The following is a 57671-nucleotide window of genomic DNA, read 5'->3' on the forward strand; positions in this document are numbered from 1 at the left end:
CCGCTGTCCAGTTCCCATCACTGTCCACTGTCGCAATAACTGTTGGGAGCGACGAGCTATCTTTTGAATTACTGAACGCAACCGTGATCTCTTTACCTGCGTCAAAACGTGTTGTTGTGCCGCTAATGATAAGATTAGCTGCGTCACTCTCGTTAATCACTCCGCCAGTAATTGGAGTAATCGTGATTGATGGGGTTAAGTACACGGCACCACTTGTCGATTCATCGCCAAGATTGCCGTGAGTATCACTGAACCCTTTCACCGAATAAATAAACTCTGTATCTGCTGCTGATGAACTCGGAATTTCCACTTCACCAATCCATGTTGCTGAGCCTTGACCCGAATTCCACCTCACATCACTTGCGCCTAACTTCGCGGTCGCATTATTTACAGCAACAGAGAAGGTCGCCGTAACTCCAATTTTATCGCCAGATTTACCCGATGTTGGGTTTGATACCACAGACGTTAACGTTGGTTTCACCGTCGAAAGTTGAGCTGTTTCTGATGCTTCTTCCGCAGCGATGTTGTGTTGGTTTGAGCCCGTTGCTTTTACGGTGATCGTGCCATCACTCCAACTGCTTAAATTAACGCCCGTCGCTGTCCAAGTGCCGTCACTGCCCACTGTCGCAATCACCGAATCACTCTTTGCATCTACCGAATTGCTGAATGCAACCGTGATATCTTTACCTGCGTCAAAACGCGTGGTTGTGCCGCTAATAATAAGATTGGCCGCGTCACTCTCGTTAATCACTCCGCCAGTAATTGGAGTAATCGTGATTGATGGGGTTAAGTACACGGTACCACTTGTCGATTCATCGCCAAGATTGCCGTGAGTATCACTGAACCCTTTCACCGTATAAGTAAACTCTGTATCTGCTGCTGATGAATTCGGAATAGTTACTTCACCAATCCATGTTGCTGAGCCTTGACCCGAATCCCACCTCACAGCACTTGTGCCTAATGTCGCCGTCGCATTATCTACGGCAACAGAGAAAGTCGCTGTAACCCCAATTTTATCGCCTGTTTTACCCGATGTCGGGTTTGATACCACAGACGTTAACGTTGGCTTCGCTGTCGAAAGTGTCGCTGTTTCTGACGCCTCTTCCGCAGCAATGTTATGTTGGTTTGAGCCCGTTGCTTTTACTGTGATCGTACCATCACTCCAACTGCTTAAATTAGCACCTCCCGCTGTCCAGTTCCCATCACTGTCCACTGTCGCAATAACTGTTGGGAGCGACGAGCTATCTTTTGAATTACTGAACACAACCGTGATCTCTTTACCTGCGTCAAAACGTGTAGTTGTGCCGCTAATGATAAGATTCGCTGCGTCACTCTCGTTAATCACTCCGCCAGTAATTGGAGTAATCGTGATTGATGGGGTTAAATATAAAACATTACTATTATCCGCATCACCGGTATTTCCATTTCCATCGACAAAACCAGTGACACTGTAACTTAACTGAGTATTTACGCCCCCATCAGGAACTAGAACCTCACCAACCCATTCAGCCGTATCTGTACCAGCAGTCCAAGTCACGGTATTTCCGCTAAGCATTACCGTCGCATTTGTAACTGGCGTCGAGAACGTCGCTGTCACTTTGACTCTGTCTCCCGTATCACCAAAATTTGGATCTGACACTATGGATGTAACAGTCGGCTTCGCGGTTGCTAATTTTGTTGTTTGTGGGGCTTGTTCTGCTGCAATACTTTGTTGATTTGAACCATTTGCCATTACTGTGATAGTCCCATCAGCCCAACCAGATAAATCTTGAGCTGGCGCAGTCCAACGGCCGTTACTATCAATATCGGCCTTTATGTCCTTTAGCGTATTACTATCACCCGAATTGGCAAACGTTAAAATAATTTCTTCAGCTTCATCAAATCGATTGGTGGTACCGCTAACGACTACGCTCATCACTTCATCTTCATTAATCATGCCATCAGAGATAGGATCAACGATGATCTTTGGCGTTAGATACAACACACCGCTATTGTCTGCTTCTCCAATATTTCCATAAGTATCACTGTACTCAGAAACAACCAATACTAATTGGTCATCCGAACTAACTGGAACTAAGACCGTTCCAATCCATTGATCTGATTCTTGACCAGCAGTCCAGTGAATTTCTGTCGCCGATAATGTCGCTTTAACATTCGACACATTCGTTGAGAAATTAACCGTCACTCCAACGGTCTTTAAACTGTCTGAATGTATTGGATTGAAGGCTGTACTTGAAACCGTAGGTATCACACCTTTAATTTCAACATCTGTTGTCGCTGCATTACCAGGAACCGTAATCGTACTGGTGTAACTCCCTTCTGCGACTGAAATGGTTATTGTTTTATTCTCCCCTTTTGGAGCCGTATAAACAGCAGTCCAACTTTGGGCAGGGCCAGCAGTCCAAGTTGACGTATCTAATGACCCCGTAGCACCAGAATCACTGGCACTTAATACAACATCGTCTTTCGTAAACTCAATGACATCTTCATTAAACGTAAACGTGATTATTGACGTCGTTTCAGAACCCAAATCACTATTACTACTCGTAATCGTTAACTCTGGAACCGTCGCTTCAGCAACCGTGATAGCGCCAGTATTTCCTCCCTCTTGAGTAATGAAGTCTGTCGCTTTTACAGATGCAACATAGTTACCTGAAGGCACTAAATAATGGAAGACATAAGGCTCTGTTGGTGAGCTTGGTTTAGACGTTGTTTTAGGAGAATATGTCTGAGAGCCCACAGTGAGCGTTGATACAATACTGTTCTCATTAAGATTTGCGTCTTGTATGATCGACGTCACTTCATATTCATACAGATCATTGGTTGGTAGCGGAGTGATTTGTTCTCCGTTAACAGTCCCGATAGTTGGCTCAACAAAATCAACGTAACTCGTCGCCCCAAAAGCATTAAAGTCCATTTCATCATAGGTAAAACTTGCAATCTCACGGCCAATACTGTCGGTGGCTACTAAGGTTAATTTGTATTCACCCTGTTGACTGTCATTAAATGAGAATTGAGTCGTACCCGAGTCGCCAACAAAATCACCAAGTTCAGAAATGGTTTCAACGTCATTTGTTAACGTTAAAGTAAACCCTTTCATCTTAATCGATTCTGTTGGTACCGATTTAATAGAAAAGTCCTGTAAGCGCTCTTTTAATGCCACTTTATTACCAAGCAACTCTGAGCTTCCTGCAATTTCTAACGTTAGTTCAGGTTTACTAAAATCAATAGCGATTCTCTTAACCGTCTTCAAGCCAACATTATCACTCGCTGTAATGGTGACAGAAATTGTCTCTTTATCTTTAATTTGATCTTTATCTACATCAATATAATTGAAGTCAGACGTTTTTGTTTCTTCAAAGCCAATGTCCAATATAGAATAAGTCACATTATTTAAACCACTTCCTGAAATATTATCAGCAATATCAAACGTTAAACGAACTTTATCAGCACTGTCCCCTGGTGATAATTCGTAAGTATCGCTTATTGTTGGTGCCTCATTATCTAACAATACTAATCTCGAACTAAGTGCCCTATTAGCCCAAACATCCGTCGCCACTAAATTAATATTTACATTATCTAAAGCGTAGTCATCCGGTAATTGCCCCTTAAATGTCGAACAAGCTGCATCAATATCATCCGCACAATCTCTAAATTTGTCAAAATTCAGATTTGTAGGATCCTCCTTAAACGAGTATGTCTCACCCGCAAAAGAGACTGTAACATTGTCTAATTTAGACTCTTCAAATAGTTTAACTCTAAAATCAAATGTTATCGCTTTTCCGTTAATATACTGATTATTAACTAAACTAGTGATGTCTGATGTGAAATCCCCTTTCGGTATGATTAATTCAAACTCTCGCTTATCATTTAGAGGTGTATTGCCCGCTTTATCCATAACATTAAACGCTTGGATATAATATTTCCTATCTAATCCATTAATAAAGTCATTATAATTTTCGTTATACACACAGCGAACAAGAGAGTTATCATTTGTTGATTGCTCACAACTTACCGCTTCAAATTGCGGAGTATTTCGACCTAATTTCGGATTTTCTGTCAAATCTAAATTAGAATGTAAATCAATATAATCTATATTTAATTGTAGCGTTTTCACACCTGATACCTTATCAACACCAACATCTGAAGCTTTCAAAGTGTAGCCGGCTTGATCTTTAATGTATGGCGCTTCTACATCTACCATTTTGAAACTGAATTTTTGTATTTTTTCAGCCGCATTTGTTCCTACGGTTTTCGTAATTAATACTGGGTTGTCTAAGAAATTCTTATCTAAAGTAATGCTACATTCTGGGTTTTTAGGCTCATTGTAAATCTTATAATACGTTTTATCATCAGGCACACCTTCATCGGTATAGTTTTCTCTAACCCAGCATTCAAGCGTTTTAATTCCGGCTTCATTTACTTTTTCAAATTCAACATTCAGATCTTTATTTGAGATATGTGAGACAAAGTTTATAGGCTGAGTAATACTTAATTCTACGCCTTCTGTCTGAACCATTAATGTTGGGTTAATCTCTGATTTCAGTATTTCACTCTCTTTGTTTGCTTTTGTATTGTTTGTTATCGTTGCTGAAATAAGATAAGTCCCATCAACATTAGGGCTTAACGTCGCTTCCCAGACTTTAGGATCTACTGTTTGAGAAAAGTTAATTGTATTACTTCCTGCGACACCTTCTAATTTATAACTACTTACTATGGATGCAATGCCACTCTTATCTTCTATCTTTAGAATCAACTTAATGTCTTTTTTCTCTGTTGCGATATTATTTTCAATAGCAGCTCCATCACTATAAGTCATAGAAAACTCAGTTAACGGTATCGCTTCATTAATTTTTACAACAAAGGGAATTTGATTACTTTCGTTACCTCGAACGTCTTTAGCCAATATTTTTAAATTGACTTCAGTTAATCCGTTCGGCACATCTAATGGAATGGAGTTTGGTTCACTTACAGAAGGTGAATTACCAGAATCCCCCTCAGCAGGTTCACTGCCACTATAAACCCAATAGTTAACGCTATCTTGACTTACTCCAGAAGCTGAAGTGTTTCCCGTTAAACTAAGATCTAACGCGTTAAGATTAAAAATATAATTAGAGCGGTAATATTCAGAAGACGAGTAATTAGTTAACGCAATTGAAGGCCCTTCAATATCGTAAATCATACCTATTTTATTGGTATTACTTATAAAGCCAAACTCATCTGATGCTTCAACAATAAGGTCAACAAGATTACTTTCAGCAGCAAGCTCTATTCGATCTGTGTTTTCACTTTTTAATGTAATTTCAAATGGGTTTTCAGGGCTTTCTACTGAAATATTCTCTTTAAGTGGTACTCTTGTTCCATCATTTTTTTCTTGAAAAACAGAGAGAGTGGCCACTGCAGAATCATCAGTCACGTTAGTTATATTAATATCAAAATTACGGCCCATGACATTATTACCACTCGATAAGGTATCTTTTAATGGCGTTGATGAAAGAAGAATATTGGGTCCATTTTTATCGACTTTAAATGTATGTGTGCCTTCACCGCTATTGCTTGGAAAAGCCGCATTAATCGCGGTAATTTTAAACTGATTATCAACCCCATGATCAAAGTGCTCCGCCACAAGTTGCACTTCATAATTAGGCGCGGTTCCTGTTAAATAAGCTGGGTAATCATTGCAAGACTCTCCCTTATCAATAGAACATTCAACAAGATCGACCCAACTTGAACCAGGTCTATTTAACTTAATTTTAATGTCTTTTGCTGCGCTTAATGATCCCCAAAGGATCACTCCATTAGGGTTCCATTTTTGGTTTCCACCTAAAAACTTAGCACTGGTCCCCGTTGTTACTTCTGGCGCAGAAGAGTCGATGTTTAAAATATGTTTCGGCGTGGTCATGTCTTGCGCACGAACTTGATTGCCTAATAAGTCTTCTCCTTCTAACGCAAAACTCCAATTACCATCATCGAGATCAACAATAACGTCAGAATCACCATCACAAATACTGTCTTTACATAACGAAACCACTAATTGCTCATTGTTATTAACGTAGAAGTTTTCTTTGGTTAGCGTTATTGGCGTTGTTCCATCTTTTGTTAAAATTATCTGGCGAACATCTTTTACATCACCAACCACATCACTAACAATAAAGGTGAGACTAAGTTTTGTGTTTAGATTCAAATAAGTATATTCGTCGTAATCATCTCCCTTATCATCAACTAACCCATAAAAAGGGGCGTGATATTCAAATTCTGGCCCCTTGTTATCCACAATAAACATCTTGCTATTAGGCAGTGATGTGAAACCATAATCATTACCATGAATATCTGCCACACTGACATCTAAATCAAAAGAATGAATGCCCGTGTAGTCAATAGATTCCGAATTGAAATCAAATGTATAACGATGATTAAACTGACTATTACTGCTGTCCGGTAAAAAAGTCATCCCAGAAATAACTTGATTGACACCAGTCGTATTGGTCCAAGAAGGCTCAAATTCTGGCGGATGGCTAGAATCGTCGATCCCAGAAGGATCTTTGAGAAGCAATTCAGCTTTGATGGGGCCCGCAATATACCATTGCTTTTCTTTTTTAATAAAATTACCAACGATGGCAATAGGGGTTAAATTCACTGTAGGGGGAGAAACATCAATCGATGAACCAGAATCACTGAAAAGAGCCTCACCATCAAGCATTGGATTTGCGGTTGCATATTTATCAGCGTAAGCCATTGCAACACTGCCTTCGATACCAAGTCCATTAGGGTCCGTTAAATAATCATAATAAATACTTGCCAGATCTGAGCGGTATGTATCTTCAGAAAAACTATAGTTCCCAAGCTTAATGGTTGAGCCCCCTTTTCCTTTGCCATCAGGGTGTCCATCGGAATAAAAGTCTTCGTAAAATGCCTTTGAAAAACTGACACTGCCATCAATCGCACTTTCATCCGATAATAGAAGCAATGACTCAAGTAAGTAACGATGTTGGTAGCTTATATCTGGATTTTCTGGTGTATACGCTTCCATTTCTTCATTGGTTGCATACGGAGTAACGACAGGATTAAAACCAAAAAAGGAATTGCCTTCAGTCAGCATATTATTCACTAGGACTAAAATTTCTTTGGCTTTCTCTTTTGATTTATTCGGTTCTTTATCCCAGAGATAATCAAAGAAACCACTCTGATACACGGCAAGTTCAGTAATGTATAAATTTTGATTTCCTGTTAATAACACATAAGCAGAAAATCCAGACGTGGCATTTAACTCTACAATTTCTTTGGTTTTTCGGCTCCACTGATTATAGAAGGTCGAATTCGATTTACTCGATAGCGACACTTTAACAACTTCACCAATGTATTCAGAATTGATGGAACAACTTGAAACGTCAAGCGCAGATTGATTAGGACTAGAAACGAGCGCGCTCTGCTCTGTGCCACACGTTGCAATAAGTTGGGTTGCCCCATTATCTGAATAGATTTCAAAACTGGCGGTTGCATTAATAAACGGAGTAATGACTTTTACTTCAGGTAAATTAAACGTCGTTCTTAGATCAATAATTTGTGGATCTGAATCATTACCTGAAGCATCTTCCGTCGTGATCGTCAGCGTCTGTATGTGCTTTTCAGTGATCGACGTGAATCCATTTCCAAAAATTTCTTTAGTAAACGGAATGTAATAAATCACTTCCTTAGCATACCCATCGGCATCAAAAGAAATTGTTTCATGTGGGATAGTATTAGGCATTGTGCTGTCAACAGGTTGACCAGACGATGTGTTTTCGCCATCTTCCGTTGCGGTATAATCAATTTTCAATACTAACAAATCAGCAGAAGTACCGCGGTTACTGCCAGGAGAAGATGGATCCGTGACTTTCACTTTTATATAAGGAATTTGATTCGTATCTAAGACTGCCTTGTTAAAGTTATTGAAATCAACGGTAGGGTGCATCGCAAGTAAACCATCTTTTGCGTATCCATAAGGAATATTTAAAAACTTATCTGCCTCCTCTATCGCCGAAAATGAACTTGAATCGTAACGCTCAATCACCTCTTGCCTTGCATTATTTATGATCTTAATAAAGCTCATGGATGCTTCAGGATAAGAGACAGATTGAGTAGGTCTCGTGGTATCAGACAAGACTTCATGTACCTTCGAACTGCTATTTCCAATCGCATCAACCGCTGAAATAGCAAATTGAGTGGTTGAATTAACAAACACTGACTTATCATAACTTTTCTGAAACGCACACTCATAACCATCGTCAACAAGGTACGGAGTACAGGTAAGCCCTTCAGGTGTTGCACCATTAAAGCTAACAGTAAGATCTTGTATATTAGAAGAATCTTCTTTGACATAACCTTCTAACAAATAAAAGGCGTCGTTATTTGGATTGAATGTTGAAGCGGAGGTCACCTCGATAACAGGCGCATTGTTATCCCATAAAAAAGGAATCGATGTGGACAGTTTATTTTTGTTGCCCACAATATCATCGGCATAGACAGACAATTTAGCTTCAGTGATCGACTCACTTATCTGATCTAACTGTAACGTATTAATACTTACGTACACAGGAGCTTCCCTTAAACCTTCTTTAAACTCTGATACATCAATCTGACAATAACCGTCACCAAAATCGTTTTCTGGACATGCAATCTCTGATGACCATCCACTGTCATCCTTATATTGTAAATAAACTTCAGCGCTCTTTAGCCCCACATTGTCTTTGAAAAGCAAATCAATGACATCAGTCTTCACTAATACGTCAGAATCAGATCGCTCCGCTGTTGGATTTTCATCATCAATCGAAACAGAAGATCTAGATGGTACGATTCCATTAGGATCAGACGCAGTACCAAACGCATTAATCAGATTGGCAAAAGGCTTATAATCATCAGGTTGAGTACCAGATACGTTTAATGTTGAGCTATTTGCAGTGATTAATACATGTTGAGCGAGCACATTAGAATAGGTTTCACTCGTGATGGGTTCTTTACCAAAAGAGATATTTTTCGGTAATAAACTAATACTATCAATTTCAAAACCATCTAATTGTCCATCGGCTTTAATGTCATTATATGAGAGAGCGGCCAGCGTAAAAGAAGTATAAATAGCGCTATCTGCATCTGCCGAGTATTTCTTAACCAAATCAGAAGAATAAGATGAATATGCCGTTAAGTATGCACCGTATTTGTGACCATCAGTCACATAGGCACTTTGTCCACCTTTTACAATATCAGTCGGTTCAACGGTATGAACATTAAACCCATACATATTACTGATCGTTGAGTTAGCGGTGTTAATGGCACTTGTCGCATCGCGCCCTTGTTTTTCAATATAATAATCCGCCAGTCCCTTTGCCATGTAGGTTAAGGGGGTCAACATCACTTTGTTGTCTTTATCTTCATTAAAGTATGCTGTTGCCTCAAATTTTAGTGTTTGCCCATCGCCCTCATAAACTACATTTCCACTCGCAGGGTCAGTATAAGCTCCTCCCAAAGCCTGAATTAAGATGGGCATGGAGCCACTATTAATCTCAATTGAATATTCACCTCGAGATGAACTTGTAGACTCACCAAGTTGCTTACCTATACGCCCACCATCGTACTCCCATACGATAATTCTCGCCCCGGCAATAGGCGCATCAAATAATATCCCTGAAACTGATGTTGTTTCTCTTTTTGGTGGAGAGGTATCTCCACCTTCTCCACCACAAGATGCAATGAGGAATAAGAATAGGATACTAATAAGTGATTTAAATAATGAACTAAGGCGCATAAGGTTAATTTTTAGTAGTAAATATGAGAGTTGTCGCATTATATTTACTGTACTTAAAATAACAACGTGGGGATAAAACTAGCAATACAGTTAAAATGACTATAGATTCAGTCATTATAACTATTGCATGAATGCTTTATTAATGAGATAGCTTTTGATTAACCGATATATTAACTAAATAAAGGCCTATTTATCTTTAAAATAAATGGTGTAGAATCGTAAAATCGACATATTAAAAGCCAATACTATGAAGTCTAAATACTTTACGTTCTTTTTTATCAACTTATTTATTCTAACCTTCAGCTTTTCAGCCCTCTATAACTCGTCAACTGAAAATAAAAAAATACCCTCTATACCAGAAATGCACCCAGAACCAACAATAAAGAAAGTAACTCGTATATTCTCTGGTGAAATATCCACTTCATTCTTTAGTTCTGCCTTAAACAGTGGTTTATCAGTAGAGCAAATTTTTTCATTAACCGAATCACTTAAACATAGCATTAATTTTGTACGAGGGATTCGTAATGGTGATAAATTTAAGATTATTCTAAATAATGAAGCAACCAAAGTAGACACTCTGATACTTCGTTCACCGAACTATACACTCACTGCTAATAGACTAAAAAATGGAGACTTTTACAGCCAAGATGGCATAAACTTAAGTTCTCCTGATGTTGTTTATCCTCTTTCAAAGCACTATCCTATTAGTTCTTCTTTCTCTCTATATAGAAAACACCCTATTCTCAATAAAATTCAGCCTCATTTAGGTACTGACTTTAGAACGCCTATCGGCACGCCTGTTTTTGCTGTTAATAAAGGTGTGGTTATTATTTCTAAATACCACCCTATCGCAGGTAATTACATCGTAATTCAACACCCTAATTCAATTAAAACAAGATACCTCCACCTTAATAACAGAATAGTCAATAAAGGTGGCGTTATCTATAAAGGCCAAAAAATTGGATTCACAGGTAACACAGGTCGTACCACTGGGCCTCACTTACATTTTGAATATTTAAAAAATAATATTTCTATCAATTTCGAACATATTATTAAAAATTGAATTTGACACTCTCCTAACAAAAGTGAATATATTTTAATAAAAACAAAAAATATGTTCAAAAATCATCCACCATAATCAAACATAAGAAATACATTAAAATAACAAATTAAACGCAATCAAATGAGTGATTACTTATATACAAATAACGCATTTTACCTCAAATAAGAAACATAAATATAACTAATACATATATTAACAAGCATTCCAATCCATTTCTCTATAGAGCTATAGCGATCAAGATCACATTTAGACAATATGCATACGAAAACATGCTTTTTTTATATTCATTTTATATTTTAGTAGTACAATCCGTCGCATTATATAAGAAGCTCATAAAAACATAATAATACATGAACACATGTAGATGATCATATTCGCTAGGTTGGAAAACTCATGAATCTTCCCGATTTTGCACGGCGCCCTATTAGCCAAAATTTGCCTTGTGGGGTTAATCCTAATGTACTTGACGGTTTTTCTGAAATTAAACGTCAAGTAAATAAATTAAGTACAGTTACGTCTAAAATTTCATGGAAAAAAGTCCATTCGTTATCGAAAAACATTTTATTGAATGAAAGCAAAGACATTCGCTGTGCTTGTTACTATACGGTTTCTGCAACTCATATTGATGGGTTAAAGGGCCTTGTTGGTGGTTTGAACGCGTTACTCGACGTCTGCGTCATTTACTGGCATTCCGCTTATCCAGAAGAAAGTAAGTCAACCGCAAGAATAGGGTCTATTGAATGGTTAACTGAGCATGCGGTACGTAAACAAAAAACACTCAAGATTACCCCTAGCGATTTACCTCTGATTGAAGCAGGACATGAACTAACCTTAAAGATTGAAGAAGAATTACGTTCTCATTACGGCATTAAAACGCCTTCTTTAGGTGGGATCCGCCGTATTTTCTCTCAATGGATAGAAGAAATTCAAATTCAAGAAGAAAAAGCACATCAAGTCAAAAATAAACAAAAACCAAAACCCGTTGAACCACAAGGGATCAGCGTCAATGTATCAATGCCACCACGAAATAAGCCACCAATAAAAATCGATACGGCTGTCGCGCCTGAAGGCAATTCAAAAGCCTTGATTACTATTCTCATTATACTTGGGTTTTTTCTTTGCTTATTATTTGCTCATTTTTTCTATAGCGACAATCAAAAACGTACGTTACGTGAACAAATTGAGACCGCAGACATTCACGATATTGTCCAAATTTTGCCCGCGTTAGAACATAAAGACGAATCAATAAAGCAATCCATTAAATCAGAAGTCATTCAGCGAACTCGATGGTTAATCTCCGACTGGGAATTAGACCCTATTAAAGTAAACCAATTAAACACATTGAATTTAGCCGTACAGCAGTTGCAAGAAATTTACCCTGATTCTGCCGCTGCGACCAATATGAAAGAGAAACTCACCTTACAAACAGAAGAATTTGATCGCGAATACAAACGCATTAATCGTCAATTTTTAAAATCAAGAACGGTGTTTGCCAATGCTAAATCCCAAGAGAAAGACAGTGCAATTATAAAAGCGTACGACTACAGCAACTCACTCTTCCCCTTACTGGGTCGAATTGAGTATGCAGAAAAACAAACAACATCGGCAGAGATCGATAGAACACAGCGTTTACTCAATATTTATCAACATAAGATAAATACACTAAAAGAAAAATTTTAGGTTTGTAACTCACTGTATTACATAACGTCAGGCATAACAAAAAGTAAAAACTATGAAAAACACTTTGGTTAGAAATCCACTATTACTCTCTACACTCATCACCATTTTTATACTCGCGGTATTGTGTGGTGCTTATTTACTTTGGTTCCCAGAAGCCGATATTGTACTGCTGTGGGGAACCGTTGCCCTCATTGGTGTTTCGTATCTTCTCTTTAACCTCACGTTATATATCAAAAAACGAAAAGGAAAGAAAAGCCAAGATATTGAAACGGAAGAAGAAACCCTGTCAATGGTACTAAAACCGTTGCTTCATAAAGCCAAACAAAAACCAATCTACTTAATCATTGGTAACAAAGGATCAGGAAAAAACCAATTTCTTCAAGTTTCTAATGCCATAAAGCCAATGGATAAAATGAAGAGTGTAAAAAATGACTTTTTTGAATGGTCTGAATCAGACTCCGCCGTTTATATAAAGCCTAACCATCGACTCGTTTTTCAAGAAATTTCAAGTGCAGATAGCCTATTGTGGCAAGCATTAATTAATGAAGTCATCAATCATAAGCCAAGAAAGCCCTTCGCTGGTTGCTTATTACTCATCGATTTTGAGTTTTTAGTCGTTCATGATGACGAGCAAACTGATTATACGTTAAACATTCTTTTGCAAGGCTTAGAATCAATCAAAGAAAGCACAGGAGCTACCCTACCTCTGTATTTCGTTATGACTAAATTAGACAAATTAGAAGGGTTTAAAGAATACATTCATTTCAGTCCGTTAAAGTCGAGTATTGAGTTTCTTTCTATTCCTTTAAAAGACGCAAAAGGGGCAATCTTAGATTATTTCCGTGACAGTTATAAAAATATCGTAAAAGTCATGGAAGCAAGTGCCCTTGATTCATCATCATACACAAACAATGTTGATGAAAAACAGACCATACTGGCTTTTCCTAAACAATTTGAGTTATGTCAGGTCGAAATAAGCCGTATTGTTGAACGACTTAATGATTTAAACCAAGGCACCTATGCGATTGATATTAGAGAAGTCTTCTTTAGCTCTAGCCTTCAAGGTGGCCGAAAATATAATTTATTGGCTAAGAGTTGCAGCAATTATTTTAACTTACCGATCATTGCTTCTGAACACGGACAATTAACTGAAACCCCTTACTTCACCCGCTTTTTGGTTGATTCAAAAGTGTTACCTGAAGCCGATTTCTCCAACGAGAACCAAAACTACTTACGTCGTATTCAACAACGCAGTCGTTTGGCATTTTTAGTGTCTGTCGTTGTGCTCACAAGCGGAAGCTACTTTTTATTCCAAGCCTTAGAAAGTAATCTACAAGTCATTAATCAGCTCATTGATGTGAAAGGAAAAGATCATGAGCAATATGCATCAGAGGTTTTCCACTCAAAACTGACCAATGCTCAGGAAGAGATTGAACCTACTTATAGCGCTTGGCTTAATGGTAATAAAGCCTTGGATGACGAGCTATTAACGATGAAAGTCAGCCGCTTAGAGCCAACCACAAAAATTGCATACCATGCATTAATCGAGCAAATCACCAAACAACTTATGCCAGTAATTGCTGAGGCTTATCAAATACAACTGACAAAAAATCAAAATGATATTTCAATGTCTTTGCCTTTATTGAAAAGTTATTTGATGCTGAAAGATCCAAGTAAGAGAGACATCCCTTATTTAAAACAACACACATTTGATGTGTTAACTCGACTCGATTCTAATTCCGAGACCGTGAAAAAAACCATGTCTTATTTGGATGCGTATTTCCGTACAAAGTTCGCCCCTATCGACATTAATATGGATTTAGTTCGTGCAACTCGCCGCAACCTATTAGCGAAATCAAACGTTGATTTGGTCTACCTTCAAATCGTAGAGCAAGCGAACAGTGCCGAGATCGATACGCTCAATCTACAAAGAGCCGTTGGGTTTGATTTTAATAATATCTTTAAAAATCCGATTAATAATAAAAGCTTAAATATCAACAAACTCTATACCTCAACAGGCTTTAGCTCGTTTTATCGCCCACACGTTGATTTGTTGTCTAAACGAGTGATCTCAGATAACTGGGTACTTGGGCTATCAAATAACATTATTCCAAGTGATGCAGAGCAAGAAGAATTCAAAGATGATGTTCGTAAAAAATACACCGATGATTACATCAACTACTGGCGTAATGCATTAAGTGAACTCAAAATAAAATCGTATGACAACATTTATGATTTAACCAATGCGATTGATCTGATCTCTGGTCCATCATCGCCAATGACAACCATCTTGAAACAACTGTACGCCAATACCCATTATTCACCCACAGGTGACATAAGTGCATTATTGGATTCAAAAAATAATTTAAAAGATGCTTTAGAAACGGCCACAGATGCCGTAACAGAGATAGTAGAACCTGATTACATTTTAATGGCTCGTGTAGAACAAGCGTTTTCTCTTTTGAATCAGCTACAAATTAATGAAACGAAAAACTCTCCTGCGCCTTGGGAAGATATCGTAACAGCACTCAATTCATTGAGAACCTATATTAAGGATATTTCAGATTCACCAAACGTACATCAAGCCGCACTGGATGCCGCGCGAGCAAGAATGGTAAGAGCAGAGGCCGATCCATTAATTCGACTTAAGCAAATCGCTCAGAAGTCACCAGAACCTGTACGCAGCTGGTTGTTAGACATAGTAAATCAAACTTGGTCAGTGATGATCACTGAAGCCACTAAAGGCATTCAAACGAAATGGTACAGTGAGGTTTACAGTGTGTTCCGTCAAACTGGGCTAAACAAATACCCATTTGATACCAATGCAAAAGAAGACATTTCATTGGAAGATTTTGAGCAACTATTTGCAACCGGTGGCATATTGAATGTCTTTATAAAAGACAACCTAGCGCCGTTTTATGACACGAATTTATGGACATCAAAGCGCGTCGATGGACAAGTCATGTACTTATCTCCTGAATTATTAGTTCAATTACGAAATTACAATGTAATACGTAACACCATGATCAACAAAAGCACCAATAAAGTACAAATACCATTTAGCACTAAAGTTGTGGATCTCGACTCAAGTGCAATTAGAGCAAACATCAATGTGGGCAGCCATATGATGAGCTATTATCATGGTCCGAGTAAAGTTCAAGAGTTGCAATGGCCACCACTGGGCGGAGACTTTGAGGTCAAAATAACATTACAAGACGTAACCGATGAGGGTAAACAACATACTCTTAGCGAAAATGGTCAATGGGCAATCTACCGATTATTAGGAGACTCTACACTCTCCGATGTCACCAATAGTAGCTTCGTTAGCCATATAAAAGTCAGTGGTCGTGATATTAGTATGGAGTTCACACCATTGACTCAGAACAACCCATTTACTTTCTCTGAGCTATCGAACTTTAAGCTTCCAGAAGTAATTAACTAAGAAAATAACAATAAAATAGAAATTAAGGCAGGGATAACATGTCAAACATGAATCTACAGGGCTTAGATAAATTAGATCGCAGAATAATCTCCAATCTTTTATCCAATGGTAGAGAATCTATAGCGAATTTATCGCGTAATGTAGGGCTGTCTCGTACTGCTGTTGCAGAGCGAATAAATCGCTTGGAAAAAACGGGGATCATCAAAGGGTATACCGCACAAATCCGCATGAATAACGGGAACAATACCGCTTCTTGTTATTTGTTGATTTCGTGCGCTATGGGGCAAAAAGACGCTGTATCAGAAGCGTTAAAAGAGATACCTGAAGTCAAAATGACCAGCATTGTTGGTGGGACTTATGACATCATTTCTCTTATTGAAGCGCCCGATTTACATCGTATTCATTTCCTCTCAAGTGAAATTGAATCGATATCGGGCATCAAAGAAGTGAAGAGTACTATCGTTTTGCATCAACCAGTTTGCCGATAAGTATTTCTGATTCACTTTTAACAATGATAGAAGACGAATAATAAGCGCCAACTTGTTGTTCGTTTTCTATGCATTTTAGACTAGTTACTGCCTACAATTTTAATCACTGTATCCTCCTTATCAATATTTCCTAGCCAACATGTTTGACCTAATTCGTTGCCAATTCCGTCACCTAGTTCATTCTTAGGGATGGTGTCATTTTTTACGGTTAACTTAAGATCCCATGCCATAGGATCAGACAGAATAAACTTCATTAATCCGATTAACGTCTTATGTAATCGACCTCCAGGTAAAAAGTTGGTATACGTATCAAAATCAATATCATCAATACATAGATTAAACTTACCTGTCAGGTCTGCCATGCTCTTACCTAGGTGTAAATCGTTCCCTAATTGACAGTTCTTTTGATTCAATTTATTACGTTGAGAATCGGCAATCGTCACTCGACGATATACCCACTCTTCGATGTATACATTAGGCAGCGAAAAGTAATGGGAAACGATGCCAGAAACAAGCTTTGGTGAACGCGTACGCGTCGATAACTGGTTAACATAAGAAAGTAATTTCGCCCTATCAAGATCCGCGTTATTGTTCTCTTGAATAACACTTGATAACCCGACTAAATGCAATAATCGTCCTGAGAAAGGATCCGTCGCATCACTTTGATATTGAATATGGTAGCGATACTTTTTCCACACTCGATAAAGCATACTGATGTAACGATGATGAAAAAAATCGAAGAAATCTTTTACCGGATTATCATCACTGTCTCGTCCTGCTAACTTCTCTGTATAGGATGCAGGTAAGGGAGAACTCGAGCCATGCAAACCAAGAAAAGTTACTTCAATTTTCGTATACACCTGATCATTACGATCAATCTGTGCGATGTACTCAATGTCACTTTTAGGAAAGCTTAGCTTTGGTGAGACCCCGAATTGTATGTACTCATTCTTTACGTATTGATTTTCACCAATCGCTTTAAATTCAATACCAGGTAAGTTCTGATAATGTTTTTCAAGTAAAGATACCGCTTGGAAAAAGCTGTATTCACAAGGTTTATTAACAATATACTCAATCATAGTATCGTCTGTTGCCCTGTTAAACTCGGCCACTCATAGTTTTCACCCGTATCTTCATCAAACACTTCAAGTTCAGTAAACGAATTAATACTCGAATACAATCGGATAAATTCATTCAAAATACTGGCAAGTAGGTACATATCCCCTTCATTGACGAAGTAAGTAGAATCCATGTCGACCTTAAACTTTACGCCACGAATAGCAACGCCACGGAAGACTCTGTCAGTAGGAGTCATACTCGCTGATTTAATGCCATCAAGACGATGTATAGACGCTCTGTGCGCTTGTCTATCAACACGAGAATGGAAGTCATAAGTCGACAGTAATACTTTTAACACATCAATGTTGGCTAACGATAAGTAGTTAAGTGACATATTCGCAATCAACTGCCATTGCAGCTCGCCATTCACTTGTGGGCTAACCGATTGAGTTGGTTTAGTGATATTCGTAAATGTCGCGTACGTTGGCGATTTGTGCGTGGTATAGATGATGTCACCCACGGACAATCGCTCGGCCAAATCCGCATTACTGCATATCAGCTTCATTAATACCGTTTCAGAACTTAAATCAGACACTTGATTATTGTGCGAATGAAACGAGATATAACGCTCTAAACCACGACCGTTGATTCTTTCACTGACTTTAGTTTTATAAAAATCTCTTTTATCTCTTTGATTAATTTGATGTTCAAAGGATTCAAATTCAATTAATTTCTTTCTACGACGTTCTGCTTTACTCCAGCTATCAACCTCTTCAACCGAATACACTTCATAATGCTCTTGGTTTGAACTTTGAGGGCGAACTTTATAATCATTACGCTGGTGATCAAGACGGATAGGATCACCATCTTGATCGAACAAATTCACAACTGGCGTGCAATGAAGTTTTAAATGCTTATCTTTTAACATCACTTCCGAAGGCAAAGCTCGTGAGAAAACGAACGACATTTTAACGGTGCTGCGTTGTGGTATGCCGTTTAACCATTCCAATCCTTTCACATCAAAGAACATGAATTTTTCAGGTAACGAAAAGTATTCTTGCAATAAACGATAGCCAGAAAATGAATTCTTGCTGTATGGCAAAATAGCCTCATCATCATCAAACCCCACAGGAACGACTTGGTCAGCACGAATACGGTGCTTATACCCTCCTCCAACGTCCAGTTCGACATAATCTAAATAGCGGAATAACCAAAGATACAGACTGCGTGTAATGTGCTGCTCGCCATTCAAATGAAAGCGTAATGTATCTAATTTTATACGAGACAACTCTAGGCCATTATTCGCAGCCAAAGTGACGTGTACCGAAGAGTTAGTGCGACTGTTATTTTGTTCAATCTGCTGAATGATCAGCGGATACAAGGCAACGTCATAACAGGTTCTAAATAAACATTGAGTGCCTTCTACTTGCTCACTCGCCATTTCTGCACCACGCTCAACCACGGTTTTCTCTGTCACACTCCCCGAGTGAGGCGTTAACTCACTGATGCACATTGAAGGCACTGAGCGCATGTAATGAGGCCATAATAATGAAATTAATGACTGTGTTAATTCCGGCAGTTCATCGTCTATTTTTTCACGAACACGACCCGTTAAAAAGGCAAAGCCTTCAAGCAAACGCTCAACATCAGGATCAAATGTTCCTTCAGACAAGAAGTTAGTCAGCTTAGGGTGATATTTTGCAAATTCACTGCCTGCTTCTTTTAAATAGGCTAGCTCATCTTGAAAATATTTACTGTTACTCACTCTTTTCTCCTACTAAACGTTAAACTGTCCATCGACACCCATGAATATATTAATAGACATTGGAACCTTACCGCCGTTATGCATCACTTCACCACCAATACCAAAACCTAACTGCAATGGGTTGTGATTATCTTGACGATAATGAACCTCAACGTTCTTTAGTCTTGGTTCAAACTTCTCAATTGATGTACGAATGTTCTGTTGAATGTTACGAACTAAATTGGTGTTATTGGATAACACATCATTAAAATCAGGCAGTCCGTATTCATTATCTATCATGGCGTTCCCTGCATGTGTATTCAGTAAATCTGCAAGGTGAAGGTGAATTGATTCAATAAGATGTTTGTGCGATACCACTTTTTCGTAGCAGTTTTTAGGCTCACCTAATTCAATTCGTTCTAAAAGCCGGTAACCTTTTTCCATAATGACTTCTTAAAAAATAAGCGACCAATTCAACCTAGTCGCTTATATGGGGAGACAAATTAGTTTTGGTCTAATTTACCAACCAGTGACAAGTCAAAACTTGCACCCATGTACTTAAAGTGTGGACGTACCGACATTGATACTTTGTACCAACCTGGATCGCCTTCTACTTCAGATACTTCCAATTTTGCAGCACGTAATGGACGACGGCCACGTACTTCTGCTGGTGGGTTCTCTTGATCAGAAACGTATTGACGGATCCATTTGTTTAGTTCGATCTCTAAATCAGAACGCTCTTTCCATGAACCTATTTGTTCACGTTGCAGCACTTTGATGTAGTGAGCCAAACGGTTGATAATGAACATGTATGGTAATTGAATACCTAACTTGTAGTTCATTTCCGCTTGCTTGCCTTCAGGCGTATTCGGGAATACTTTTGCTTTTTGTACTGAGTTTGCAGAGAAGAACGCTGCATTGTCAGATCCTTTACGCATAGTAAGAGCAATAAAGCCTTCTTCTGCTAGCTCATATTCACGACGGTCTGAAATCAAGATCTCTGTTGGGATCTTAGTTTCGATTTGACCCATAGATTCATAATTATAAACCGGAAGATCAGAAACCGTACCACCACTTTGTGGACCGATAATGTTCGGACACCAGCGATATTTTGCAAATGATTCACTGATTTTAGACGCCATCGCGTACGCAGAGTTACCCCAAAGGTAGTTATCATGACCATCTTTAACATGTTCATTATAATCAAACGCTTTGATTGGGTTATCTTCTACAGAATACGGAGTACGTAACATCATACGTGAAGTACAAAGACCCACATAACGAGCATCTTCATGCTCACGGAAACCGCGCCATTTAGTATACTGAGGACCTTCAAATACAGACTTCAGATCTTTCAGGTTTGGCAGATCTTCATAGCTATCTAAACCAAAGAACTGAGCCGATGCTGATGTAATGAATGGTGCGTGAGACATTGCCCCTACATTTGCCATGTATTCCATCAGTTTCACATCAGGTGATGATGCAGACATTTGGAAATCACAAATAACAGCGCCGACTGGTTTACCACCAAATTGACCGTATTCACGCGTATAGATTTGCTTGTAAAGACCAGACTTAACGACTTCTGGTGCATCTTCAAAGTCGTCCAATACTTCGTCTTTTTTCGCTGAAATCAATTCAATTTGAATGTTTTCACGGAAATCAGTGTGATCAACCAAGTATTTCAAACCGCGCCATGTTGATTCAATCGCTTGAACCTCTTCGTTATGAAGAATAGCATCAACTTGCTTAGACAATTTTTGGTCGATTTCAGAAATCATTAAATCAACTAATGACTGCTCAACTTTACTGCCCGTATTGTTGCTGCTTAGCAATTCACCAATAAATGCTTCTACGCCACGTTTTGCAACGTCAAAGCCTTCATCACTTGGTTTTAAACGCGTTTCATTTAGAATGCTGTCTAGTAATGAGCCAGACTCAACCAGTGTTGCTTCTTGTTCCGGAGCTTGTGCTTCTGTTGTCATAATACCCTCTACTCAGCCTTTGCTTCTTTATCAGCGCTCAGATTTAACTCTTCAAGTAATTTTTGACGAGCGTCTTCATCTTGAAGCACTGCCGCAATTTTCTTACGAAATGCTGGTACGTTTCCTAATGGGCCTTTCAGCGCAACAAGTGCTTCACGCAATTCAAGTAAGCCACTTAGTTCAGGAACACTTTTAGCGATAGCTTCTGGTGAAAAATCTTTCATGCTATTGAACGTTAGATCAACACCAAGTTGAGCGCCTTCTTCGCCGCTCAATTTATTGTCTACATTCACTTTTACGTTTGGAGAGTAGCCTTCCAATACATCATTGAAGTTATCTTTATCAATGTTGATTGGAGTACGATCTTCAATTGGAGTCTCATCAGCACGCGCTGTAAAGTCACCAACAACCATCATACTTAGTGGTAATTCAACGTCTTCTTGTACATCACCTGTCGCAGGTACATAACGTATATTAATTCGCTCTTTAGGAGCAACCGAGCCATCGCGGGACATAATTCTTCCTTATTTTCGTTTTGTTTACTTATTATTAATAGATAACCATTGTTGGTACTTTTCAGGAATTAAATCCTTGGATGGATACATTTCCGTCATTGTTTTTTCAACCAACATATCAAGCTGATTACATAAATGAGGCTCCCAACTCATTAAATTTATTTCTTCTCTTACGACCCATATTTTTTCAATATAAGGTAAGCACAAAGGAAGCAAGCCTACGAGGTGGTACGCTTTTATTAATTTCAATTGCAACATCAGTTGCCCACGCCCAGAAGTATCGGCCGCTAAACCTTGGGAAATGGTGGAGACATAATCACCTAGAGTTGCTAATGTGATTTCACCTTCAGACAAGGTTGTATCATTTGAAAATTCGAGTGGCATAGGCATCAACGCCGCGGGGGTAATCGCTGTGCGTGATGCTAGCCATTTTAGGGTTGCTTCGTCAGCAAAAGGCACTGAGTTCGCAAACGTTAACGCTTCAACACCGTTCAATTCTTGAATAAACAACGCTGTCTCTTGTTTTACGGCTTCCGCCGCGGATTCGTGATTCAGGTTCATCAACATCTGATACATAAGATGGTGACCGCTCAACCAAAAAGGCGCGTCCGTCAGGGTTTTTTCAAGACGTTTTATCACTTCAGGATCCGTCTCGTGCTTTGCTTTTTCTTTGTATTCAGAAAGCTGATCTTGTGATACCGCCAAACTTATCGGTGTTTTTTTATCGTTATCATACGGAGGCAATTCATCAACATCACACCAGGTAGAATAACGATGCAGGCGATAAGCCAAAGAAGCGCCTATATTAGAATGCAGCATAAATTCGGCGATTTTTTTCAACGTTTTCTTCGAGGCACTTGGGCTTGAGAAATCCGTATCAATATCCACTTCTTTTCTAACAGGTTCCGCTTTTCTTTGTACTGGTGCTATGGTTTGTGCTGTCACTACCGAAGGCGTAGCTTCTATCGATTCTTGAGCTAGATCGGCTTGCTCGTTTTCTTGATGAGTAACGCTGGCCGTTTCATTCATACCCACTTGTGGCAAACGATCCATAATGGCATTAACCGCCGAACGAACCGCAAAAAACGCTACGTCAGAATCAGAAAATGACTCTTGATATTTCTCATCGATCTCTGCAATTAAAGTCAAACATGAGGACGCTTGATCCCACGATAATTGCTGTGAATCCAACTTTGGCAATACGCTCTCTAGCTGAGAAATAAACCACTCAACGGCGCCATCTCTTGCTCGCTTGCGACGTGGGTACAATGAATCACTAAACAAGGTTAAGCTTTGAGAAAATAACGAGAGTCCCGTTTCAAAACCATTAAAGCCTTCTCGTTCAATCCATGCTCGAGTTAAGTAACAAATCGCTTTTAAATCTTTACTGTGAGACGTTAATACCTCAGTACCATTCGTCTCTACCGCTTTCCAATCTACCGTTTCACCAAACAGCGATCCGAATTTTTTAATCTCAAATTCCATGAGCTCATAACAGAACTCATATTTAGCATCTTCACCCGCAGGCGACATTTCATTAATCGGTTTAAGTAATACGTCAATATCAACCGTCTTCATCATGAGATCGTTACCTGTTTTTGATAGGTATTTAATGCTTTCTCTATTGCCAATGCGCCATCTGCAGGAACATCTTGTTGAAAACTTTGTTCAAGAGATTCTCTCGCCAGTTTCTTTAGTAGAACAGACACTTCTTTAAAGCGAGAAGGTGCATTTTGATGCAAATCTGATAATGCGGTATTGAGCTTGTCACTCTCAAAAATCAACTCTCCGGTTACGGTTCCAAATAAAACATACTCACTGCGTTGAATGATCAATTCTGTTTTTTTCGATGTCAGTTCAACCGTGTCACCAAAAAGGGTAATGGCGTGTTCTATTTCATCAATTGCTTTTGAATAAAAATGGTTTTGAGCGTGTGTATTGACCGAATCGATCACTTTACCTAAGACTTCTTTAGGCAATACATACGCATAGAAATAAGATTCAGCCTGAGTTTTCATCCACTCAGTACGCAGATACTTCTCAGCGTCTTTAGAATCGCCAGACATAATAATATTCGCTAACGCTTGATCTTCTGGACCAATCGGATATGAGAATTTCTGACGTTCTAACATTAAATTATTAAGGCCTTTCATCAGTTTAGTAATACGTCGGTTAACGGAAGACGACATGACGGAATTTCGATTTAGGTGCTCATTAAGTGCAACCATGTCTTTACGTATCGTTGTTAGTTCTCTTCTTTGACGTTCTTCACTGTCACGTCGTTTCATCAAGTTGTCTTTTTCTTCGTTATACCAACGTTCAATTTGATTATTTTTAACGTTAACCGCTTCTCGATAAGGCGCTAATGCCAATAAATCCACCGCACTGTTGTCGAGTGCTGTCGTTATTTCCCATGGCGGCTTGGTTAAGAAGGCCGCTGTTTGTGCCGGTTTAATTTTAGACACTCCAATCACAGGAACAGGAGATGGAACAAAGTAACTGGAGAGTATGGCACCGGTAATTACGATCACGCTCGCGATCAGCGCGACTTCTAAATACTTAAACATACCCAGACGTAAGGGATCAAAACTGTTCTCTTTTCGTAAGACCAGATCGGCATTACGCAATCGTGTAAATATTGGCGCATGGTTATTGGTGCGCATTGCGTCAATATCAATTTTTGCCAACGCTTGAGCAAACGCGATCGGTGTTAATTTATGACCACGCGGCTTTTTGATAATTAAGCGCAATAATACCCAAACCGATTTAGGGATTTGATTTGGTCTTTTACGTTGCTGTAAGGTTGCCTTCCAATCCGAATGATCTGAATAGCCTAAGAATAAACAACACGTTAACAACGCCATTGAATACACATCGTCTTGCGGATCGGACTTTCCGGTTTCTAGAAATAATGGCGAGGCATAAGACAAGCTGGCTTCAGAATACTCTTTACCCTCACCTGAATATTGAGCAGCACCGAAATCAATAAGCTTAATACCATCGTCTTCACACACGATAATATTGGACGGTTTAATGTCTAAATGGCACACACCTTTTGTGTGCATATATTCTAATGCACCTGCTAATTGATATATTAACCAAGCAACGTGATCATGACGAAACCCTTTATTGCTGTGTCTGGTTAGTTTTTCTGATAATGATTCGCCTTTAATCCATTTATACATAAAATAAGGACGATCAAACTCATTTCCAAGTTTAATAAATTCAGCAATACTAGGGTGTTGTGATATTTCGAGGTGTGTGGCTTCTGCTATAAACATCGAACGTGCGTAATCAGGCGCATTGTCATTCAATACTTTACAACAAATTTGCTTGTCGGCATCTCCCTTTTTCGCTAGGTGATACAACGTCGTTTTGGTATTTTTAGATTCTATTGTCTCTACTACATCGAATTGCGAAAATAATACGTGCTCTAGCCTTGGCTTGTTTTTTTCAGCCAATGCTTGCTCATATTTTTTCTTTTTTTCGATTGCTTTTACAACCAACTGATTAATAAATTCGTTAGCTGATCCCTGCTGTTTAGACACTTATATACTCTTTATACCAAACCGAATTAATGAGGCCTGATTTTAATGAGTTACTGTGTGGTTTTTCAATGCTGTAAAACAAAACGAACACTATCTCTAGCCATTTAGTTAAAGTGACTGGAAATATAGAAAAAACGCAACCAAGGTAATTACCTTACTTTGTCGCCTTGAATATTAATAATGAACGAGTGTTGGATTTATCAAATAAAAATACACTGGCAAGCGCCTCAGTATCGTGCAGGTAATTCATTGTCGCTATTGTCGAAATACCTGATGCACCTCCCATTGTTCCCCAATACTCATTCGTTAACGTGACATTTTGCGCATTCGGTAACGCTTCACTTCTGGCACCAATAGCAAAACCATAATCTTCAACATGAGATCGTTGATTTGTCATGTCGCTGTACACAATGCCTAGATCAGAATGCGATTTACACGCTTGCCTTATCAACCGAGAGCACCCTCGGCGATCGCTCGATGCCCAATCAAACCCCATAAAAATCAGTTGCGATTGTGGGGTTATTTTTAATGTTTCTAATACATTTCGTTTCGTTAATATCATGCCTGCCGCCCCTTCACTCGGGATCACTCCCCACGGATTTTTGGCATACATCACTTGTTGATGTTCAATCAAGTTGTCAATGTCATCCAGTAAGCTATCCACGGCAATGCACAATACCGCGTCTGGCTCATCTAAGCTTTGTAAGCATTCCGCCATAAACGCATTGCCTTGGTGTTTACTGACCGTAATATTAGACAAATATGCGCTGTATTCACTCTCACTTAACCAATCACGAATCTCGTGGCGAGAAAGCGACGAAGGAATAGAAAGGAGTAATGGCAAGGGTTTTAAGGAAATGTGCAACCTGTCTAATAAAGGAGCCAGTACTTCAATAAGTAATTGCTTTGTTTTTTCCAGTGGATCCGCTGCATTTATGTATTCAAGTTCAGCAATCGTGTATTTTTTACCATTACTTTCATAAGATGAAAAGCGGTCAATGTCGGCTTTCGCCACCGCCACCGCAAGCTCCACGTTCATTCCTGTCGGAGTGGCAATTTCACTGTCTAACACAAAATGTCCATAAAACTGACTCATGATGACATAACCTCTATGCGTGACGACGTCAGTAAATGTTCACGATCTTGACAGTGAAAAGAGGCGGTATAAAGCATTTCGATGCGCTTTTTATTGGCATCAATCCAGATGGTATATAACGGCATTACCGCCCTTTCTTCTTTTTCTTGAAACGTGGTTATCGCTTGATATTTTTCTGTCGGAATGCGAAATGACAATGCATCGTTATGACAAAAACCACTGACCATTAAGCGCTCTCCGCCAGTAAGATAGCCTTTACACTGCTGATCTTTCGGGGCGGATTGATAAAAACGATCATCAAAATCAATGGGCCATAAAGGACGACGTTCTTCCTGCCACTTATCATCAAAGGTTCCTGCCCATCGGCTTCGTTCAGAAAAAAAAGGGGGCAGAGGCCCAAAACCCGCCACTTGCACTTTATTGCTATTGGCTTGCCAATTTTGTCCTGCATAAAACACGGAAGGTACTTTTGTTTTCAACAATTCATCATTTGATTCTGCAATGCCTGACCCTAATCGATTTCGCTCATCCCCGCCAATCGCATTGGTGTAATCTATCTCGCGTTCAATAAAGGGCTGCGCTGCTGATACCGCAATACTGCCACTGTGATCAATCCACTGACGCTCACCAATGACAATTAACGATTTATCGATATGTTCGTCAACCAATAGACGGCAAGAGTGACTAGAGACGGGTTTCTTAGCGTATGTTTTGGCTTTACCATAAATTAATATATCGGTGTTTTTTTTGTGTATTGGAAAATCATGATCTGAAATCATCGCTGAAAACCCAGCGTCGCCTGCGTAAATGGGATCATCATTGATCACCGCGGGGGTCTCTTCTTGTACCCAGCGACCTTCACTCCAAAGCCATGCTTTTTTCATGCTCAATACCCAGACTTCATGGCCTTGACGATCTCGCTGAAAACGTCCTTTTAGCGTATATGAATCTGATTCCTCAATATCCCAAAGCTGCATGTTTTCCTCTCAAATTAAAACGTTCACGAACGAGATCAATATGGCTGATGTTATGCAATAAACGTGATTGCTGTTGAACGCTCAATTGGGGATGCCAATGAAAATGAACCCGACTTAATACACACAGTTCTCGCCATAACCAAAGACGAAAGGTTGCGTTAATTTCTGCACTTTGTAATGCCTTGATTGAAGAATCAAAAGACAACGATTCACCAAAGCGGAGCACTGACGATCGTTGATGTTCTTTATCATTAACCCATTGGCTTAATACCGACAAAGCGTAATCCCAATCTATGTCGATTCCAATCTGTGAGGGTATTAAAGGCAAGTCCTTTCCATAAACCCCCCATAGTGCTTCACACCAAACGGTTCTTTCTGCGTCATCAAGATCGCTCATATAAGACACGACATCAGGGGTTAAGCTGCTGTCTCCACTCAACATGAAATGAATCGGTGCATGGCTGTGCTCCACATCAAACCCATTGAATTCTTTTAGGTTCAGTAGCTTTGCATACGTAGCAACGTCATCAGATGGCAGTGAATCAGGTGAATACTGCTGACGAAACCACGTTGCCCGATCTTCTTTTAGCACTAGTTGTTCAAATAAAATCGCATCATACGAGTGGGATTCATCTAACCATTCAATACTGCTGCCGACATTCAATAAGGCTAGCTGAGAGTGTAAATACGACTCAGATAAAAATGACATCGCGATCCAATGCTTCACTAACGACACACTGACGCGCTGTCGTAATATTAAACAACGAACATACAATTCACTGTTTTTTGATTTTCCTTCCACCAATCTGGCCATGATTTTATCAAGACCATCCGCATTCGAACGAAGCAGTAAGCCCATCGTCAATGTGTGATCAATATCATCAACAATTGAAAGCCCTATCATGGTAATTTTTTTATCTTCTAGTGCAAAGACTTCGTTGAGGCATAACCACGCTAATACGTCTGGAAATTCATCATGAATACTATATAGAAACGCAGGATGGACGCGATATAAGGCGACAAATACATCTAAAAAGGCCGCTAATTGTCTTTCCAATAGCACGAGATAATTGATCTCAAGTGATGGGTAGCCTTGTTGATGAAAACGGTATTGCTGCTTGATGTAAAACGACATCGTTTCGGCTGCTAAAGTCGCTTTATTCTGTAGAAATTGACGCTTAGCCGCTGAGAAATCATTCAATGCCTCTTGAGACTGTTGAATAATGGCGTGCGCCTCCGCTTTGTCTGCATCGGATAGAAACGTTTTTACATCTTCAACTAAATAACGGTATTGATTCATAAATCACTCTAATTAATCGCGATCGTTGATCCCTGAATTTTCTGTGCTTTTTCGGCTTGAGAGGTAATGTATTTCGCATTTGTGGTCACTCGACCATCTCTGCCACTGTATTTTGTTTGTGTCTCACCGCTTTTTAATATCAGCTCGTCTTCAGTTTCAATAACTAGCGACTTCGCTCTTAATACTAACGGCTTATCATCATCCAACAGGGAGAAAAAGATATCAGTTAACATGGGAAGCGTGATGTCTCCGTTCAGAAACTCAATCCGGCAAGTTAATTCACTTTCAATCGCCAATTCCAATTCAGACTTTCTAAATTGTCGACCAATTTTTGCAAGAACAGACGAGCCTTGCGCTAAACCATCAAACTCAACATAAAGACGATCACCCAAACTTGGGTGCAAAGAAACCACTTTACCAAAACGAGGAACGCAAGCTGAAATATCAGCTTGCGGAGTGTCTTGAAGCAATGTGGTTACAGCAACTGAATTAGTTAATTGCAACCTTACCCCCTTTCACTGTTACGGCACTTGAGCCTTCAATGGTTATCGCAGTGCCTGACAACTTAATCGTGCCATCACTGCTCATCACCAAGGATGAACTGCCCGTTTGTAATACAATCTTACTGCCACTGATGATCTGTGTTGACCCATCTGATTTGTAAGACGTATTGCCTTGAACAGAAACCGTTAAGTTGCCACCGACAGTTTGGTTATCATCCGCAGAAACATCGCTAGTACGTGATGCACCTACTGATAAGTTACTGTTCTCTGTGACATTTAAATCGTCATTTTTTCCAACCGTCGTTGTGCGGTTATCACCAATATCTAACGTTGAGTTATTGACTACCGATTGTTGTTCATTCGCGTTGTATTTTACCGTGACATCTTGTTCAACCGTTTCAGTAAACGTACTGTTTACTTGTGTGGTTTTATGCCCTTCAATCGTTTCTTTATGATCGCCTTTAACCTCGTTGGTTTGATGGCGATCTACCGTTAAGAATTCATCTTGTCCGATGGTTCTAAAGCGGTTATTCAGCACTTTTGTCGACATGTCTTTTTGTGCGTGAATGTACACTTCTTCTTGGTTTGCTTCATCTTCAAAACTTAACTCATTGTAGCCAGTGCCTTTATGAGTTTGCGTTCTAAAGGTGGTTCGTGTTTTATTCTCTGGTAAAGAGTACGGAGGAAAATGCAATCCATTGTAAACCGCACCCGTCACTAACGGACGATCAGGATCCCCTTCTAAAAACGCCACCACAACTTCGTGACCAATACGTGGCAAGTAAACCGCTCCCCACGTTGGCGCGGCCATCGATTGGCTCACACGGATCCAACAGCCTGAGTTTTCATCGCTGCTGCCATAACGATCCCAATGAAATTGCACCTTAATACGGCCCAATTTATCCGTATAAATCTCTTCACCATTAGGCCCAACCACCACGGCCGTTTGAGGACCATCGACAATAGGCGCAGGTAATTTAGGCGCTTTAAATTCAACGTCACGAGGCAAGCAACTAAATTGGTTTTGGTAAGTTGTTGGCATTCCACTGGCTTCATCTTCATGCACCTGCGGATCATAACCACTGTGCGTTACCGATAAAATGGTGTAATCACGATTTAACGCTGATCTTGGGTGCTTATTCAGGATGAAACTGTATCCAGGCGTTAAGCGCATTACACTGCTCACCGCCTCAATTTGATGATTATCCACCACGCTTTCAGCCATTAATTCATCAGAACGAATTTGACCTTGGCTTGGTTCAACATAACGACCAGGAAAATCAAAATAAGCCAGATCGTTATCAATCGATCCTGTTGTCCCCATTTTTTGAGGAATACGAGGCTGTTCATAATTGTAATCGGTGTAGGTTACTTGCCCGGTACGAACGCGATTAACCGACTCTAACTCAAAGATATGCTCTCTATCGGCATTTCCCCCACCCTCGGCTTGATAAATAATAGGGCCAACGTAAGAAGAGTTTAAAGGCGTATTAATCAGCTCAGCAATCGCATCATTTTTATCAACAATAACCATCGTGTGGTTAGTACTAGTATGCTCGAAGTAATACCATAATCCGTGTTCAGCTAATAAGCGCTGAACAAATTGGCAATCACTTTCTCTGTATTGAAGTACGTATTCTTTGGTTGAATAAACCCCAGAGGTATCAAAACGGTAATCCGTAACTGCCGCCTCATCAAGCACTTCAGTAACAATATTAACGACCGATTTATCTTGGAAAATACGACAATCTTGACGTTGCGTTAAGAACCATAATTGCGGAACCAACACGATCTGATAACGAGAGAAGCGACGTCCTTCACCAAGGTAACGAACTTCATTAACCACACCATGAAATTGACGAGCAACACCCACCCCTTGTCCAAACACATTAAGTAAGGCCGGTTTTCGGATTAACTCATCAAACGTAATATCTGCATCAAGTGAAAGTAATGATAGGTTGATGTGAAAAGGTTTAGACAACTCCTCAACTACATTAAAGCTTTCGACACGAAATTCATGCTCTGTTCCAAGGATTTCAAACTTAAATTCTATCTCACTAACCATATCTTTTACCTGATACTAATATGAAAAAGAGGGCCAACAATGTGGCCCTATAATCGTTAACGCAAAAGCAATTAAGCTTCGCGTGGAGCACGCCAGTCATCATTACCAGCAGTACCACATGTTTCGTGAGTTACTTCAATTGCACGGTAAGTGAACTTAAGAACTTCTTCAGTAACACGATCAGAAGTAGCAGCATCTTGGCAATGAGCCATACGAGTTTGCATATCAACCAATAGTGCATCAATTAGTTTGATTGTGTAGTAATGCTCTTGCTTACCAGAAGTAGAAGTGCGGTAGAAGTTGATGTTACATTCAGGCAGTTTCTCGCCAGATACTAAAGAGTTAAATAGTAGTGGAGAACAACGGTCTTGTTGTTTAGTTACAATAACTGGACGGTGAACACGTTGACCAGTAGGTTGACCACTTTGTGGATCACGTGGAACCGTTAATACATGATCAAGTTCTTGAACTAGGAACTCATCAATATGAGCTTCCTGCCATGTATTACCAACTGAATCTGCAGAGTATGCATCTTTAGTAATATCACCTTGAGTTTGGCCTTTAATTGACATATAAGCTGGAGTTGGCATTCTATTATCCTTTAATTATTTATAGTTAAGATTATTTGTTTTTACCAAATCGTTTATCACTACGATTGTAATTTACATATTGCAACTGCCATGCCAACTTTAATTTGATTAAAAATCAATAACTTAATAAAACCAAGTTATTTTAACTCAATTTTTAAAAACAATTTATTGTTTAATTCCACAATAAATTGGATGACGAGAAATAGTGTATCTTCATATACCAAGAATGATAGTTAATATAAAACCAAAATAAGAAAAAAGTCATAATGACATGCACTTTAGTTAATATGACTACAATAAAAATCAAAACAACTAAAACTGTTAATTAATAACGATAATAATAAAGTCAAATACCTATATTTTATCTAAAACACAGTGCTATAAATAGCATTCTAAAAAAAAGATATTTTTATATTTAGTATACTCAGCACAATTTTTCACATTGGCTAAAGATAGATACTACTCATGATAAATATAAATCTCTCCTCTTTAATACAACGCCTACACCCTATTACTAAAGTTGCTTTAGAAGACGCTGCCGCGCTTGCTGTTTCTGAGCGCGCATCAGAAATCCAAATCGAACACTTTCTACTTAGCTTGTTAGAGCGCCCAAACAGCGACTTTGATCAACTGCTTTCTCATTTTGATTGTTCAGAAAATCTTTTACGACAAAGTATCAAATCAAGTCTAGAGAACAATCATCAAAATCATGGGGGTAAGCCCGTCTTTTCAGCAATGCTGATTGAATGGCTACAAGAGGCATGGCTTGTCTCTTCTCTTGATCTATCAGAAACCCAAATTCGCTCAGGCGCATTATTACTGACTCTTGTTAGCAACCCACTGCGATACGGTCAACACGGTTACTCTTCTTTATTAGAAAGCATTAACCCTGAAACCTTAAAACGAAACTTTGTTGAATTAACATCGCGTTCTATTGAATCTCAAGTGGCCACATCAGAGCAAACCCATGCGCGTGAAGATGGCTCGGCACTAAGCAAATTTACGACCGACTTTACGGGTAAAGCACGCAAGGGTGAGATTGACCCTGTGTTTTGTCGTGATCAAGAAATCCGTCAAATTATTGATATTTTAGCCCGTCGCCGAAAGAACAACCCAATAGCCGTGGGTGAGCCCGGTGTAGGTAAAACAGCCGTAGTCGAAGGTCTTGCCCTTAAAATAGTACAAGGTGAAGTACCAGACTGTTTAAAAGGTGTTGAGCTTTACGGTTTAGACATGGGCTTGCTACAGGCAGGAGCGAGTGTAAAAGGTGAGTTTGAAAAACGCTTAAACGCCGTCCTTGATGAAGTTAAAAACTCGCCAACGCCAATTATTCTTTTTATTGATGAAGCACACACACTTGTTGGCGGTGGTAACCAAGCCGGTGGCAGTGACGCGGCAAACCTATTAAAGCCTGCGCTTGCTCGTGGTGAAGTAAAAACCATTGCAGCGACAACATGGTCTGAATACAAAAAATACTTTGAAAAAGACCCCGCCTTAGCTCGTCGATTCCAACTGGTTAAACTGGATGAGCCATCAACAGAACAAGCAGCACTGATTATTCGTGGCTTACGCACAGTTTATGAAAAATCACACAATGTGTACGTTCGTGACGATGCAATTACCGCAGCGGCAACCTTATCTGATCGTTATATTTCTGGGCGTCAACTGCCAGATAAAGCCATCGATGTGCTTGATACGGCCTGTGCCCGAGTCAATATCAGCTTAAACGCCATTCCTGCACCAATAGAAACACTGCAACAAGAAATTGCTGCATTAGAACGTGAATTAGAAGCCCTTGAACGTGATAAATTACAACAAACAGGTGATAAGCACGCTTTGGCCCTCATTCCAGAATTACAAGAAAGAATGGATCAAGCCCTAGAAGAGCAGTCTGTTTTACAGCATCAATGGAAAAAAGAACAAGCGTTAATCCATGAAATGATTGAGTTACGCACCCACCTTCATGACCTAACATTAGGATCAGGGACTCAATCAAAAAATGACGAAGAGACAGAAGAAGATGATAACGCGCCTAGCTGTCGTTCTTTTACTGAAGAAGAAACTCGTCAAGCGATTCACACATGTAACGAGCAATTAGACAATGTTCGAGGCTCGCATCCTCTTGTTCATTTTGAAGTTGGCCCAGATGAAATAAGCCAAGTGATTTCAGATTGGACAGGCATTCCTATGGGGAAAATGCTGCAAGATGAAGCGCAAACGACGCTTAACCTGCAATCTGCATTAACAGAAAGCATCAAGGGTCAACCTTTTGCTATTCAAGCGCTGACTGAAGGTCTACAAACAGCGAAAGCCGGATTAGTAAACCCAGATGCACCAACCGGTGTTTTCTTGTTGGTTGGTCCAAGTGGTGTTGGTAAAACAGAAACCGCTCGTGCCATTGCTGATCAAATGTTCGGTGGCGAACGCTTCATGACAACAATCAACATGTCTGAGTTCCAAGAAAAACACACGGTATCTCGCTTGATTGGTTCTCCTCCAGGCTATGTTGGCTACGGTGAAGGCGGCATGTTAACCGAAGCAGTACGTCAGCGTCCTTACTCTGTTGTTCTGTTAGATGAAGTTGAAAAAGCCGATCCAGAAGTGCTGAATTTGTTCTATCAAGTTTTTGATAAAGGGACATTGAATGATGGTGAAGGTCGTACTATCGACTTTAAAAACACATTAATCATTATGACCAGTAACTTGGCGACGCATGAGATTGAATCCCTTGTCCAGCAATCTAAAGACATTGATGCCAATATCGTTGCTGAAGCCATTCGTCCAACACTCAATAATCACTTCAAACCTGCGTTATTAGCACGTATGAACGTATTGCCATTCCTTCCTCTAAACGATGAAGCCATGACAGAAATTATTGTTCATAAACTAAATAAAGTGTCTGCACGCTTAAATAAACACCATAAGCTGACACTGAGTTATAACGATGAATTGGTCTCGTTCATTCTTGCTAATTGTCGCTTGGCGGAAACCGGGGCTCGTAATATTGATGCGGTGATCAACCGTCAACTATTGCCTCAACTTTCAACTCAGCTTTTAGCTCATGATAAAGATGAAGCACACACACAAATTGTCATTTCTATTGATGACCAAGGAACCTTAGGTTATGTCTTTAGCTAAGCCAGACAACCTAAATAATGCCCTACTTGCGATCAGCCAATCTCTGGCTGATCGCAGCCAATTAGCGTTAACACTTGACGCTATTTTGGCCGCAGCACGTCAACTTACCTTTGCTGACCATGGCATTATTTATGTATTAGACCAGACAGGACAAGCACTGATCCCCAGTGTTGTGCATCATAACGAACGTATATTGGCCGATCACCCTTGGTTACCACTCACATTAGACTCAACCAATGAGACCGACCCTTTTAACTATGCGATTCGTAATGGTGAAGTGGTACTGATTAACGATCTCTATCAATACAATGGCTATCACTGTGATGAAATTTATCAATCTGAGACCATTTTAACTCGTAAAAGCCAAAACTTATTAGCGTGGCCTTTAATTGATAACGAACAAAAAACAGTCGGTTTATTGGTTTTATTCAATTTAAATGCCATTGATGATGAGGCAAGTTTGACTGGTTTTTGTCAAATGGCAGCGACGAATATTCGCCAAGCCGTTTGGCTTGAAACCTATGGCTATATGATCAAAGAATTATCAAAAGACAATGCCAGCCTTGTTTTAGAGAACAACCAACTTAAGCAAAGAAAACAAAGCCAATACAACGGCCCAATCGCTGACAGTGAAGTCATGATCAATGCCTTAAATCGGTTAAACAAAGTATTAACCTTGCCGGTAGATGTACTCATTCGTGGTGAAACGGGCGTGGGTAAAGAAGTGATCGCTCAATATATTCATGATAATTCTGATCGCTCACAACAAGCATTAATCGTTCAAAACTGTGCTGCGATCCCTGAACAACTATTAGAATCCGAACTTTTTGGGCATAAAAAAGGCGCGTTTACAGGCGCAGATAAAGACAAAGTAGGACTCTTTGAAGCCGCCAATGGCGGAACCCTTTTCTTAGATGAAATTGGGGACATGCCTTTGTTGCTACAAGCCAAATTGTTGCGTGTATTGCAAGAACGTAAATTTAGGCCTTTGGGCGGAAATAAAGAAATCGCCGTGAACGTGCGTGTATTAGCCGCCACTCACGCAAATCTTATGGATAAGATCAAAAAAAATGAGTTTAGAGCGGATTTATTCTATCGCTTAAATGTTTTTCCAATTACCATTCCACCACTAAGAGAGCGACAAGCGGATGTGATTCCTCTTGCTGAACACTTTATTAAACACATCAGTGAAAGCATGAATATAGAGCCTCCGGTGCTAAATAAACAAGTTAGAAAACAACTGATTGAGTATTCATACCCGGGTAACGTTAGAGAGTTGAAAAATATTGTTGAACGATCTGTTTTCTTATCTGACTTTGAAACTATTTCATCGATTGAATTCGGTGATAACGAACAAATTCAAACAGAAGACGCTCCCACTCAAGTACGAGCAACGCCATCCCCAGAAGACGATCTAGATGGTATTAACTCACTTAAAAATATCGTCGGTAACTATGAAAAGAACATTCTGATTGAGTGTTTAAATACGTATAATTGGCAAACAAAACGTGTGGCTGAGTATCTTGCTCTTCCATTAAGTACCCTTAACCACAAAATGAAAAAACACAACATTTCATCCGAGCATACACACTAAATGAAACCATACCTCTTATTTATTCCAGCAGCATTATTTGTTGCTGGTTGCTCTAATAACACACAAACCTTCGATCCACTGGCACCGTATAAAAACGTACATATTATCGGCAGAAAGAATCAAAGCATTGGTTCATTTAATTATCTAACAAAAGACGCTGAAGGCTACATAGATAAAGAAGTGATCGTTTATTTTAATAAAATACCGTTCACCAAAACCTTTAATTTATGTGCCGACCAAGGGGTATACATCGCGAACTGCCAAAGTAAAATAGTGGTATCCCCGACTCAAAATAATGGGGTTATTTTTAGCTACGATTTAAATTTCTATAATGGCAACTACCCTGCCAGAGTCGGCAGCATGAACATACTGCTACCAAGCACAACAACGAGAAGAATGCATAACTTGACTCAATATACCTCAAAAACCTTCGGTGAAGAGCAGTTTTTATCCTCTGAAAAATTGGAAGAAGCCGCGTTTATTTCTATAGTAAGAGATACTCATTTTAAACAACGAAGAAGCTAGATAGTGGTGAACTAAAAATCATACAGTTTATGCAATAAAAAACCGCCCGAAGGCGGTTTTTTATTGTTAATTTAAATACAAAGTGAAGAAGGTTAACCCACCCAATCATCGATTAAATTATCATGTTTCTCATTCAAGTTAGTAGTTACAAATTCACCATTCCCAGCTTTAATCCATTGCTGGAGATTATAATTTGGTATATAAGAAGTCATCTGTGAATTCTTAAATTCAGCCGCTGTTTTATCATCTTGAAGTTCACTCGCTTCCTTAGCCCTTGATACCTCTATAACCCGATCGACCAATAATAACCAATTAGATGGTATCGTTTCTGGTGCGCTATCATAAAGCTTTATTGTATTTGAGTCGCATCCTTGTAAACCACTTCCTTTAGGCCCATTTATAACCGCATTAAAAGAGGCGGTTAACATGCCATCTCTTGAAGCAAGCATCGGCATCAAACCATCAACTTCATGGCCAAAAAAGTTAATGTATTTTAATTTTTCTACCGCAACAAAAATATCCGTTTTTTCTTCTTTACCAAATAATGAATCTAACGCAAGCTCTTTTAATTCATCACTATCCAAGTTTCCAAATCTTTTAACGAAACCTTGTAAGGAACTCGATAACTCATCTTCCTTTAGACTGGTTACTTTATCAAAGGTATACTTTTCGCCTTTATTTACAATCGTTCCCAAGCGGTATACTGATTTTATTTCACCTAACTTTCGAGGAGTATTACTAAAAAAACCTTCAGAAATCAAATCCACATTTACTTCCGTTTTATTAGGATCTAACATAGCTTCAGACCAGCTTTTTTCATTAATCTCTACATGCTTACTTCGAATTAATAACGTAATACTTGCCCATTCATTCCAATCAAATTGACCAATTTTACCTCGTAACAATCGTTTATTTCGTTTCACTAAAGGATCATTTTTATCTACATCGTCAGATGAATCATCAATTTTTCTATATTGTTGAGTTAAATACATCGTCGCTTTCGGTTCATCAAATAGTTTTAAATATTTAATTTTATTTGGTTGACCACTTGGCGCCTTAAGAAACGATTCATCGTAAAAGTTTCCATCCGCGTATTTTTCAGGTCCAAAGGCCTCAAAATCTTTAGTAAATTGATAAGTTCTTGATGGCGATAACGTCACATTAAATTGAGACGCTTTGGTTGTACCATAAGCAGAATCATATAAAGGTAATTTATGCTCTGTTTTTTTACATCCTTCAACAAAAAGCTCAAGGTAGTAGCTTAAATAATGGCAGCCCCCTGAAGCCGTTGATTTTTCGGTCGAATCAAACAAACTTTTCATTATCGAGCTATCATAATCAGCAATAGGCCTAATACCGAACACTTTTTGCTTTCCAAAATAATAACTAGGTTCAATAACAACACCAATTAGAGGCCCTTGCTCATCTCCCCAAATTAGCGTCTTTTCATCCTTGCTGAATTCATTAGGGCTTAAATAACGAGCATATTCAGTATGACTACTCGCAACACTATCAAATAATGTCCATGCCCCCTCATTCTGGCTCGACGACTTGACGTTTAACGTCACAGGAAAAGCAGTAAAATTGACATTTTCACCCTTAACTTTATTGCTATCTAAAAGAGCAATAACACGGATATTATCAAAAGGAGTTAAGCTGTATTTATTCGTTTTATAATACTCTTTAAACGATACCCAGTTATCTTTATTCGGGCTATCATCCTTCTTCAATTTATAAGGACGGCGCACAAAGACTTCTATTTTAGTAAAAATGGATTTATCTAAATCAAGAGGAATGGCTTCAGCCACCAAACTTTCAAAATGGTTGTCATTTTCACTCGCAATATAATGTACAGGGAAATAATTTTGAAATTGGCTTGCCTTTGATCTTGCTTTCTCTGCTTGTTCATTATTAGATAAGGTACTTATAGTATGACTACCTACAGTCAACCATTCAGCAATAGTCGCGGGAGTAGAAAATTTACTTTTGATATTCGCATTATACCCATTTTGCTCAAGCCACTGCTCATCAAGATGCTCAATCCCCAGTAAAGATATATCGATATCCCAATCATCATTAATGATATATTTATTAATGTAACCCCGAATATTAAGATCCTCAAATTTCATCGGATTCTTATTCTCGGCAGCACGATTAGAAATAGCTTCAAACTCACCTCCAGAAAGTTGATTCGATTTTTGCTGTGCTTTATCAAGTTGATAAAAGCTTATTAATCGTAATAGGCCATTAAATGCCATCATGCGTTTAAGATAAGCACTCAAATGAACCTTAAATATGGAGTTACCTTCAGGTGAGGCTAAATACTCCTGAATCGCCATTACGTCTTGATAACGAAGTGACGTCATTTCTGCGGCAAACTTAGCTTCATTCTTATCATCAAAAAGTGCATCAATATCCATTGCTATCGAAGCCGTTTGTTTCGCCGCTAAAAGAACGCCTGCTGGAGGAAAAGCAGAAGCGGCACCACCAAGGACAGCATCAATAGAGGTATTAATAGCGCCTATCGTTGTATCATTAGCTTTCATTGCTTTTAATACGTTTAATTTGGCTGCTTTTTCTAACATGATGAGACCAGAACGACACGCTGGATATTCTACACTTGAAGAAAAAACAAACACAATCTCCACTCGGCGATTTAATTTTCTTTCTTCTTCAGTTTCATTATTGTTTCCAGATAAAGGGGTCGATTCTCCCTCCCCTTTTGTCACCAATAAATCTGACCAAATGCTTTTGTGTTTTTCATCACTTAACGCATCAATAATGCTATTTTTTACCGCAACCGCTCGCTGTTTTGATAACTCTAAATTATACGGTTCTGAGCCAATCGAACAGGTATGGCCGATAATCATGATAACAAAAGGCGCACCACTTAACTTTTTAAGCTCTTCCGCAATTGATTGAAATGGTGTACTAGCGCCACTAAAATCAGATTGAATTTCATGAGAATCAAAATCAAACATTGTGGCATCTAACCGTAACTGAAACTCAGAAAAGCCCACGGTTTCAACATGGTGTTTCTGATCTTTAACAACCAATTGAGCCAATTTTGCACGCATTGAATCAACCGCTTGATTATATGCATTTTGTTGTTCTTTAATTGCCTCTTCTGAATCCTGTGGAATCGCGGCTTCTTGAAGCCGATCACTTGAAACAGATAAAGTACTTAAACTGTATTTCTGAGTCGTTTCAAATAGCTTAGCATAAGCCTTGTCTGCATTATCATTCGCTTTCACGGCTTCATTAAAACCATAGGCAATTTCTAAAACAGAGAGTGGTTTATCAAGTAACATTCCACCTAACTTCCCAGCACCGTCTAAAAATGGCCCAAAAGAATCAAGGTTGATATTAACACCGGGAAGTTGGTTCAAATGAGTGATTACCGCCGTTTGCAGCGACACATGCTCACCAAATATCAAAGTATTAAATGCATTTACGCCACTCGTTACCAAACCTGTAAGAGAAGTATTACAAAGGGTATGCATATCTTTCAACGTGCCCATAACGCCTGCAACCGCAACGGTGATGCCTACTACTTTATTAACTGCAACAACCATCTCTTCGGTCTCAAGTGACTTAGGAAAAGCACTTGTCGCTGCTGCGGTCACTTTAGCTAGCATTAACCATGAAAGTCCCTTCTCAAGAGAGCCTGCGGTAACTTCAAGTAAACTTTTATTATTTTGCAATACGCTCCATACTTGCGCAGGTACAGTGGGTGCGCCATTTTGCGCTTCCATCGCTAAGGCGCTCGGATCACCATAAGGCTGTTTAGTAAAGGTTTTTACTAAGTGCTGATAATGTTGAGGGGCATGGTTGATTAATGCCTCTTCTACACTAATTGGATCGCCGTTAACCACCGAGGTGCGACCTGCTGAAGTATGAATAGGCAGTGCCAGTGCTTTTTCCGTTAAGCTGTATTTCGACGGAATCCCTTTACTTTCAACAGAATCAAGTAAACGCTTCTCAAAATGTTCAAAACTCACATCAACTCGGCAATATTGATCCAACTCTGAGAGTGTTAATACACTCTCAGACTCTATCCAAAAGGTGGCTACATAGCTGGTTGTTTCATCTTCAATCGCTACATAGTTTGATGTTTTTTCATCCTTATTTTCCTCCGCCCTGTAATATTTGACACTCACTCTCTCAACGGTGGAAACAGGATGAGCAGAAGCCTTACCTTTCATATTGCCACTGATCGCTAACGTTTCAGAAAAGTCACTTAAGGTAATATGCGCATCGACAAAAAGCTCAGAAGAAAAATAGACCTGAATGGTATAAAACTGAGGCACCTCAATTAACGTAACGTGCGAGGGCTTGTAATTACTTAACCACTTTCTGTAATTCTTAAAATAGGCATTTTTTTCTAGTTGCTCTGCAGTCAGTTTATCATCAGGTAACAGCAAGCAGTTATCCGCAACAGAAACTGAACGCTGCTTTAGTTGTACTGCACAGTCATTATTATCGATATACGCTTTTAAGCTCTCATAAAGCTTTTTCATCCAATCATTAGCGTCTTCTGTTTGATAACTGACTTGTGCCATCGGGACTAAATAGCTAGGGAAAAACAGCATCTTTTTAGAGACACTGCCATCTTCACCTTTTTTCTTTACAGCACTTAATGCTAATGGCGTACGTACTAACTCACCTGTTTTATTTGCGGTATCGCTCAGGTTACTTAGCTCTCCGTTTGCCCCACTCGCAATTAACGGATAATGATTAGAGTGTTCATCTTCCGACTTTCCTTCTTCATTTTGTAAAGCAAGAGTTTCATAAGGCATAGGATAATAACGACTGGTAGCTACTCCATCACGACTATGCAGTCGCCCCATTAAATACACAGTGCGGTTATCATTACTTGCCATTGTTCGCTTCCTTTCTTTCTTTTAGTTGGCGCTGATAAGATTCTTGATACTGCGCTTGAGTCGGTATCGCAGGAAAGAACACACCTAAATCCATATTGTCAAAATCACCCGCTAAGTTAGGCGGCAAATAAGCACTAAATTTCCCCGGTAATTTATAATCCGCGTAATCTTTACTTCCTTTCGGCTTGATTTTATAAACATATTGCACCTTATTAAACATGCCACTTTCCCCTGGCTGTTTGTATCTGAACACCTTGCTTCTACCTGAGTCCATATACCATTTACCACGCTGGATCATTTCATCATAAGGGGCATTTTCAACTAAAGTCATTGGATCACTCATGCGGTAAGTCGCGTATTCTCTACCACACACAAAATAGCGCTTATCCATATGATAAGTATTCCCACCTTCACAATTTTCAGGTAGGTATTCTTGTCGGCCTAATAGCTTCATATCTGATAAGCGGAAAACCACCGTTCTTGGTAGATCTGGTTGTTTACGAGCAATATGACTAGATAAGGTCCAAATGAATCGATCATTAGCATCATCAACAAAAAATGAACCTGAATCTCTTGCTTTGGGATAAAACACATCTCCACCGACTTCAACCTCATCCGGCAATACATTTGTGGTTACTTTTGTCTCTAAATCCACACGATGAGGATAAAATTCACTACCATAATTCATATAATAAAAAAAACGATCATCTTGACTAAATTGACCACCAAAACATTCATCGGTATCAGAGACTATTTCTCTATTGTTCAAATCAAACACCGCACAATTGGTACCCGCCATGGCATAATATTTAAGCAGCAAATAACGCCCCGTATTTGAGCGCTGAGTAAACCCTGTTGATGCGGGTAATTTCCCTAACTCATCACGATGCAGTAGCAAACGAACATCGGTGCCATTCATGTTCATGATGTAAATGGTAGAATCTTTACCGTAATGAAACATAATTTGCGGTTGGCTATAAAGTTGGTCCCACTTATCTAGCACGGGCTTTTCAGGGATAGTGATCGCGAGAAACGCAGGAAAAGTACGATTTATATCCCGTCCATCAAATTCAGTGGCTTCAACAAAGAAATCAATATCCTCTTGATAAAGTCGCTCTGCCTCTGTCTTCGTATCACTGCCACAGCCAGCGGTTATTAAGGTAAACAACAGCGCCCCAATGAGCGCAAAATTACGTTTTGTATTCATTTTTCATTCGCCAAAAATAAGGTTAATTACATGAGACATATCGATAATAGGTCTCTTAAAATAGTATTTTTAATTTATTACGTTAACTGGTGGTTATCATCACTGACCAAAAATAAGCTTCTGCATTGCCGTACGTTGGTCATTACTTGCTTTTATCAATCCCAGCTGCTGCTCATCTAATTCGACAGGTTGTGCTGGCTCGGGAGCGTCTAATTCCAAATCATTAGCGACCATTTCTTGATATGTTAATCCCTTAAAGAGAGTGACTAGAGAATCTTCTCCATGCCTATTCGCAAAATACAACGTAAATTTACCTTTCGGTGGAATGTCCGTAATTAATGCAGAGATATAGCCATTATGAATAACCGGTTCAAAGGCTTCATTGACACGCCAATCGCTCTCTTCATCCTCAAGAATGGCTATCAAGCCGTTATATTCCCACGCATCCAGCTCTGATTCTGGTATCTGTCGGTCAATATCATTGACTTCAAGCCGAACCTGAAACCCATTGTTATGCCCATCCAAATAAGCGATGACAATATTACTCTTATCAAGGCTTCGTAATACGGCTTGTTTGTCTGAAAACCAAGGCATATCATCTTTGGTAATGTCATGCACAACCGCGCTATCGACATCGGAAGTAAATTCCAGTGCGCTGAATGACTGCGCATCACTATAATGACTTAATTCATCTAGAGAAGAACTGACCTTATTTAGCTTGGCCGGATCTGATTCTAATGCTTCAATTTGACTAAATGGTTTCTGCTTTGGTGAAAAAAATAACTTAAGTCCACTTTCGCCTTGCTGTACGTCACCAGCAATTTTATAAGGCACCCAAAACTGAGCCAAAGGTAAACCATCAGGTTCACGTTTGAGTATTTTAGGCTTAGGCTTGTTTTTTTCTTCATCAAAAAGTCGACGATGATATTCAACATCAATATCTTGATAGTAGCCATTCTTATCAATATAGAACTCTCTCCACAGTGTGTTTTTCCAAAAGAGATAAACATACCCTCCCTGCAACTCTGCGGCGTTAGACTTATTTTTGTCTCCCGTTAAATAAGCTAATGGCCTTACTGGCACTAACACATTATCCCACTCATCCATCTCTGTTTTTTTCTCAACAGGTTCAATGTTTTCGGCAAGCAGTAATTTTAAAGGTTGTGGCGTGCCATTCATTGGAATGGTGAGGTAAAGGTTTCTTGGCTCTGGCTCTAAATCTTTAAAAATGGCAATACTGCGATGAGCAACATGAATATCGGCTCTTGGTTTGGTTATTTTTTCTTTTTGTTCATCAGACTTAGCAAGCAACAAAGAAGCTGCATTATTTGGCCACTGCCCTGCAAACTCTACGACTATTTTATTCTCAGGCCTCGGTTCGACTGGCGTATATTGAAGACTGCGAGATAGCACGACATCATCAGTGACTGCTTGGAAATTTGCTTTCACATACTTTGTCGATTGAGTCTCACTCACTCGCACCATGTGCTTGTTTAACTGCGGGTATTGGACGAGTTGAGTATCTGATAGTGCTTTAGTTCGCTTTGCTGTCGATATTGCTATCCATTCCCCCCTTACTAGCTTTTGATTTAAGGCCGTAAGTAATGAATGCACATTTTTGGTAGAGGAAAGCGCTAAAGATTCCCTTAACGGGGATGGTAGGGACTTTACAATATTCTGTGAATTTTTCTCACGAGAAAGCAGCCTAACGACCTCGTCAGGAGTGAGAATATATTCTAGCTCTTGATGTGATAAAGAAAGGCTAGGAATAAGTTTGCAAGTAAAATGCATGTAGGTCTCCACAACCATAAACAAAGATTCAATATTGGTTGTAGTGATAATTAAGCTGATAAGGCTTAGGTAGAACGATTTGGTTTATTGAGTTTACTGTTCTTTATAAATTCATTCAATCGCTTGATGCAATTAAAAATTAATTTAAAATAATGAACACTCTAAGTGTGATATTTAGCACAAAAAAACATCACTATTTAAAGGGCCAAAACTCACAAGCAATAGCCCTTCGTTAGTTTAACCAAACCCATGCTTATAAAAATAATATCTCGCTCAACATCTAATAAGATTGCATCTCGTTGTGCAGCATTAAAAATGCTAAGGCCCTATTAATTAGATATAAACTAAAAGCCAATATAAACCTTCATTTTACCAATACTGTTTTTCGTACCAAAATCTTCAGAGGCCTGCTCTAAAGATAAAGCTCCACCTAAATAACCCGTTAAATTAACAAGTAAGCCTCTCATTTTCGTATCTTGATTATATTTTGGCAACCAGTTAACTGTCTTGGTTATTTGTCCACTTTCAGAACGTTCCTTCCACCGTTCAACCATCGGATCTATCAATTTATCTAGACCGCCATCTTTAATATATCCCTCGAATAAACCGGCCATAATAGCCTCACTACTATTCGTTATACCTAAAAGAAGTTCAGCTAACGCTGGATAAGCATGTTTTCTAGCTTCAATGGTATCCTGATCATTCTGTACTAAAACATCCTCAATTATTCTTGTTGTCACTTCAGTTAATGCCTCATTTAGGTTACCTGAAGTTTTAACTATCTGTGTCATTCCTCCTTCAGCAGAGAGAAGGTGCATCACTTCATGGCGAGCAAGATGCTCTCCGCCTGCAATATTTAAAGCAAAAATAGGTTGACCGGGAATATTCTGTGAAGTAAAACCTAAAGAGTTAGTGGATTCTATGTATTCTTTCGCATCGATCCTTGTCTTATGACTTGGGAACCGACCTAATCGATCATCCTCAAAGAAAGCATCCACAAGCTCTTCTTTATTCACAAATTTTAGTATCTTATTTTCTTTCGTATATGAATAAAACTCATCAAATATTCCTGAAAATTGCATTAACTTTTCATTAAAGTCTTCGTTAAAATTAATTTCTCTAACTCTGCTACGATAATCTTCAATGGTTTGAGGTGCTCTAACGCTTTCATCTGATAATGTCACGGCCTCATCTAAAGCAAGTAAGGTCTGATTATCAATAACGCCCTCTTTCTCTTTTATTTCATACTCAGTATGCACCTCGTGTGTTGGTACAAACTTACTCTGAAAGTCCACTACGGCTTGTTCAGTTTTAGCGCCAAAATCACCGTCAGCACCGTGCTTACCTAAATCAAAATTAAGCGCAAGTAACGCCTTTTGAATTGCCTTAATGTCATTCTTTTTCTTTTCGTCTTTATCGCCTTTCTTAATTGCTTCTTTCTTTTCTTGAGCTAGCGCTTCAAGTCCATCAGAACAAGACAATATGGTAGAGTGAAGCAGCACTGAGTTTACTTTAATTACAGGTGTATGTTTATTCAAAGCCGTATCATCTTGAACGAATACATGCGCGACATCTGAGAATTGTTTCTCTATCACACTCCACACATTCAGAAAGGAAAACACCCACTTATTACCGCTCACATCCTCTGGACTGAGAGCGTTTCGACAAACTTCCCCTGCTCCTTCTTCGCTTTGCGTTGTTTTCTTAACTCGCAACTCATTATCTAACGCCAATGCTCCGCCTTTATATATCGGATTATCTGCATTTAAATCAAATAATTCTTTCGCGGCCACTCCATACTGTCCTGCAATTTCACTCCACGTTTCAGGTGCGCCGCTCTCTGGATTGATTTTACAGACATGAAGCTGGGTGTTCTCTTGCTCAGTGGGCGCGTCTTTTATCGTGATTACTTTGCCCGGCTCAATAATATCGGGGTTCTTAATCTGAGGATTCAAAGTAAGGATAGCGTCATACGTAATACCTTGTTTTTTAGCAATCAAATCAAGTGTCTCACCAGATTGAATTGCATACGTCACTTTTCCATTATCTTCTTTCTCTCTCTCGATAATGTCATCTGAACGCGCATTAACCGCTTCATCTGGGTTTACCAGACACGCGTTCTCATCAAGCCATTGAGCGTTAATCTCACTTAATTTCTCTTCTGTCATTTTCTCTTTGGTATATAACAAGTGTTGACGAGAAATAACGGTGTTTTCTATTTTCCAAGGCAGTAAAATAAAGGCGTATTCATGATCTGATAACAAATCAGAAGACAACGTTTTTCCTTTTGAATAAGTCACTTTAAAAGACGATTTTTCCCCACCCGATAATTGGTATTCATTCACTAATTCATCATCAATAAAGTGATAAAAAAATCCAACTTTAGGCCACGCTAAGCGGTCATAGACTTGAATGGATGGCTTAATAGGTACAAAAAACTCAGCGTGAGTGCCTGTGCCTTTTTTAACTGGAGAAACATCATCAAAAGTGCTGCTGTGACCACTTGAAATAAAAAACTCACGAATAAGGCTCTTAGGCTCATTTACATTGACACTTGCGGTCAATAAGCTGAACCCCTTATCGGTTTGGGATTTTGTCCATAGTGATATACTCGCTTCTTCTTTAGTTTTTCCTAAAGAAAATGCACCAACTTGATAAGAATTGAGCTCTCCAACTGAACAGGCTATTTCAATCGAGTATTCAAACTCTGCTGTATCAATTGGTTTCTCTTTGGCTGACTCATTATGTGGGGTATCCGCTTTAGCTTCTTTAGCAAGATCTTCGTTCCACGGGTAATACGCTCGAACAAAAGTTTTATCATTTTCTTTCATTGCACACACTCAAGGTTATATTAATAACAAAATTAATATTTAACCTTATCAAACCTTAACTTTACCTATAGATTTAACTCCTAGGCAGAATAACGGAATCTACAGCCACTTTTACCAAAATGGTTATCGTGGGATATTCTCCTAAAATTTAGCCCTACCAAAAGCATTCACAATTAAATCAAACTAACTACCTACCATCAGCTATATCAATTAGTTGTAAAAGCTTCAGTAAGCAGGAAGAAAAGTACTAAGCTGGTCTGAGTCCAAAAAACCAAATTGAAGCTCCAAACGACAGATACGACAAAAAACGCTATTAAGCGCATCATTTTTAATAAGTTGGAATTTTAAAACAGGAACAATCTCTTGAGGAGGATAAAAAGAGATTGGAGCGTACAGCGGGAATCGAACCCGCATCATCAGCTTGGAAGGCTGAGGTAATAGCCATTATACGATGTACGCACATCGTCGAACGAGATAGATAATGCCACACTGAGCGGATACGTAAAGCACTTTCTTTCACTTAACTTACTGATTGATGGTTATTTAATCGTTAGTGCTCATTTTTTAATACATTGGTCACAAAAAAAGCCCTATTCAAAGTCAACGAGACGTTAAGCTGCTTTTGAATAGGGCTCTTTATGCCCTTTATACTTCTCTTTTCTTGAAAAACTCCCCTTACCTTTTTTCGCTTTAGTGACTCGAGTGGTAAATAATTGGCTGGTAACTACCGCTTTTAGTGCATTGTCTTTAATGACGCCTCTCCCGTGATCATGATCATGATCAGGAGTGACTGCCTTTTTATTACTTTTCATAAGACCTCTTAGTCAATATTTTCTATTTGTACAAAAAACGATCGGATTGTGTTCTCTTTTACCTTTTAAGTCAAATTGCTCATTAATTTTTACTTTATCCTATTTGTTTTAATCATTTTGCTTTAGAATCCTATCGCCTAAGCAAACGATTAACTCAATGAATTACTTAGGCTCTTATTTCTTTTTCTGGTGGGAGCAGCAAATGACAACTTTAACAATTACTCGTCCTGATGATTGGCATTTACATCTACGTGATGGTGACGTATTAACTGATACTGTACGTGACTCTGGTCGTTATAATGGCCGAGCGTTAATCATGCCAAACCTAGTGCCACCAGTTATCACAACCGAACAAGCTCTCAGCTATCGCGAACGCATTCAAGCGGTAAACTCTTCTAATACTTTCGCTCCAATCATGTCTTTATACTTAACAGAAAAGACAACTTCTGATGAAATTCGTAAAGCAAAAGCAACTGGCTATATTGTCGCGGCTAAATTATACCCTGCTGGTGCCACCACGAATTCGGATTCAGGTGTAAGCGATATTCAAAAGGTTTACCCTATTTTAAAAACCATGCAAGAAGAAGGTATGTTGCTTCTTATCCATGGTGAAGTGACAACACATGATATTGATATTTTTGATCGCGAGAAAACCTTCCTTGATACGGTATTAGCGCCAATCGTAAATGATTTTCCTGAATTGAAAATTGTTCTTGAACACATCACAACAAAAGATGCTGCAGACTTTGTTAAAAATGCAGGTCCGAATGTGGCTGCAACTATTACGGCTCATCATTTATTATTTAATCGTAATCATATGCTTGTTGGTGGTATCAAACCTCATTTCTATTGTTTACCAATTTTAAAACGCAATACACACCAACTTGCCCTAATAGAAGCGGCAACAAGTGGTAGCCCTAAATTCTTTTTAGGCACAGACTCTGCCCCTCATTCAAAAGAGAAAAAAGAAGCGGCTTGCGGTTGTGCTGGCTCTTATACTGCGCACGCTTCTATTGAATTGTATGCAGAAGTATTTGAGAACGAAGGAAAATTAGATAACCTTGAAGCTTTTGCAAGTTTCAACGGCCCTGATTTCTATAACTTACCACGCAATACAGATACGATAACGCTAGTCAAAGAAGCGTGGATCACTCCTGAAACCATGTCTTTTGGTAATGATGTTGTTGTGCCTATTCGTGCTGGTGAAGCGGTTGAATGGTTAGTTAAATAACGATAACTGCCTAGTGTTAGTTATTATGTTATAACCATAAAAAATGGGATGCTGTAATAAACAAGCATCCCATTTTTGTCGTTGATTAAAGGCTATGGCACGCCGTGACCTTTAGATTCAACCCAAACACGATACCATTGCTCACGAGTCAGCGCTAAGCTCATGGCTTTAATTGCTGATTGAACACGCTCAATCTTACCTGAGCCAATAATTGGCACAGGGTTTGATGGCAATTTAGCAACCCACGCATAGATCACTTGATCAATACTATCGGCACCAATCTCTTCTTTAATCTCTTCTAATACATGACGAACTCGAATTGCTTGCTCTGACGTACCAGAGAAAATATCGCCGCCCGCAAGACAAGACCATGCCATTGGCTTAATACGATTCATTTGTAAATGGTCTAACGTTCCATCATGAGCAACATCAAAGTTTAATGGATTGATTTCCACTTGATTCGTTACTAATGGTTTATCTAAACGCGACTGCAATAAATCAAAATGAGAAGGCGTAAAGTTAGAAACACCAACGTGTTTTACTTTCCCTTCTTTTTGTAATTGATTGAATGTATCTGCGACTTCATCTGCATTCATTAATACATCAAGGCGATGAATAAGAAGAACATCAATTTCATTAATATTTAATCGAGACAGTGAGTTATTAACAGAATTGAGTATGTGTTCTTTCGATGTGTCGTAATGATTGATTTTACGATTTGGAAAATCAGCCGTACATAAATTGATATCGCATTTTGTTATGATTTCAATCTTGTCACGAACCGAAGGATCAATCGCTAACGCTTCACCAAATAAAGCTTCACATTGATAACCGCCGTAAATGTCCGCGTGATCGACCGTTGTTATACCAAGTTCAATATGTTGCTTTAAAAACGTTAAGCGCTCTTGAGCTGTCATATTCCAATCAGAAAGACGCCAATATCCTTGTACAAGCTCTGAAAATTCAGGACCTTCCGGTGCCATTACTACTTTTTTCATTATGATTCTTCCATTAAATATCTTCCTTCATACTAGATAGCGAAGAAGACGAATGCAATCACAACATAGCGAGCGATCTCAAGTTTCAAATAAAAAGGTGTTTAACCTCAATTCCTTTCAAAAAGTAAGTAATTATTTCGGCCTAAATATTGCACTCCCTATACTGTAAACGTAGAATCAAATCGTTAATTACAATAAGGTTTATAACATGATGAAGAAGAGCCGTTTTTACGCCTTATTCTTGGCACTTATCTCTACCGCCTCTTTTGCCGATATAACTGCAACACCTGATAATGAAGACATTTGTAAAGAGAAGTACATTAAAGAAGTCTTTGATCAACAAGTGCAATACAGCAACCCGACAAATACCGCTCAAGTGCGTCGTACTGCAGAAAGACATATTGATCGTTCTCGTGAAATTTATAGCGAAACGAACAGTTTTTGTTCTGCTTTTAACTATTTAAAGAATGAAGCATCTGACCGATTAGCTGACGATTTTAACAACGCGAAAGCGGGTGAATCTCAATTTAAATAAAAAGCGATATACGGTGACACAATGCTAGGTAACTGACTCATCAATTTACCTAGCATTCGTTTATTAAAGTGTTAACTACGATATTTTAGCGGTCGAATCACTTCATCGAGCCCTTCAATTTTCATCGCTAAACATAAGGCCATTAGCTCGCCTAACTCCCCTTTTGGAAAGCCATTTTTACGCTCAAACCACAATAAATACTCTTCTGGTAAATCAATCAGCACTCTGCCGCCATATTTACCAAAAGGCATCTTCATTTGAGTTAATTTAACGATTTGTTCTTTTGTGAACATTTATAGGCACTCTTTTACAATTAAATGAAGTAAGAACGTCTCACGCTCAATGCTCATGCCTTTTTTATCACTGTTTATTAGAATATGTTCATTATGCGCAATGGCTTCATGAATATTAATCCAAACAGGACGCATTCCATTTCTGATTTCATAACTCTCATAGCTTGTTTCGCCAAGAGTCCTATCTGCATTACAGGTATAACAATAAGAAATCATATGCAATACATTACATTCATGTTTATACCAAGGTCGGAATTCTTCATATATACCAAAAGGCACAATGTTTGAAATATTTTTAGCCCCTGTTTCTTCTTCAATTTCACGTACTAACCCTGCAATTACGTCTTCACCTTCATCTATACCACCGCCTGGTAAAGAATAATCATGATAACGCTCTGTATACAGTAGAAGAATCTCTTCCCCTTTTAAAATAATTGCTCTGGTTGCATTACGTTGAAGAATTTTCTGATTGTCTAGATGTTCTAGATCGGGATGCGTTGTAATATTTAAAATGCGCATAAAACTGACTAGCCTAATTGGAAAATACCTTAACATTATACGCAAATGAGAATTAGATGCAGCAATCAAATTAGGTGTTGAATTAAAAGCATATGAATAAGCCGAATGTAAAGACAATGTAAATAATGTGGTTTAAATCTATTTCTTTTAAGTTTAATTTCATATAATTAAGGCTTAATAATAATGACAAGCCAAGGAAGCCTTATGTTCACAAAAAATAGCTCAATAAAAACACTGATTATTGCCTCAACACTGTTCGCTTCAACCTCTGTCTTAGCACATACTTTTAATGAAGCCGATAAAGCCATTGCTTACCGTCAAGCCGCATTCACTATGATTGCAGGTAATGTCAGTGAAATGGGTGAGATGATCAAAGGAAAGACAGATTGGAGTGACGCGATCTTTTCAAAACGCGCAAATCAATTATCACAGTTAACGTTAATGCCATTAGATGCTTTTTATGTAGAAGGATCTGATAAAGGAAAAACAAACGCATTACCTAAAGTATGGACAAACTTTCCTGATTTTGAATCGCGTTTAGCTCAATTTCAAGAAGATGCCGCCGCTTTAGCAAGTATCTCCGATAAAGGTGATAAAGACGCAATACGCAAAGCGTTTGGCAAAACAGTAAAAAACTGTAAGGCTTGCCACACCGATTATAAAGCAAAGTAATTAAAGGGAATTCATGAAAATCTGGGATAGTTTTATCCGAGTTTATCATTGGAGCCAAGTAGTCTTACTTGGCTCTCTTTGGTATACAGCAGACGAAGGATTAATGGAGTGGCATTTTGCGCTCGCCTATCTTTTAATGGTGTTTTTACTCACTCGTATTGTTTGGGGAATTATTGGCAGTGATACGGCAAAGTTCACTCATTTTATCACCTCGCCCAAGAAAGCGATTACTTATCTAAAAGCAAGAAAAGCATCACATGCGATAGGCCACAACCCTGCTGGTGGCTATATGGTATTAGGTCTATTTTTCTTACTTACATTACAATTAGTGACTGGATTATTTAGCAATGATGACATTCTCTCTGAAGGACCTCTAGCCTCTTTAGTGAGCTATGATACAAGTAGTTTTCTAACTACGATTCATCACCAAAGCTTTGATGTTTTACTTGGTTTCATTGGGCTGCACATTGCCGCTGTATTATTTTATCGTATTAAAGGCATTAATCTAATTTTACCTATGTTTACTGGGTCTGCGGATTTGACCGGAAATGCACCCAAAATGAAACATACCTTAATAGCATGGTTAATTTTTGCGGTAATATTATCATTTGTATACTATTTTTGGGCAAGTGAAGTGCTAAACTACCTTTTTTAATTATTGAGTAGTAAATACATGACTCCTTTCTTAAATTGGTGGAATGCACTTCTGAATTTTCAAGAGAATGATTGGGTACAGAACGTACTCGTCATTACTCTGTTTAGTGCATTTTTATGGGTCGTATGGCGCATTGTAGTCAACCGTCTTCAACATATTACAAAAAAAACCTCATTACCTTGGGATGACGCGGTAATTACAGCGCTCTCCTCCCCAGTTAGTCTGATTATTTGGGTCTGGCCAGCAACTGCCTCGTTTAAAATAATGCTGTCAGGGCATTTAAAGTTAGTACCCGATTGGATCCCCACCCTTCAAGTATTCATTCTGGTTTGGGGTTTTATTTGGACCGCGTTACGTTTAACAACGTTAATTGAAAAGCAAGTTCTCACCAATCAAAAACATGACATTACAACCGTTTTAGCCCTTGGAAAAGTCGTCCGCTTAATCTTTATTTCTCTTGGTTTATTATCATTAATGCAGGGGATTGGACTCAGTTTATCCGGTTTATTAACCTTTGGTGGCGTCGGTGGCTTAGTGGTCGGTTTAGCGGCTAAAGATCTCTTGTCCAACTTTTTTGGTGGAATGATGATCTATTTTGATCGCCCTTTCAAAGTCGGAGATTGGATCCGCTCTCCTGACCGTTCGATTGAAGGAACGGTTGAAACCATCGGTTGGCGTATGACGGTAATACGTACTTTTGATAAACGCCCTCTTTATGTGCCCAACTCCGTATTTAGTAGCATTGTGGTTGAAAACCCATCTCGTATGCTAAATCGAAGAATTAAAGAAGACATTGGTATTCGCTACGATGACATTAGCAATATTGAGCAAATTGTAATCGAAGTAAAAGCAATGCTGGTTAATCATGAAGGCATCGATTCGAATCAGACCTTAATTGTTAACTTCAATGGTTTTGGCCCTTCTTCATTAGATCTATTGGTCTACACTTTTACAAAAACGGTCAATTGGATTGAATACCACCATGTTAAACAAGATGTATTAATCAAAATTGGGGACATTATTGCCCAACACGGTGCAGAGATTGCCTTCCCGACTCAGACTCTAAAAATTGAACAATTACCGGCTAATTAATACTTTCTATTGAAGAAATAAGTCACTAACAAAAAAGGGCATTACACATTTTGTGCAATGCCCTTTTTAATGTGGTATTAATCCGAATTATCTACCCTGTTAATACATTTTCTTCTGGGTATTTCACGCACGAAGATTCCGGTCTAGCTAACATATACGCTAATGTTAATGGCCCAATTCGACCAATAATCATAACAATAACCATAATAAATTTACCCGGTTCAGATAACTCCGCCGTTAAACCCGCCGTTAAGCCTACCGTTGCGAACGCTGAGATAACCTCAAACATGACTTTGTCAAAACCAGCATTTTCTGTCAGCATTAACGAAAACATAGCGATAGAAAGCAGCAATCCACTCACGACAATAATAGCTAACGATTTAGTTACTATTGGCCAGCCTATCGTTCTTTTAAACATCACAACGTTTTTCTTCTGACGTAAAAAAGTCCATGTTGCCACTGCCGCTACTGTCACTGTTGATACTTTTAAGCCCCCCCCTGTCGATGTAGACCCAGCACCAATGAGCATTAATATAATCATAATAAATAACGCAGGTTGGGTGAACTGTGTTAAATCGACACTATTAAAGCCCGCAGTACGTGCACTCGCTGATTGGAAAAAAGCCGCCAACCATTGATCACCCACAGATAACGAAGCCAAGGTATTCGGATTATTATATTCAAGTACATAGAAAAATAACGTACCGATAAGTAACAATGTCGGCGTTGCTATGAGCATGATTTTGGTATGCAATTGCAGTCGACTGAATCCTTTAGAGCCATTTTTAACTAAATCAACAATAACCGTAAACCCAAGACCACCCCCAATAAAGAGGAAAGACAGAGTAAATATAACAAGTGGATCGCTAACATACCCCATTAAGCTGTCTGAAAATAAAGAAAAGCCTGCATTATTAAACGCCGATATGGAGTGAAAAGCGGCATAGAACATACCTTTTGCCAGTCCTAACTCTGGTACCCAACGAAATGAAAGAATAAACATCCCAATTAACTCAGCCGCCAGTGCAAAGTAAATAATATTCTTAATTAATTTGCGTAAGTTTATCTTCTTCTCTTGCCCCAAAGCTTCTTTCGCTAACGCTTGTTGACGTAAACTTAACCTCAAACCAAAAACATACAGCAATACCGCTGACAATGTCATTTGGCCAAGACCACCAATCTGCATTAAAAACATTAAGACCACTTTACCACTGGTCGTGAAATGTGTACCAGTATCAACAACACCCAACCCTGTCACACTGATGGCTGAGGTTGCAGTAAATAAAGCGTCCATAAAGCTTAAGCCTGACACTGAAAATATCGGCAGTGTTAATAGCAAAGCAGAAGGCAACAGAATAGCCAAAAATGAAAAGAGAATGATCCTAGGTTCTGACCACTCTTTTGATTTTTGACTATTCTTTAACGGGAATAGACCACGTTTGGGTAAATAATTCATAATGTTCTGATTTTTTGTGCCAGTTTCACTTCTGGACCAACAATAATAAGAATATCTCCCATTTCTAATTCTTTACTGTATTCAGGCGCTGATATGATTTCAGGTCCGCGCTTAATGGCTAATATCTTCACGTCTGACATTTGACAAAAATCAAGCTGCCCTAACGATTTCCCCATATTTTGGCCACCCACCACAATTTCGGTAATAGCCAGTCCACTGCCTAGAAGATGGAAATCAAATACACGGCGATCGAGCATTTTCCTTGCGACTCGGATACCCATGTCTCTTTCAGGAAGAATAATATGATCAGCGCCGATCTTAGTTAAAATTTTCGCATGAAATTTATCATTCGCTTTCACCCAAACGGTTTTAACACCCGCTTCTTTAAGTACCAATGTGGTTAGGATACTGGCATTGATATCAGAACCAATGGCTACCATTACCATATCGTATTCATCTAATTTTAGCTCAGCAACGGTCTCTTCGCTCGCGCAATTTGCCACCACAGCGGTAGACACAAAATCAGTCGCTTTTTTTACTCGTTCTTCATTAATATCAACGGCTAACACTTGTGAACCATATTGATGTAACTCTTCACAAACTGTTAAACCAAAACGGCCTAAACCAATTACAGCGTATTGTTTATTTTTTGCTTTCATCAATTTACTCACTTTTAATATCATAGATAAACTTGGTACATCATCCTCTTAGAAGACAATAACTTCAATTTAAAATAGAACCACTCAGAATGAAACCAATACTCTGTATTAAAGATAAGAACAGACCAAGCGTTTACGATTGCCTCTTTAGTTTCAACAGATTTCGTTATCAAGGATAAAAATAATGTACATTCTGATAAAAAATGTGACATCAATCTCATGACACCTTAAAATATAGGCCTAAAATAGCGCCATATCGAACAAAAATGTTCAACAAATTTAGTTAAACTTAAATTTTTATATTTTATAGACTGGAGACCTTGATTATGGCTACCCCACATATTAATGCACAAGTTGGTGATTTCGCAGAAACAGTTCTAATGCCAGGAGATCCACTACGAGCTAAATTCATTGCTGAAAACTTCTTAGAAGACGTAACTCAAGTATGTGACGTTCGTAATATGTTCGGTTACACCGGTACTTATAAAGGCAAAAAAGTCTCCGTTATGGGTCACGGCATGGGTATTCCTTCTTGTTGTATCTATGTACACGAACTGATCGCGGAATTTGGTGTTAAAAACATCATTCGCGTTGGCAGCTGTGGCGCAGTACACGATGACGTGAAACTAATGGACGTTGTTATTGGTATGGGTGCTTCTACCGATTCAAAAGTTAACCGTATTCGTTTTAACAACCATGATTTTGCAGCCATTGCTGATTTTGGTTTATTAGAAACGGCGGTTGCTCAAGCTCGTGAACTTAATGTACCAGTAAAAGTAGGTAACGTATTCTCTGCGGATTTATTTTACTCTCCAGAAACGGATCTGTTCGACAAAATGGAAAAATTAGGCATCTTGGGTGTTGATATGGAAGCGGCTGGCATTTATGGTGTGGCAGCGGATCTAGGCGCGAAAGCACTTACTATCCTAACAGTATCTGACCACATA

The 57671-nt window shown here is 38.9% G+C and carries 37 protein-coding genes and 1 tRNA gene (1 of these 38 running past the window's edge); 13 read left to right on the top strand and 25 right to left on the bottom strand.

The window, feature by feature from the left end; all coding sequences use genetic code 11:
- The coding region (locus A6E04_RS14510) for a tandem large repeat (RefSeq protein ID WP_083199035.1) at positions 1–9817 on the bottom strand (9817 nt) is incomplete at its 3' end.
- Positions 9818–10025: 208 nt separating this feature from the next.
- Here A6E04_RS14510 and A6E04_RS14515 point away from each other — a divergent pair.
- The 4 genes from A6E04_RS14515 (at position 10026) to A6E04_RS14530 (ending at position 16451) form a co-directional block, all read left to right on the top strand.
- On the top strand, positions 10026–10841 hold the full coding sequence (locus A6E04_RS14515) for a peptidoglycan DD-metalloendopeptidase family protein (RefSeq protein ID WP_083199038.1): 816 nt from the start codon (positions 10026–10028) through the stop codon (positions 10839–10841).
- A gap of 393 nt (positions 10842–11234) precedes the next feature.
- Positions 11235–12521 carry a type VI secretion system ImpA family N-terminal domain-containing protein gene (locus A6E04_RS14520; protein ID WP_065611693.1) on the top strand — a complete coding sequence of 429 codons (1287 nt, stop codon included), beginning with the start codon at positions 11235–11237 and terminating at the stop codon, positions 12519–12521.
- A gap of 52 nt (positions 12522–12573) precedes the next feature.
- Complete coding sequence (gene tssM / locus A6E04_RS14525; protein WP_065611694.1) at positions 12574–15963, top strand: type VI secretion system membrane subunit TssM; 3390 nt, start codon at positions 12574–12576, stop codon at positions 15961–15963.
- A 38-nt stretch (positions 15964–16001) separates the two neighbouring features.
- A complete protein-coding gene (locus A6E04_RS14530; RefSeq protein WP_065611695.1) occupies positions 16002–16451 on the top strand; it encodes an Lrp/AsnC family transcriptional regulator in 450 nt (149 codons plus the stop codon).
- 80 nt (positions 16452–16531) lie between these two features.
- On the opposite strand, the gene tssG is transcribed toward A6E04_RS14530, so the two are convergent.
- The 13 genes from tssG to A6E04_RS14595 form a co-directional block, all read right to left on the bottom strand.
- Positions 16532–17530: a type VI secretion system baseplate subunit TssG gene (tssG, locus tag A6E04_RS14535; protein ID WP_017020853.1), complete on the bottom strand. Its 999-nt coding sequence runs from the start codon at positions 17528–17530 to the stop codon at positions 16532–16534.
- Positions 17527–19275 carry a type VI secretion system baseplate subunit TssF gene (tssF, locus tag A6E04_RS14540; protein WP_065611696.1) on the bottom strand — a complete coding sequence of 583 codons (1749 nt, stop codon included), beginning with the start codon at positions 19273–19275 and terminating at the stop codon, positions 17527–17529. Before tssF ends, tssG begins: the two co-directional genes overlap by 4 nt.
- Positions 19276–19287: 12 nt before the next feature.
- A complete protein-coding gene (tssE, locus tag A6E04_RS14545) occupies positions 19288–19698 on the bottom strand; it encodes a type VI secretion system baseplate subunit TssE (RefSeq protein WP_017020855.1) in 411 nt (136 codons plus the stop codon).
- Between the two features lie 59 nt (positions 19699–19757).
- Positions 19758–21239: a type VI secretion system contractile sheath large subunit gene (gene tssC, locus A6E04_RS14550; RefSeq protein ID WP_017020856.1), complete on the bottom strand. Its 1482-nt coding sequence runs from the start codon at positions 21237–21239 to the stop codon at positions 19758–19760.
- Positions 21240–21247: 8 nt separating this feature from the next.
- Positions 21248–21754 (bottom strand): type VI secretion system contractile sheath small subunit, encoded by a 507-nt coding sequence (tssB, locus tag A6E04_RS14555; RefSeq protein WP_017020857.1) that lies wholly within the window; start codon positions 21752–21754, stop codon positions 21248–21250.
- Positions 21755–21778: 24 nt separating this feature from the next.
- Positions 21779–23332: a type VI secretion system protein TssA gene (gene tssA, locus A6E04_RS14560; RefSeq protein ID WP_065611773.1), complete on the bottom strand. Its 1554-nt coding sequence runs from the start codon at positions 23330–23332 to the stop codon at positions 21779–21781.
- Positions 23332–25302, bottom strand: a complete 1971-nt coding sequence (locus A6E04_RS14565; RefSeq protein WP_023604323.1) for a protein kinase domain-containing protein — start codon at positions 25300–25302, stop codon at positions 23332–23334. Before A6E04_RS14565 ends, tssA begins: the two co-directional genes overlap by 1 nt.
- Before the next feature lie 154 nt (positions 25303–25456).
- Positions 25457–26398 (bottom strand): hypothetical protein, encoded by a 942-nt coding sequence (locus tag A6E04_RS14570; protein ID WP_023604324.1) that lies wholly within the window; start codon positions 26396–26398, stop codon positions 25457–25459.
- On the bottom strand, positions 26395–27375 hold the full coding sequence (locus tag A6E04_RS14575) for a DUF2169 family type VI secretion system accessory protein (RefSeq protein ID WP_023604325.1): 981 nt from the start codon (positions 27373–27375) through the stop codon (positions 26395–26397). The genes A6E04_RS14570 and A6E04_RS14575 overlap by 4 nt, the downstream gene beginning before the upstream one ends.
- Complete coding sequence (locus tag A6E04_RS14580) at positions 27356–28675, bottom strand: hypothetical protein (protein ID WP_023604326.1); 1320 nt, start codon at positions 28673–28675, stop codon at positions 27356–27358. Before A6E04_RS14580 ends, A6E04_RS14575 begins: the two co-directional genes overlap by 20 nt.
- An 8-nt stretch (positions 28676–28683) precedes the next feature.
- Entirely contained in the window at positions 28684–29178 is a 495-nt protein-coding gene (locus A6E04_RS14585; RefSeq protein ID WP_017020863.1) for a hypothetical protein, read from the bottom strand.
- Positions 29165–31243, bottom strand: a complete 2079-nt coding sequence (locus A6E04_RS14590; RefSeq protein ID WP_065611697.1) for a type VI secretion system Vgr family protein — start codon at positions 31241–31243, stop codon at positions 29165–29167. The genes A6E04_RS14585 and A6E04_RS14590 overlap by 14 nt, the downstream gene beginning before the upstream one ends.
- 71 nt (positions 31244–31314) lie before the next feature.
- On the bottom strand, positions 31315–31833 hold the full coding sequence (locus tag A6E04_RS14595; protein ID WP_017020865.1) for an Hcp family type VI secretion system effector: 519 nt from the start codon (positions 31831–31833) through the stop codon (positions 31315–31317).
- 465 nt (positions 31834–32298) lie between these two features.
- Between A6E04_RS14595 and tssH the strand changes: the two genes are divergently transcribed.
- From tssH to A6E04_RS14610, 3 genes are read left to right on the top strand one after another with little or no spacing between them, the layout of a single operon-like run.
- Positions 32299–34971 (top strand): type VI secretion system ATPase TssH, encoded by a 2673-nt coding sequence (tssH, locus tag A6E04_RS14600; RefSeq protein WP_023604328.1) that lies wholly within the window; start codon positions 32299–32301, stop codon positions 34969–34971.
- On the top strand, positions 34958–36565 hold the full coding sequence (locus A6E04_RS14605) for a sigma-54-dependent Fis family transcriptional regulator (RefSeq protein WP_065611698.1): 1608 nt from the start codon (positions 34958–34960) through the stop codon (positions 36563–36565). The genes tssH and A6E04_RS14605 overlap by 14 nt, the downstream gene beginning before the upstream one ends.
- Positions 36566–37090 carry a hypothetical protein gene (locus A6E04_RS14610; RefSeq protein ID WP_065611699.1) on the top strand — a complete coding sequence of 175 codons (525 nt, stop codon included), beginning with the start codon at positions 36566–36568 and terminating at the stop codon, positions 37088–37090.
- Positions 37091–37182: 92 nt separating this feature from the next.
- Here the strand turns inward: A6E04_RS14610 and A6E04_RS14615 are convergent, their stop codons facing one another.
- From A6E04_RS14615 to arfA, 6 genes are all read right to left on the bottom strand, one after another.
- Positions 37183–41973 carry an OmpA family protein gene (locus A6E04_RS14615; protein ID WP_065611700.1) on the bottom strand — a complete coding sequence of 1597 codons (4791 nt, stop codon included), beginning with the start codon at positions 41971–41973 and terminating at the stop codon, positions 37183–37185.
- Entirely contained in the window at positions 41963–43180 is a 1218-nt protein-coding gene (locus tag A6E04_RS14620) for a hypothetical protein (protein WP_065611701.1), read from the bottom strand. Before A6E04_RS14620 ends, A6E04_RS14615 begins: the two co-directional genes overlap by 11 nt.
- 99 nt (positions 43181–43279) lie before the next feature.
- Entirely contained in the window at positions 43280–44971 is a 1692-nt protein-coding gene (locus tag A6E04_RS14625; protein ID WP_065611702.1) for a hypothetical protein, read from the bottom strand.
- Positions 44972–45315: 344 nt separating this feature from the next.
- A complete protein-coding gene (locus tag A6E04_RS14630) occupies positions 45316–47802 on the bottom strand; it encodes a LysM peptidoglycan-binding domain-containing protein (RefSeq protein WP_065611703.1) in 2487 nt (828 codons plus the stop codon).
- A 384-nt stretch (positions 47803–48186) separates the two neighbouring features.
- Positions 48187–48261: transfer RNA gene (locus tag A6E04_RS14635), tRNA-Gly, on the bottom strand.
- Between the two features lie 152 nt (positions 48262–48413).
- A complete protein-coding gene (gene arfA / locus A6E04_RS14640; RefSeq protein WP_065611704.1) occupies positions 48414–48614 on the bottom strand; it encodes a ribosome alternative rescue factor ArfA in 201 nt (66 codons plus the stop codon).
- Positions 48615–48816: 202 nt separating this feature from the next.
- Here arfA and pyrC point away from each other — a divergent pair, with 202 nt between their 5' ends.
- Entirely contained in the window at positions 48817–49845 is a 1029-nt protein-coding gene (pyrC, locus tag A6E04_RS14645) for a dihydroorotase (RefSeq protein WP_017020873.1), read from the top strand.
- A gap of 92 nt (positions 49846–49937) precedes the next feature.
- Here pyrC and A6E04_RS14650 read toward each other — a convergent pair whose 3' ends face one another.
- A complete protein-coding gene (locus A6E04_RS14650) occupies positions 49938–50843 on the bottom strand; it encodes an aldo/keto reductase (protein WP_017020874.1) in 906 nt (301 codons plus the stop codon).
- A 208-nt stretch (positions 50844–51051) separates the two neighbouring features.
- Here A6E04_RS14650 and A6E04_RS14655 point away from each other — a divergent pair, with 208 nt between their 5' ends.
- On the top strand, positions 51052–51378 hold the full coding sequence (locus tag A6E04_RS14655; protein WP_017020875.1) for a hypothetical protein: 327 nt from the start codon (positions 51052–51054) through the stop codon (positions 51376–51378).
- Between the two features lie 71 nt (positions 51379–51449).
- Here A6E04_RS14655 and A6E04_RS14660 read toward each other — a convergent pair whose 3' ends face one another.
- Together A6E04_RS14660 and A6E04_RS14665 are read right to left on the bottom strand one after the other, a co-directional pair.
- Positions 51450–51671 (bottom strand): DUF3820 family protein, encoded by a 222-nt coding sequence (locus A6E04_RS14660; protein ID WP_012551802.1) that lies wholly within the window; start codon positions 51669–51671, stop codon positions 51450–51452.
- Positions 51672–52190 (bottom strand): NUDIX hydrolase, encoded by a 519-nt coding sequence (locus tag A6E04_RS14665; protein ID WP_012551801.1) that lies wholly within the window; start codon positions 52188–52190, stop codon positions 51672–51674.
- A 204-nt stretch (positions 52191–52394) separates the two neighbouring features.
- Between A6E04_RS14665 and A6E04_RS14670 the strand changes: the two genes are divergently transcribed.
- The 3 genes from A6E04_RS14670 to A6E04_RS14680 are packed head-to-tail and all read left to right on the top strand — an operon-like array spanning position 52395 to position 54609.
- A complete protein-coding gene (locus A6E04_RS14670; protein WP_017020876.1) occupies positions 52395–52862 on the top strand; it encodes a c-type cytochrome in 468 nt (155 codons plus the stop codon).
- Between the two features lie 13 nt (positions 52863–52875).
- Positions 52876–53517, top strand: coding sequence for a cytochrome b/b6 domain-containing protein (locus A6E04_RS14675; protein ID WP_012551799.1), 642 nt, complete (start codon positions 52876–52878; stop codon positions 53515–53517).
- Positions 53518–53535: 18 nt separating this feature from the next.
- Positions 53536–54609: a mechanosensitive ion channel family protein gene (locus A6E04_RS14680; RefSeq protein WP_012551798.1), complete on the top strand. Its 1074-nt coding sequence runs from the start codon at positions 53536–53538 to the stop codon at positions 54607–54609.
- Between the two features lie 91 nt (positions 54610–54700).
- Here A6E04_RS14680 and A6E04_RS14685 read toward each other — a convergent pair whose 3' ends face one another.
- Complete coding sequence (locus A6E04_RS14685; RefSeq protein ID WP_012551797.1) at positions 54701–56065, bottom strand: TrkH family potassium uptake protein; 1365 nt, start codon at positions 56063–56065, stop codon at positions 54701–54703.
- Positions 56062–56724: a potassium channel family protein gene (locus A6E04_RS14690; RefSeq protein WP_012551796.1), complete on the bottom strand. Its 663-nt coding sequence runs from the start codon at positions 56722–56724 to the stop codon at positions 56062–56064. Before A6E04_RS14690 ends, A6E04_RS14685 begins: the two co-directional genes overlap by 4 nt.
- A gap of 326 nt (positions 56725–57050) precedes the next feature.
- Between A6E04_RS14690 and deoD the strand changes: the two genes are divergently transcribed.
- Positions 57051–57671 carry the 5' portion of a purine-nucleoside phosphorylase gene (gene deoD / locus A6E04_RS14695; RefSeq protein WP_017020879.1) on the top strand. The gene runs 90 nt beyond the window's last position, so only the first 621 of its 711 coding nucleotides appear in the window; its start codon is at positions 57051–57053; the stop codon falls past the right edge of the window.

The sequence above is a fragment of the Aliivibrio logei genome, from assembly GCF_001691055.1.
GTDB classification, from domain to species: Bacteria; Pseudomonadota; Gammaproteobacteria; order Enterobacterales; family Vibrionaceae; genus Aliivibrio; species Aliivibrio salmonicida.

Excerpts from the sequence above, each read along its gene's own strand:
- A6E04_RS14590 (WP_065611697.1), bottom strand. The coding sequence starts at position 31,243 with ATGGTTAGTGAGATAGAATTTAAGTTTGAAATCCTTGGAACAGAGCAT.
- A6E04_RS14665 (WP_012551801.1), bottom strand. The coding sequence starts at position 52,190 with ATGCGCATTTTAAATATTACAACGCATCCCGATCTAGAACATCTAGAC.
- tssG (WP_017020853.1), bottom strand. The coding sequence starts at position 17,530 with ATGATTGAGTATATTGTTAATAAACCTTGTGAATACAGCTTTTTCCAA.
- A6E04_RS14620 (WP_065611701.1), bottom strand. The coding sequence starts at position 43,180 with ATGAATACAAAACGTAATTTTGCGCTCATTGGGGCGCTGTTGTTTACC.
- A6E04_RS14570 (WP_023604324.1), bottom strand. The coding sequence starts at position 26,398 with ATGAGTCAGTTTTATGGACATTTTGTGTTAGACAGTGAAATTGCCACT.
- A6E04_RS14595 (WP_017020865.1), bottom strand. The coding sequence starts at position 31,833 with ATGCCAACTCCAGCTTATATGTCAATTAAAGGCCAAACTCAAGGTGAT.
- A6E04_RS14625 (WP_065611702.1), bottom strand. The coding sequence starts at position 44,971 with ATGCATTTTACTTGCAAACTTATTCCTAGCCTTTCTTTATCACATCAA.
- A6E04_RS14690 (WP_012551796.1), bottom strand. The coding sequence starts at position 56,724 with ATGAAAGCAAAAAATAAACAATACGCTGTAATTGGTTTAGGCCGTTTT.
- A6E04_RS14575 (WP_023604325.1), bottom strand. The coding sequence starts at position 27,375 with ATGCAGCTTTGGGATATTGAGGAATCAGATTCATATACGCTAAAAGGA.
- tssE (WP_017020855.1), bottom strand. The coding sequence starts at position 19,698 with ATGGAAAAAGGTTACCGGCTTTTAGAACGAATTGAATTAGGTGAGCCT.
- A6E04_RS14615 (WP_065611700.1), bottom strand. The coding sequence starts at position 41,973 with ATGGCAAGTAATGATAACCGCACTGTGTATTTAATGGGGCGACTGCAT.
- A6E04_RS14630 (WP_065611703.1), bottom strand. The coding sequence starts at position 47,802 with ATGAAAGAAAATGATAAAACTTTTGTTCGAGCGTATTACCCGTGGAAC.
- tssB (WP_017020857.1), bottom strand. The coding sequence starts at position 21,754 with ATGTCCCGCGATGGCTCGGTTGCTCCTAAAGAGCGAATTAATATACGT.
- A6E04_RS14670 (WP_017020876.1), top strand. The coding sequence starts at position 52,395 with ATGTTCACAAAAAATAGCTCAATAAAAACACTGATTATTGCCTCAACA.
- tssH (WP_023604328.1), top strand. The coding sequence starts at position 32,299 with ATGATAAATATAAATCTCTCCTCTTTAATACAACGCCTACACCCTATT.
- A6E04_RS14530 (WP_065611695.1), top strand. The coding sequence starts at position 16,002 with ATGTCAAACATGAATCTACAGGGCTTAGATAAATTAGATCGCAGAATA.
- A6E04_RS14515 (WP_083199038.1), top strand. The coding sequence starts at position 10,026 with ATGAAGTCTAAATACTTTACGTTCTTTTTTATCAACTTATTTATTCTA.
- A6E04_RS14520 (WP_065611693.1), top strand. The coding sequence starts at position 11,235 with ATGAATCTTCCCGATTTTGCACGGCGCCCTATTAGCCAAAATTTGCCT.
- A6E04_RS14605 (WP_065611698.1), top strand. The coding sequence starts at position 34,958 with ATGTCTTTAGCTAAGCCAGACAACCTAAATAATGCCCTACTTGCGATC.
- A6E04_RS14675 (WP_012551799.1), top strand. The coding sequence starts at position 52,876 with ATGAAAATCTGGGATAGTTTTATCCGAGTTTATCATTGGAGCCAAGTA.
- A6E04_RS14685 (WP_012551797.1), bottom strand. The coding sequence starts at position 56,065 with ATGAATTATTTACCCAAACGTGGTCTATTCCCGTTAAAGAATAGTCAA.
- A6E04_RS14610 (WP_065611699.1), top strand. The coding sequence starts at position 36,566 with ATGAAACCATACCTCTTATTTATTCCAGCAGCATTATTTGTTGCTGGT.
- A6E04_RS14660 (WP_012551802.1), bottom strand. The coding sequence starts at position 51,671 with ATGTTCACAAAAGAACAAATCGTTAAATTAACTCAAATGAAGATGCCT.
- arfA (WP_065611704.1), bottom strand. The coding sequence starts at position 48,614 with ATGAAAAGTAATAAAAAGGCAGTCACTCCTGATCATGATCATGATCAC.
- tssC (WP_017020856.1), bottom strand. The coding sequence starts at position 21,239 with ATGACAACAGAAGCACAAGCTCCGGAACAAGAAGCAACACTGGTTGAG.
- A6E04_RS14655 (WP_017020875.1), top strand. The coding sequence starts at position 51,052 with ATGATGAAGAAGAGCCGTTTTTACGCCTTATTCTTGGCACTTATCTCT.
- A6E04_RS14650 (WP_017020874.1), bottom strand. The coding sequence starts at position 50,843 with ATGAAAAAAGTAGTAATGGCACCGGAAGGTCCTGAATTTTCAGAGCTT.
- tssA (WP_065611773.1), bottom strand. The coding sequence starts at position 23,332 with ATGAAGACGGTTGATATTGACGTATTACTTAAACCGATTAATGAAATG.
- A6E04_RS14580 (WP_023604326.1), bottom strand. The coding sequence starts at position 28,675 with ATGAATCAATACCGTTATTTAGTTGAAGATGTAAAAACGTTTCTATCC.
- tssM (WP_065611694.1), top strand. The coding sequence starts at position 12,574 with ATGAAAAACACTTTGGTTAGAAATCCACTATTACTCTCTACACTCATC.
- A6E04_RS14680 (WP_012551798.1), top strand. The coding sequence starts at position 53,536 with ATGACTCCTTTCTTAAATTGGTGGAATGCACTTCTGAATTTTCAAGAG.
- pyrC (WP_017020873.1), top strand. The coding sequence starts at position 48,817 with ATGACAACTTTAACAATTACTCGTCCTGATGATTGGCATTTACATCTA.